We start from the raw sequence: 57671 nt of genomic DNA on the forward strand, positions 1-57671 counted from the left end.
AAAAGCCAAGAAGGATGTTGACTTTAATCGGCCTGCTGAATATATGAAGAGCGAAATTTCTTCTCACGGTCCTTATTACATCGTAGAGCAGAAAGCTAGGTTTGCTACAACTATGGGCGGATTAGTCACTGACGGCAAACTCAATGTTGTGCGCCAAGACGGTAGTACTATTGGTAATCTATACGCCGCTGGTGAGTTGGTTGGGGGCACAATGGGAGATGACTCTCCTGCAGGAGCCAATGTCGGTTGGGCATTAACCAGCGGTAAATTTGCAGCTGACCGTATTGCTGACCAAATTAAATAATAACTATCCAGTTAGCTTAAAGGACCTTGTGAGATCCGCACAAGGTCTTTTAATTTCTCCTCTTGGAAACAAAATAAACAAAAAGAGGTTAGGACTGGGCTGCATTTTTACCGCTAATACGCCCCATGACTAAACAATTTGCCAGCGAACCTCCGCCGATTCTGTCTTTTCCGAAAATACCCCCGACAACTTCTCCGGCTGCAAATAAACCGCGAACCGGCTTGCTCTCCTTGTCCAGCGCTCGGGCCTTTTCATCGGTCGCTAGTCCGTCCAGACTCGTGTGGACATAAATCTTTTCTTTTCCCCAGTAGAAAGGTGGCTTTTCAATCTTTTGTGTAAATACCGTTTTCCCGAACTTATCCCTTCCAACTTCAACGGATTGGTTATATTCCTCTAAAGTTTTAAGAAGCCTTTGTTCTGGAATTCCCATCCCCTCCGCCACCTCTCGGATAGAAGAAGCTTTCTTAACAATTCCGCTCAGTAGTTTGACACCAAGGGTGGCGCCCTTCTTAGACTGAGTATCTGTTATGACTGTAAATTCAGGCTTCGGCCATTCTAAAAGGACTTCTACAATCTTATGCCACGGAAGATTTTCGTCGACAAATCTCTCTCCGTCTGCATTTAAATAAATATCGCCTCCCGCATAGTCGAGCACCCGGCCGCCCCAAAAAGGAACAATCTGATATCCATTCCCGTAAGTAAGTTTTAAACCTATTTTTTCTCCGATATCTAATGCGTCTCCGTCTGCACCATCCCAAGTATTTCCCCATGGATTAGCACTGGTTTTTAGATTGATTCCGAGACGACGATCATAAGCAACCCGGCGAAGAACATTAGCAGTCGAACCACCAGTTGCTAAAACTAAAGACTTTGTCCTAAAAGATCTATCTCCTTCTGGAGTACTTGCCAAAAGAGACCAGCCTTCTGCGTTTGGAATTAACGCTTGAAGTCGATGTTCAAGAAAAATCGGGATATTTTGGCGTATACGGGCATGGTTTAAGATCATGACATAACTTCTGCCGGCTGAATTTCCCGGCATTGCAAAACCCCTAGCGCGTAAGCCAGATTTAGCCTGAAACGGTTCTCCAAAAACTATGCCCTTCGCCTCCAACCAGTTCAATCCCTCTTCCGAATGGAGGGCGATTTGTTCCAAAATTTTGAGATTTCCAATTTCCCCGCCCAATTCATAGGCATCTTTGACGAAAAGATCGATGCTGTCTAGAAGACCCGAACTACGTCGCTGATCTTCTCGGATCATGGCAGAAATGGTCCCGCTGGAAAAAAGAGTGTGCCCTCCTATTAAAGGTCCTTTTTCCAAAATCAATACTTTTTCTGCACCATTTTCTTTTGCAGATAATGCTGCGCAGAGACCGGCCATTCCACTTCCGACAACGATAACATCCCATCCAGGTTCTTTCGAGAAGACTACAGGAAAGTATCCTAGTGAAGTGTAGAGAGGGAAGTAAGTAATTAAACTCCTTCTTGAAATCATGGGGCCTTCTCCTTGAAAACATCCCCTGGCACATTCTGCAGCCATTGATAAGCTTCCAAACGCGATCGCACTCCCAGTTTTCCGTATGCATTTGAACAATGCATTTTTACCGTTTCGTGTCCGATTCCCAGCTGATTACCAATTTCTCGGTTACTAGCCCCTTTGGCTGCAAGCACAATGACATCCTTTTCCCTATTCGTCAAAGAATTGAACATTTCTGCAAGCCTTTCCTCTTCTTTTGTCTTCCTCCAGTATTGTTGCGATCTTTCGCAAGCTTTGGAAACAGATTCTCGAAGTTTAAGAGGATCGCCTCGTTTTTCGAAAAAATCTACGGCTCCATATTTCAGGGTGTAAACGGCTGTTTCGATGTCTCCGTGACCTGTCAAAAAGATAATAGGTAACTTATTGCCTCGTACATAAAGCGCTCGCTGCAATTCAAGCCCCGTCATCCCAGGCATTCTAATGTCGAGCACAAGACAGCCTGGGACACGGGGATCGTCTTCTTTCAAAAAGCGAACCGGGTCAGCCCAATCTCTAACCTCGTACCCGCACATGGATAAAAAGAGCTTTTGGCTCTCTCTGAACGCGTCGTCATCATCAACTAAACGAACAAGCGGAGAAATTTCGGACATAGACTTTCTATCCTTCTATTTGAGCGGCCTGATTTTCCGACAAAATGTCGAATCTTAGTATTGCCTTTAATTTTTTATCGATTAATTGAAAACTTAAAGAAGCGCCGTGACGGTCGCAAATGCCGCGGCAAATGCTCAGCCCAATTCCAAGGCCAGTGGTTTTTGTAGAGACGGAATAACTCTTCTCGTTAATCATTTCCAGTTCAGACTGAGACATTTGAGGGGCAGGATTTTCGATCTCACACAAACATTGTTCTGCTTTTGTGTCTGTTGATATCTTAACGTGAATCGTGCTGAGGGCATCGTCAGATATATTATTCAATGCATCAACAGCGTTCCGAAGTAGGTTTAAGAAAAGAATTTGCAGCTCCAACGCGTTTCCTTTGATTGGGAGATTGCACACCGGCAGATCAAAAACAATTCGGTTTTCCAATTGTCTTCCACGCTCAGCAATCAAAGACCTTACAGACTTTTTAAGCAGTAGGGCTAAATCACAATCTTCTTGGCTCGAATAATTATTTTTGGCGTAACCCCTTACACGATCAATAATTTTTGAAATTGTTAAAATTTGCGCATCAATACCATCGAGAGCCTTTTGTTTCACATCTTGAGAAAAAGGCGTTTGGGATGTATCTTCCATCCTCAGAAGCGTCGCATAGGTTCTAATGCTCCCTAATGGAGAGCTGAGTTCGTGGGCAATCATTCCGCTCATCTGCTGCACAATGGAACGTTTCTCGTAGGCATTCAGGGCTTTTCTGACTTTTATTGCTTTAGCTTCAAAATTGTCTTTTTCCAGAAGTGCATTGGCAAGCATTGCCGTACGTCTTTTGATAAGAACGTTCAAACGAAGTTCATTCAATAGTAGGAATACGAATAACAGAAGTACAAACCAAACTGCTTCTTTATGCCGCTCGTACAATGCAGCCGGGGTAAAGTCCCGAAGATACCGGTATGGTCCTTCTCTCAGTCGCTCAAACAATTCCATAATTCGTCGATCAGTGACATTTGGAACCCAATGGCGACTTAAATTTCCATCGGCTTTATACAAAGCAATCATCAGGTCTTTAACTTCTTCGCGCGGCGTACCTTCCGCCGCCCACAGACTGATATCCGGGAATAAATCTGTGGAATGCCGGCAGTTAAGCGGAGAATCTTCTTTTTGATGAATAATTCGAATCAAGCCTTTCTTGATCAAACCTTGTTCTTCAAGGTTTTCTAAAAGACAAGCAGGAATAATTCCGACATCAGCTTTTTTGTTGAGCAATGCGCTTAGGACGTCAGGATACGCGTTATTACTGAAGGATATTTTCGAAAAAAAGTGCTCGTCGTCGTAATGATTCTTTTTTAACTCATTACGAACACTCAGCCAACTGTCGATTGCATTCGGAAGCCCGCTCTGTGCTGTTTTATTCCGAAGATCAGCAAGAGATACGAGGTCTTTCCTGTCATTCAGCACTGCGAGTGCTGCGCCTACAGATTGTTCAGGATCTCTGCTCTTGAGATTGATTCGAGTGGCAACTTTATAGGTATTTAATGCTGGAGAGCCGTCTATAGTGGCAAAAAAACCCGTCGGAGCCAAAATAAAATCTGGTTTATCTTTTCTCAAAGCGTCCAGACCGTCAGCAGCTGAAAATGTTACGGTTGCTATGCGATATGCAGGAAGACTTTTCCTGAGCTCAGAGAGCATTTCTTGAAGTTCGATAACGTCTTTTGGATTTACTAGAGTATCTGGGATGCCAATCGTAAAAGGAGGCTGTGTTTTTTCTATCGCAGCACCCGCGGCAATCGCTTGAACTCCAAAGAAATGATAGCAGAATAATCCAGCGACAAAAAACAGCTTGCTGACCACTCCCTTCTTTACCAATAAGGAAGCGACGATTCTGAAAAAAAACATTTGACGCAGAGGGAGCTCAATCATTTTTGTTTTTTCCACCCAGTCGGGGGTATCAGGAAAAATATTCTAATTTCAAAATATTGCTATACGAGATCAATCAATCTCAGTTTTAAATTCTATTAGGAGTTCATAAGATGCAAAAAGCCAAACTTTCCCTTATCGCAGCCACTCTTCTTCTTCCCGCATTCGCCCTGTCCGCCTATGCAGCAGATTTTGTACGTCCCATGCCTTCTCAGCCGATTCAAGCCGGTCCTACGTTACTGGGTGGTGAACAGCCCGTTATCTGCTCTCCCCTTGTAGGGAAAAATTTTGAAGACATCAAGACAGAAGCAAAAACGGTAAAAGCTCTGAATCCGGACATGGTTGAAGTTCGTGCCGATTATTGGGACTTCATAGAGGATACTGACAAAGCTATTGAAGCTCTCCAAGCGATTCGCAATATTATCGGTGATACACCAATTCTTCTGACCGTTCGCGTTGCGGAAGAAAGAGGTTTCAAAAAAGTTGATCAAAAATCGAAGTTTGCTTTTTACAAGAAAGCAGCTGCTCTCAAGCTTCCAAATTTAATTGACGTCGAACTGGTGTACGGAGCAGATACTATTAAAAATCTCAAGAAGGATTTAAATGGAGTCCCCGTTGTCGTGGCTTATCATGATTTAAAAGGTACTCCGAGCAGTGAAGAAATTGCTAACATTCTTAAAAAAGAAATTGATGCCGGCGGAGATGTTGCCAAAATCGTCGTGAAACCAAACTCTCAAGCTGATGTTCTTCGCTTCCTCAACGGAACGCTTGAATTTAGAACAAAGAACCCTGCTCATCCCGTTATTGCTTCAGCCAGCGGTCAGGAAGGAAGAATCACACGTTTAGCTGGGGGCCTCTTTGGTATTGATTTGACGTTTGCTTCAGGTGTTAAAGGTTCGAATCCCTGGCAGATGCCAGTTCAGACAGTACAAGAGATTAACAAGGTCATCTATCCTGTCACAAAGAAGTAATTTTTTCCTCCGGAATATCGAGTATCAAGTTAGATTAACACGACGTGGAGACGCTCTGGCTCAACGGTCGGAGCGTTTTCCTGTGCTTGGTCTGGGAAGGTCCTATAGGGTACATGTCCCGAACCCGTCTGCAGTGGGCAACGGTTAGCGATACGCAAGGTGTGCGCTGTGATGTGTAGGCTGCGAAGCGGATAGCAAATCTCTGAGCTACAGGAAGCGTCTCAGGCAGACGGAGAAGGTGAGGCTGGGGGTGCTTAAGCCTAGAGTCTAGTCCATTGAAGGAATATCTGGACGTAAACTCGAAAGCAGTATGGGGTGAAAGAGCCTGCACTTACTCGGGGAGGCCCACTAGGCCGACCGGGTAGTAACAACGAATGACAAGGAGCAGAAATTACATAGTACCCAAGAGCAGGAGAAAGGCCATGGAATATGTGAAGGATGAAGACATGTGCTTTGTTGACCTTTAGTTAAGAAAATTCTTTGAGATGCTCAACTACAGCAAACTCATCTGCTCTTATCTGAAAAGGACGCCATAATGGACCTCCCTGAGTATCTCTCGAGCGATGCTTTAAATCAAATATCTTCGAAACGGACTAACCTTGGTGAAGTGTTTCATTTTCGTAGAGACTGGAAAGAAGTAAGGTTTCAGCTGGAGGCTCACTAGACTGCAGAGTGCGGAAAACTCGCTATTGTTCAAAAAAATACATTAGTTGTTATTCTGCATAACGGCTCAAAAATATAAGTTTCGGAGAGAACGGCTTTGATCAGTTTTGAGTAGGCAACGGCAGAAATCTTAATAAGCAGTTTGTTTATTTCCGACTCCATATTCATGAGGGGCTTGTGCTAAGAAAGGACGAACTTATCCTAGGTTCGGAAGAAGCAGAAAAAAGTGTATTCCTTTTGATAAAAATCAAATTACTCGAGCAGTTCTAAGGCAGAGAATTCATTTGAAACAACAATGAATCCACTCATGACCAAGGAGCAAACAAAATGACTACATCTCGTCGTTCTTTCCTCAAAGCTTCTGCCTTTGCATCATTAGGAGGAGCGCTCGGCGCTACCTCTTCAGTTCATGCAGCCGATGAAGCGACACTCAAACTTCCCTCGAAATGGGATGCTGAAACTGAAGTTCTGGTTGCCGGATCAGGTATCGCAGGTATGTCAGCTGCGATTTCCGCTATGGATAAAAATGCCAAGGTTTTGGTTCTGGAAAAAGGTAAAAATTATGGCGGCTGCGCGATCATTAATGGCGGCATTATCGCTCTGGGCGGCGGCACTCGCACGCAAAAAGAACACGGCGTGGAGGATTCGCCCGAGCTCTTGTACAAGAAGCTGACAAACCCGCTTCACCACGAGTACCGTAAAAACACTCCCGAACTTATTGCGAAATACTCTACATGGTGTCCGGGAACACAGGTTTGGCTTGAGGAGCACGGTGTCCGCTTCCTTTCGACATTCACAAAACCCGGTAAATACGACTCTCAGCACCATGAGTCTTACCATCACATTTGGTGGAGCGACAGCGGCGACGGCGGAAGAAAGCCTCAGCCGAGCGGCGGTTTCATGACTGGCCGCGGCATCATGATGCCGTTCTACCAATATTTCACAGGAAAAGGTGGCCAGATTCTGTTAGAGCACAAACTTCTCGACGTATATGTTTCTCCTGAAGGCGCGGTAATCGGAGCTAAAGTTCAGAAGCCTGACGGCGGAATCATGAATATCAAGGCTTCCAAAGGAGTTGTTCTTGCAGGCGGTTCTTGGAAGGCCAATCCTGAACTTCGTCGTTTGACGGATCCGAGATTCACAGAAAATATGATTTCCACCGGTTATCCGTTTGTTGCGCCGGACGGTAGTGCCATTCTTGCAGGTGTACGCGCCGGCGGTATGCTTGTTGGCGATCGCTGTGAAGACACTCCGCATCTGAGAAGAAAATTTGGTACGGCTCACTATGGCTTCCCGAAAGGCAGCAAATACGGCGCTCCGGGTCTTGGCATCTCGGGTCCGCGCTGGGCAGAAGTTATTTTCACCAACAAGAGCGGCGACCGTTTTGTGAAGGAAGTCGATAAGGCAAATCTCGGCGGCTACTCTTTCTACGATGTCGCTCTGGCTCAGCCTGATCAATTCCTCTGGACAGTCTTTGACGATGCCACTGCCAAGAAATATCACTGGGATACCAAGGCTCCGACATGTGAAGAGAACTATGCGTTTACAGCGAATAGTCTTGCCGAACTTGCGAAGCTGACCAATCAGCCCAACCTTGAAAAGACAGTTGCTCGCTACAACACGTTCGTTGACGCAAAGAAAGATGGCGATTTCGACAAGCCTGCAGAAAGTCTGACGAAAAAGATCGAAACCGGTCCCTTCCATGCGGTACGTCTCGTACTCTGCGTGCATAACCTTACAGGCGGTCTTGCGATCAATGATAATGCCCAGGTTCTTGGTCAGGATATGAAACCGATCAAAGGCCTTTATGCAGCAGGCGAAAGCGCCGGCGGTCTTTATGTGGGCAACGGCATGCCTCGTGCCATCATGCCGGGCCGCTGGGCCGGTGAACACGCAGCCGGAAATTAAACGTCTTTAGAAAGCAAACAGCCCGGCGGCAGCGCTGCCGGGCGCAAATGAAACAGCCATGAAATATTTTGCAGTTATGATTCTTCTTGCCTGCTCAGTTTTTTCAGCTCAAGCGGCAGAAGAGATGATGAAAAAAGAGCAGTGCTTGGCTTGCCATGGTCCGACGTTCGATGACCTGATCAAGAAAAACGTTCAAGCCAACTCTGACAGCGGTCCCGTCAATCCCCATGTGTGGATTCCTCATGCAGGAGGTCCGGACAAGAACGCGACAGAGTGTATTGATTGTCATGCGCAGCACTCAATGCCTCCAAAGCCCGGCTACAAAGATGAATCGGCATCTCTTGAGCCTTGTTACGCATGCCATCATAATTACCAGCTGAAGAAGTGCTCTTCTTGTCACGGCGGTTAAACTAAAGTGAAGATGCTGCGGAAAATTCTTATCCTCCTACTCTTGATTCCCATCGTCGGCTTCTCCGAGTCTTCTGAGAAGCCGATCACTATTGGTCTGATACATTTCTCCGCGCCCCTTAGCAACGATATGGACTTTTCTCCGAGTCTGAAGCATCTTCAAAAAGTCTTCGCGCCGAGGAAAGTTATTGCGAAGGTCTACAGCTCCGCCGATCTGGAGAATGCGGTTAAAGAGGGGAAGATCGATTTCTTCTACGCAAGTTCCGGATTTTTCTATCGAATGCTGAGGTTTGGTGCCCGTGACATTGCGACGGTGGTCACAAACGAGAAGCCGGAGCCTAACTTCGGGACAGCAGGCGCATTCATCACGAGAAGGGACAGAACCGATATTAAGACTCTGGAAGATATGCGCGGCAAAACCTTCGCGGCCAATTATGAATCGGCCTTTCACGGGTATCGGATTGGCATAGCGGAGTTGGTGAAACACGGCTACGACCCGAAGAAATTTTTTCGTCGACGCATTTTGTCGGAGAGTCAGCGCATAAACTGCTGGACGAAGTTATTTCGGGCCGGGCGGAAGTTGCCTTCATCAGGGCCTGCTGGCTTGAAGAACACGAGTACCAAAACATTGCAGTGTTCGACAAAATCAAAGTTGTAGCGCCCAGACCTGGAAAGATTGCTTGTCTGCACTCTACGAGCGCATACCCCAACAACACTTTCGCTGCGACATTCAGCGTTAAGTCTGAATTGGCCCGCCAGGTCGCGGTTGCATTACTTTCCATGAAACCGGGACCGACCGGTCAGCATTGGTCAATAGCGACAGACTTTAAACCGGTGGACGAATTGTACAAATCTCTTCGCGTAGGGCCCTATGAATATCTGAATCAATGGTCGGCAAAGCGCGTTCTGAAAGAGTTTTGGCCGATCTTTGCCATTATTATCCTTGGCGTTTTAGGTTTGATTGTCCACAGCTGGCGCGCTCAAAAGCTTATCGATCGCGCAACGAAGCGGCTTTTAGCGGCGGAAAGGACGAGACGAGAGGTAGAAAAACGCGCACAGGAGCTGACCGCCAAGATGGAAACAGAGCAGAAATTGAATCTGGTTGCTCAGCTTTCGTCGATGTTTGCTCACGAAATGAATCAGCCGCTTGCTGCCTGCAAGTATTTTGTGGACGGATTAAAAACGCTGCTTAGAAACAAAACCGCTATCAGCGATTCGGTGCTTCTTTACAGCGTCAGCAATATGGACAAGGAGTTAGGCAGAGCCTCGTCAATTGTTAATAAGGTTCGCGAGTACTCCAAACAGACGGCATCCCGGGATTCAAAAGTGGATATTTCTTCGATCCTTCATGAAATCTGCCAAACATTGACAGTTAAATTCCCTGAGGCGACTCTCCATACTCCTGACATTGAAGAGAGCGTATTTATCGAGGCTGATGCGGTTGAAATTGAGATCCTAGTTTGGAACTTAGTGAAGAATGCGCTCGAAGAGTGTTCTGCGGTTAAAGGGGCTACGGACATTCGACTGAAAACCGCCGGAGAGACGGCTTGTCTGACAGTCTCAAATGAAGGGCGAAAGATGTCTGAATAAGACGTGAAAAATTTATCTCTTAATGTCTTAAAGAGTGATAAGCGCGAAGGTCTGGGATTGGGACTGAAAGTGGTTCATTCAATTCTTGAAGCAATGAACGGCACGATTGATTTTCGAGCGAATGACAATGGCGGTTTGACTGTCAAAGTTTGCTTTGGCTTATGGAAAGAGGAAAGCGATGGCAACGGAAGACAAGATTAAATCTCGTTTCCTGGTACGAATTGTTGACGATGATCCCGGCGTTCTCACGGGGCTGCAGTTTCTTCTGACTTGTTTAGGATGGAAGTCGGTCGGGTACTCGAGCGCCGCTGAGTTTTTAGAGAAGGACAACCGCGATATTGCCGGTGTCGTTTTATTGGATATTCGTATGCCGGGGATGTCGGGGCTTACTCTTCAGCAGAAGCTGATTGAGGAAGCCTGTAAGCTTCAAATTGTGATTATCACAGGACATGCCGACGTAGATACGGCGGTACGAACATTGAAGCGAGGCGCATTTGATTTTTTAACGAAGCCGGTGACCTCTGAAAAACTTGAAGCTGTTCTAGACGAGTGTGCAAGGAAATATCTGGCAAAGGAGTCCGGACTTTCAGCTCGGGAGCTGATTGAGATATTTAATGAGCTCAGTGTCCGAGAGAAAGACATTTTGAATCTTGTTGTCAAAGGGCTCACTAGTCGTCAGATTGCGGAACGGCTAGGTCTTTCAGAGCGGACCGTGCAGGGACATCGATTAAATCTTTCGAAAAAATTTAATGTTCACAGCAAGAGTGAACTGCTGGCTTGTTTAGGTGTCATTGAAAAGGCGCTATCGCCGGGAAACTGAAAGAGCCTTCATCACAGAAAGCTTGAGGAAGAGCGTCTCCGGAGTCCGGAGACGCTGCAATGATGGTCATATACGATAAATTAGGGACGCAGAAGACCGATCCTTCCCGGATCAACAATGGACGTCTAGAAAGCAGGTCTTCTTTACTTTCCTTATAAACCCTTCCAATAATGGGTCTTCCTCTTCTGCTACTTCCCTTATAAACCCTTCCAATAATGGGAACGCTGGCCTCGGAGATCCTTATAAACCCTTCCAATAATGGGCGCAATGTCGTTATCAACCCTTATAAACCCTTCCAATAATGGGCGTAATAAGAGCAGCGATCCTTATAAACCCTTCCAATAATGGGTTCTCTGTTTGCATATGTTCCTTATAAACCCTTCCAATAATGGGTCGGCACTCCAGATATAACCTTATAAACCCTTCCAATAATGGGGCACGGAATTGGATGGTAACCTTATAAACCCTTCCAATAATGGGAGACTAGCAAATATCTATTTGAAAGTCAATTATAAAAGTATAATAAATTTGTTTAATATGTGATTAAACTTGATAGAAAATATATTAAAAAGTTAAATAAATATGGACCAGGGAAATCAAACAATCGAAAATCAAACAATCAATTGCGATCAGCATCCGGATTTTCTTTGGACATGGAAATCAAACAAGCGAGGAAGCCGAGTTAGCGTTTGGTTGCCGTATTTTTCACAAGCGAAGAAAATCCCAAGAAGTAAAAAATGGTCCGTGGCATATAACGGGGGATCGATCGAGTTTGACTTAAAAGAGACGGATCTCATCATGTTTTACGGCGCAACAGGTGAACTGCCGCTTGAGTTTCTAGATGATGCTTCTAAAAATGGAGTCATGATCCTCATCCATAGACGAAATGTGTTGCAACCTTATGTTTTTTATCCTTCAGTTATAGGTGATGAGGAAGATATCCTCACAAAACAGATTCAATTTAGAACGAATGAAAGAAAAAGACTTTATATCGCAAAGACTCTTATTAAGAAAAGACTTGAGAATATGGGTTCAACGATACCGATCTCTGCGCCACTATTAAGACAGTTATCGGCGGCCAAAAGTATCGATGAGGTTAGAGCAATCGAAGCAAATACAACGGCGAGGTATTGGAATAAGTGGTATGAAAATCTGAATATCGAAACCACCAGACGGAAGGATCATCCAATTAACAGTGCACTAGACGCCGGTTCTAAGTTTATCTACGGAGTGATACTCCGCTGGCTTGTATTTCATCGATTTTCGCCAAATCACGGCTTCATGCATCAGCCAACATCTTATCCTTCTTTAGTTTATGACTTGATGGAACCTTTTCGATACATGATTGAGAACGTTTGTTCAGCGGCATGGAAAAGAGGAGAAAGGGAGAACTCTAAAATAGTTGCACTTTCACTGAGCTTTTTAAAAGAGGAGCTAGACAAACCCTGTTATGTTCCCGCAACAAGACAATATGTCAGAAAGAAAAACCTTCTTCATGGAGCCGTCTTGGCATTAAGGTCATATCTAATTGGCGATATGAGAAAGCTTGTTTTTCCTTCAGAGGGAGTACCCAATGGCGGTCGACCGATAAAGGCGTCCTACAAATTACCTGGCAGTATGTATGATGTAGGAAGGAAGCCTCCGGAAATTAAACAAAAAGACGAAATTTGCTTCGATGAAGTTTCGCAGGAGGAAAGTGAGGAATGAGAATTTGGAAGGCGCCGCCCATTCCTCAATCGGCGTCCCGGCACCAAGGTATGGATAAAGAATCAACTTCATCCTGAGGAAGTCGGGAGTTTCTGAAATTTATTCTAAGAAAAAAGGGGAAAAAATGCAAACAAAGAAAACACACCTTCATCTAATTTCAGCCAAGGCATCAAGAAAATATCGAAGAACGATTGCATGCTTATCTGATACAGCAAAAAAAGATCTGGAACGACGTAAGCAGTCGGGAGCGGCTGATCCCGCTCAGGAACTCAGTTGCTTGAAAACAATTAAATTTAAGTTAGAGGTTCCTGAAGGGTCGATGCTGCCGTCTTTTGACAGAATTTCGCAAATTTACAATGCCCTCGAGACAATAGAGAAGGGCTCCCTGTCATATCTTCTTTTTGCGTTAATTCTCTCTGGATTCAGAATTTTTCCAAACTCGTCTGCAGCAAAGACGTTTGCAAGCTCCTCTTGTTATAAAAACGATCAATTTGCATCCCAGATAAAAGAAATTTTCGGGGAAATGGTGAAAAATTTTATTCCTTCGGAACTTGAGAGTATTCTCAAAAAAGGCCGCAGAAAAAACAATAAAGATTGGACAGAGGAGAATATTAAGAGAGTCCTGAATAGCGAATTTGGTAGGAAAAATTCGGAAGGGTCTTCGGCCTTGTTTGATTCCTTTTTAAGCAAATTTTCACAAGAATTGTTCCGGAAATTTGATTCATGGAACGAGGTCAATAAGAAATATCTGGAGGCTGCGGAATTGCTGGATAGCATGCTCGCCTCATACGGACCATTTGATTCCGTTTGCAAGATGATTGGAGACTCTGATTCTAGAAACTCGTTGCCAGACAAAAGTACGATTGCTTTTACAAACAATGCTGAGATCACAGTAGACATCGAATCATCAGTAATGCCCTATATGGCAATTGCGGCTTTGTTAAGAGAATACCGTCAAAGCAAATCAAAAGCAGCACCGGTTGCGTATGTTCAAAGCCACTTAACAACGACGAATGGCAATGGCTTGTCATGGTTCTTTAAATTCGGCCTCGATCTCATCAGAAAGGCTCCGGTATCTTCAAAACAATCAACTTCAGATGGCTCGAAGTCTCTTCAAGAGCTATTTTCTGTGCCGGACGATAAATTAGATGGGCTAAAGTTTATTAAGGAGGCTTGTGAAGCCCTTCCAGAAGCTTCTTTGCTTTGTGGAGAAAAAGGAGAACTGCTGGGGTATCAAGACTTCAGAACTTCTTTTGCCGGTCATATAGACAGTTGGGTTGCTAACTACGTAAATCGCCTTTTTGAGCTCATAGAATTAGTAAATCAATTACCGGAGTCAATTAAGCTTCCTTCAATACTTACGCAGAAGAATCATAATCTTGTTGCATCCCTGGGACTTCAGGAAGCAGAAGTTAGCCATTCGTTGGAGCTGTTTGAAGGTCTTGTTAAAAATGTTCGTCAAACTTTAAAAAAATTGGCAGGCATAGACATCTCGAGTTCTCCGAATGAACAAGATATAAAAGAGTTCTATGCATTTTCAGATGTGCTTAATCGGCTGGGTTCAATCCGAAATCAAATTGAAAATGCTGTTCAAACAGCCAAGAAGGATAAAATTGACCTTGAGTCGGCAATAGAGTGGAAAGAGTGGAAAAAGTTAAAAAAACTCCCGAAATTAAATGGTCTTGGCGGAGGAGTTCCAAAACAACAGGAATTACTTGATAAAGCGCTGGAGAGCGTAAAACAGATAAGACATTACCAACGGATCGATTTCGAGAGAGTAATCCAGTGGGCGGTAAACGAACATTGCCTGGAAACGGTTCCTAAATTTTTGGTTGATGCCGAAAAAAAGAAGATTAATAAAGAATCTTCTACGGATTTTGCTGCAAAAGAAAATGCGGTTCGCTTCCTACTTGAGGGGATCGGAGCAGCTGCTAGGGGAAAAACTGACTCTGTAAGCAAAGCTGCTTACAATTGGTTTGTTGTAAATAATTTCCTCGCCAAGAAAGACCTGAATCGCTATTTCATTAATTGTCAAGGATGTATTTATAAACCACCTTACTCGAAACGTAGGAGTTTGGCGTTTGCTTTAAGAAGCGACAATAAAGACACGATTGAAGTTGTTTGGGAAAAATTTGAGACTTTCTATAAAGAAATTTCAAAAGAAATAGAGAAATTCAATATTTTTAGCCAGGAATTCCAAACATTTCTTCACTTAGAAAATCTGCGTATGAAACTTCTTTTGAGAAGAATACAAAAGCCGATACCAGCGGAGATAGCGTTTTTTTCTCTTCCACAGGAGTACTATGACTCCCTTCCTCCTAACGTAGCATTTCTTGCTTTGAATCAGGAAATTACACCCTCGGAGTATATAACCCAATTTAATCTATATTCGAGTTTCCTGAACGGTAATCTTATTCTGCTGCGAAGAAGCAGGTCTTATCTGCGAGCTAAATTTAGTTGGGTGGGTAATAGTAAACTTATCTATGCGGCAAAAGAAGCTAGATTATGGAAAATTCCCAATGCATATTGGAAATCGGACGAATGGAAGATGATCCTAGATTCTAATGTGCTGGTGTTTGATAAAGCCGGCAATGTTCTTCCGGCACCGACCCTGAAAAAGGTGTGTGAACGTGAAGGTGATCTGAGGCTTTTCTACCCACTTTTAAGACAACTCCCCCATGATTGGTGCTACAGAAATCCCTTTGTGAAGAGCGTGGGCAGAGAAAAAAACGTCATTGAAGTTAACAAAGAAGGGGAACCTAAAGTTGCTTCGGCTTTACCGGGATCTTTGTTCCGACTGATAGGTCCTGCACCTTTTAAATCTCTGCTGGATGATTGTTTCTTTAATCCTTTAGATAAGGACCTACGGGAATGCATGCTTATTGTCGATCAGGAAATAAGCCAGAAGGTAGAAGCTCAGAAAGTGGAGGCCTCATTGGAATCATGTACTTATTCAATCGCAGTCCCGATTAGATACCACTTAGAGGAACCGAAGGTATCCAATCAATTTGAAAATGTTTTGGCTATTGATCAGGGAGAAGCCGGACTTGCATATGCGGTGTTCTCTCTTAAGAGTATTGGTGAAGCGGAAACCAAGCCAATTGCGGTCGGTACAATCAGAATTCCGTCCATTAGGCGATTGATTCATTCTGTCTCGACTTACAGAAAAAAGAAGCAGCGACTGCAAAACTTTAAGCAAAATTACGATTCAACAGCCTTCATTATGCGTGAGAACGTGACAGGAGATGTATGCGCAAAGATTGTTGGTTTAATGAAGGAATTCAATGCGTTTCCAGTTCTGGAATATGACGTTAAAAATTTAGAGTCCGGAAGCAGACAGCTGTCAGCAGTCTATAAGGCTGTGAACTCCCACTTCTTGTACTTTAAGGAGCCTGGCAGAGATGCATTAAGAAAGCAGCTTTGGTACGGCGGAGATTCTTGGACTATTGACGGAATTGAGATTGTGACAAGGGAGAGGAAAGAGGACGGAAAAGAAGGGGTGGAAAAGATTGTTCCGCTGAAAGTTTTCCCCGGGCGTTCCGTTTCTGCTCGATTCACGAGCAAGACCTGTTCCTGCTGCGGGAGGAATGTTTTTGATTGGCTCTTCACTGAAAAGAAAGCGAAGACAAATAAGAAGTTTAATGTAAACAGTAAAGGAGAACTTACGACTGCTGACGGCGTCATTCAGCTGTTTGAAGCAGATCGATCCAAAGGTCCTAAGTTTTATGCGAGAAGAAAGGAGAGGACGCCCCTAACAAAGCCAATAGCAAAGGGCTCTTACTCTCTGGAAGAGATTGAAAGGCGTGTGCGCACAAATCTAAGAAGAGCCCCTAAATCCAAGCAATCGAGAGATACGAGTCAGAGTCAATATTTTTGCGTTTATAAAGATTGTGCGCTTCATTTTTCCGGCATGCAGGCAGACGAAAACGCTGCAATTAATATTGGGCGCCGGTTCCTTACTGCATTGAGAAAAAATCGCAGGAGTGATTTTCCTTCGAACGTAAAGATATCTGACAGATTGTTAGATAATTAAGGTGAGGGGCTAAATACAATAATATGACTGTATTTAGCCCCTAATTTATTTAGTAACTGTAGGGATTATGAGTTTTAGCCTTATAAACCCTTCCAATAATGGGTTGCGATTTGGCTTTTCTCCTTATAAACCCTTCCAATAATGGGGTTAACGATCATTTGGTCCCTTATAAACCCTTCCAATAATGGGCCGGCACTTCTATCTGGAACCTTATAAACCCTTCCAATAATGGAGAATAGCAAATATCATATTGATTGTCAATAAAAAATTAGAAAGTTTGATGCTAAATTGAAGAATAAATTAATTGGAAAAATGGATTAAAACACTACAAAGCATGAAGTTGAGGATTCGGCTATTTTCAGCCGAGAGCGTAGAGGTAAATTCTATCGCTGAGACGATTGACAATAAGAGTGTAGTTTAAGTTTCTCTCTAAAGGGAAAAGTGACAATTCTTCGGCTGCAAGAGACAAAAAGGATTGTCCTCATTGATTTACTTTAGGTAAAATTACCAGATTAGGGTTCTGTTGGACTCTTCTAACTTTCGGAGAAAAAAATGGCTCTTGTGTCGTTGCGTCAACTTCTTGACCACGCAGCAGAAAATAACTACGGTATTCCCGCCTTTAACGTCAATAACCTCGAGCAGGTTCAGGCCATTATGCAGGCCGCAAACGAGGTCAATGCTCCTGTCATCATGCAGGCTTCAGCAGGCGCTCGTAAGTACGCAGGAGAACGATTCCTTGAACACCTGATCAAGGCCGCTATTGAATCCTATCCGCATATTCCTGTTTGTATGCATCAGGACCATGGTCAGAGCCCGGCTGTGTGCCAGGGCGCAGTCGATCTTGGATTCTCTTCTGTCATGATGGACGGCTCCCTCATGAGCGACGGAAAGACAATTTCGACTTTCGAATACAACGTGAACGTGACAAAGGAAGTTGTCGGCTTTGCGCACAAAGTCGGCGTTTCTGTTGAAGGCGAACTGGGTTGCCTCGGTTCTCTCGAAACCATGAAGGGCGACAAGGAAGACGGACACGGCACTGACGCTGAAATGACTCGTGATCAGCTTTTAACGGATCCGGATCAGGCTGCAGAATTCGTCAAAGAAACACAGGTTGACGCTTTGGCGATTGCGATCGGTACAAGTCACGGCGCATACAAGTTCACACGCAAGCCGACAGGCGATATCCTCTCGATTCAGCGTGTAAAAGAAATTCATGCGCGTATTCCGAACACACATCTCGTGATGCACGGTTCTTCCTCTGTTCCTCAGGAATACCTGGAAGAAATCCGCAAATACGGCGGTCAGTTCCGCACAACATACGGCGTGCCTGTTAAAGAAATCGTCGAAGCGATTAAGTATGGTGTTCGCAAGGTTAATATCGACACCGACATTCGTTTGGCGATGACTGCCGCAATTCGCAAGTACTTCGTAGAAAATCCTGAAGCCTTTGACCCGAGAGCTTATCTCAAGGCCGCTAAACAGGCTTCTGTTGAGATGTGCAAGTCCAGATATCTTGCTTTCGGATGCGAAGGACAGGCTTCCAAGATCAGCCCGCTGCCGCTTCCGGAAATGGCTCGTCTCTATAGCGAAGGCGTTCTGGCACAGAAGGTTAAGTAATCCTGATTCGAACAGACCGCTTCGGCGGTCTTTTTTAACTATTGATCAATGACAAAACCGCAACCGAAAGACGCCTCCGAACTTAAAGGCAAAACCGGACTCAGACGTTTAATTAACGCGACGCGCTATTCTGCTCAGGGCTTTAAAGCAGCTTGGAAAACCGAGGACGCTTTTCGTCAGGAATCCGTCTTAGCTGTCATTCTGATTCCGGTCGCAGTGCTTTTGCCGGTTTCTCTGGTTTACAAGCTTCTGCTGATCGGCTCCGTTATTCTTGTTTTGATTGTGGAAGTACTCAATTCCGCGATTGAGGCGGTGGTGGATCGTTTCGGAGGAGAGATTCATCCGCTCTCCGGCAAAGCCAAAGACTTGGGAAGCGCCGCGGTGCTTCTTGCGCTAACACTTGCCATTATTACTTGGGGCAGCATTCTTGCGGATGCTTTTCTCTAGAAGTCTCTAAATTTAAAGCATTAAAAAATTAAAACCGCCGTGCGTTTGGAACGTCCGGCGGTTTTTTCTGTAAAGACGATTAGATGTCTTTAGCGAGCTGCTCAGCGATACCGATGTAGTCGTGCGGTGTCAGCTTCTGCAGAGATTCTTTCGCATCAGCCGGAATTTCAAGCTGGGCGACAAACGCGTGCAGAGTTTCCGGTGTAATGCCTTTTCCGCGTGTCAGCGCTTTGAGCTGTTCGTAGGGATGCGGAACACCATAGCGGCGCATCACGGTCTGAATCGCTTCAGCCAGAACTTCCCAAGAGTTATCCAGATCCGCGGAGATCGCTTCTTCGTTCAGACGCAGCTTATTGAGGCCGCGCATTAACGAGGTGTAGCCGACGATGCTGTAGCCAAAAGCAACGCCTAAATTGCGAAGGACTGTTGAATCAGTGAGGTCACGCTGCCAGCGGGAGATCGGCAGTTTCTGGGAGAGGAATGTAAAGAAGGCGTCTGCCATTCCGAGGTTGCCTTCGGAGTTTTCGAAATCAATCGGGTTGACTTTGTGCGGCATGGTTGAAGAGCCGACTTCGCCTTCCTTGAGCTGCTGCTTGAAGTAGTTCAGAGAGATGTAGCCCCAAACGTCGCGATCCAAGTCAATGAGAATCGTGTTGGCACGTGTGATCGCATTGAAGAGCTGAGCCATGTAGTCATGCGGTTCAATCTGGATAGTGTAGGGATTGAACGTGAGGTGCAGACGGTTTTCAATGACGTTGCGGGAGAAAGCGGGCCAATCACGATCCGGATAAGCTATTGTGTGGGCGTTGTAGTTGCCGACGGCACCGTTCATCTTCGCGAGAAGCTTGACAGACTCAATAACCTGAACCGCGTTTTCAAGACGAGCGACGAAGTTGGCCATTTCCTTACCGACAGTGGTAGGAGAAGCGTGCTGGCCGTGTGTACGGGAGAGCATGGAGACGCCCGCCCATTCGTGCGCAAATTCTTTGAGCTTATTGATGATGGTCTGCAGGTGGGAGCAGAGCAGCTCGCGTCCTGCGGAGAGCATTAAAGCGTGAGAGGTGTTGTTGATGTCTTCGGAAGTGCAGCCGAAATGAACGAACTCGCTTGCGGCAGCGAGATGTTCGTTGATTTCCATTTTGCTCTTGATCCAGTATTCAACAGCCTTGACATCATGGTTGGTTGTTGCTTCGATGGACTTGATGGCTTTGCAGTCTTCGACGGAGAAACTGGAAACCAGACCGCGCAGATAGAGTTTGTCCTCTTCGGAGAGATCTTTAAGTTCGGGAAGATTGAACTCGGCAAGTGCGATGAGCCATTCGACTTCGACGGTGACTCGAGCACGCATAAATGCGAATTCGGAGAAGATATCGCGCAGGGCTTCAGTTTGGCGTCCGTAGCGGCCGTCAAGTGGGGAAACAGCGGTTAAGGCAGACAATTCCATGATGATTACTTTTAAAGTAAAAAAATTGGGAGCCCATATTTTATCAGTCATCGCTATTGCACTTGCCGACCTCGGTTACAGAACAGCCGTTTTATGAATCAGAAGATTTATTTAGACGCTAAATAAAAAATCCCGCGGTGAAAACCGCGGGAAGAAGGATGATTAAAGGATAACCGGATCGTTGGGTACCGGATTCTCAACGGGCTTATTGGGAAACGCCGGTGCGAGCAGTTTGGTGAGTTCCCTGAACGCGTCGCAAACGCCGCTTTCGAACTGACCCTTGGAGAAGCTTTCTTCGATTCTCTTTACGATTCCGTCCAAATCGCTTTGTTTGACGATGCGGGCAGCCGCTCGGTCCAGATAAATCTCAATCGCGCGATCACTGAGATTGAGATAAATCAGAACGCCGTTGTTTTCTTCTGTGTCCCAGACGCCGTACTGACCGAAAAGCTCCTTTGCACGGTCAGCGTCCGTGATGTTTCTTCTCAGATCCTTAGAAGGAATGCTGCGCTCGATAATCAGGCGGAATTCCGCGCTGGTCTGAGTTTCGCATTCTTCAATGCAGCGGGACACTGCGTCCAAAGAGGACTGAGGAAAGGCCATAGTCACTGGGATCGGTGACATGACCCAATGTTTAAGTATTCTTCCGACTGACATTTTTACCAACTCCCGCTTGCGCCGCCGCCAGCGGAGTCTCCGCCGCCTCCGGAGCCGGCGCCGCCGCCCATACCGCCGATTCCGCCTCCGTCACCAAAGCCTCCGCCGAAGCCGCCGCCACCGCCGAAGCCTCCGAAACCGCCTCCGCTGTTTCGTCCTCGATAGCGGCGATCCTGAGAGTACATCCGGGCAGTGCGTCTGGCGCCCGCCTCAAGGACTGCGGTCGGGATGCTCATGGCGATGATGACCACCGCGATCGCAATGATGATGCCTGCGGTGAGCGACTGCATGATGAAGGCAGAGAGTCCGCCGACTGCCAAACCCGCGATTGGTGCGGATTTACGTCCCATCAGCTCTCTTAACATCATGGTGATCACAAAGCCGATGAAAATCACCGCCACCCACGGCTGATCCCAAAGGGCCTCATCCGGATCGTAGATGTTCCAGTTGCCCTCGTCAGAAGATTTTGCGTCCGGCGCCGGCAGGTTGCCCGCCTCAATGCGCGCAAAGATTCTATTGAGGCCCTGATTGATGCCCTGATAGTAATTATTGGTTTTGAAGGCCGGGAGGACCGCTTCGTTGAGGATGCGGGAAGCGGTGACGTCCGGGATGATGCCTTCTAAGGCGCGCATCACGTCGATGCGGACTCTGTGATCATTAACAGCGACGACAAAGAGCAGTCCGTCGCCGACATTTTTACGCCCGAGCTTCCACTGATCTCCGACTCTGTGCGCGTAGTCTTCAATCGGTTCTCCGTTTGTGGAGGGGACGATGATGACCGCGATCTGAGAGCCGACTTTGGATTCAAAGGAAGCGAGCTTCGCTTCGAGCGAGCGTTTCTGCTCCGGTGTCAGGATATTTGCCGTGTCAGTGACATAGGCGACATCCGGTACCGGAAGCAGATCGGCCGCGTTTGCTTCGCAGAAAAGCGCTGCGATGCTGACGATCAAAGCGGCTAGGAAATTAAGCCATTTACTTGGCCGGAGCAGGAGCAGTTGTTCCACCGAAGTCCACCTTTGGAGGAGTTGTGATAGCGGCTTCATCAGCTACCGTGTACTGAGCCTTAGGTTTGTAGCCGAGGATCCAGACCCAGACCATCTGCGGGAACTGACGGATATAAGTGTTGTGTTCCTGAACTGTCTTAATGTAGCGGTTGCGCGCAATCGCGATGCGGTTCTCGCATCCTTCAAGCTGAACTCTCAGCTCTTGGAAGGCTGCGTTGCTCTTGAGTTCGGGGTAGCGTTCTACCGTGACGAGCAAACGGGAGAGCGCGCTGCTTAATTCGCCCTGAGCCTGCGTGAATTTCTTGAACGCTTCGGGATTTTCCATCAGTTCCGGAGTCGCCTGAATGGATGTGGCCTTTGCTCTGGCGTTGATGACGTCTGTCAGGGTGGATTTCTCGAAATCCGCTTCGCCCTTGACTGAGTTCACAACGTTAGGAATCAGGTCATTGCGGCGCTGGTACTGATTCAGCACTTCGCTCCATGCCGCTTTAGTGGATTCGTCGAGCGTTTGGATTTCGTTGTATCCGCAGCCCGTCAGCATGGTGGCAGTCATAAACATGCCCACGACTAACATGAAAAATCGTTTCATAGAAGGCACCTCGTGTCTAAAGGTCTGATTAAAAGTTTAAGAAAAATAGGTCAGCAGCTGCTCGATCGGTTCCCTAGGCTGGGGACTCGGAGCGTCTTTTTTAGGTGTACCGAGCATGATCCAGCAGGCGATGACTTCGTCTTTTTTGCAGAAGGCTTTAACCGCATCCGGGTATTTGGTGCTGGAGCCGCTCACGATCTTGCCGCCGAATCCTTTGATTTCCAGCGCGGAAAGAAAATTAGAAACCGCGGCGCCAACGCTCATCCACTGTTCGTATTCCGGGACACGGGCGTTGTCGGTGCTGATTTTTGCGATAGCCGCGACGACAGCGGGCGCTTTAGTCGCTTTGCTGCGTGCTTTTGCGGCTTCTTCGGCATCTGCGCCCATGGAAAGCTCACCGCTTTCGAAGAAGTCCGCGAGCTTGGCGCGGTTTTCTATGATGACGAAACGCACCGGATGCAGTCTGCAGTGATCCGGTGCGGCAGAGGCCCACAGGGCGGCCTCTTCATAATCCTTTGCTGTGGGTACGGGTTCTGTTAGAAACTTTGCGCCCACGGAGTGCCGTGAGGCAAGCCTCTGAATGATTGAGCTAGGCATTTTGCATTTTTCCAAATAATCGGGACTAACTTTAAGCTTTGCCGTTAATCATAATGGTTTTCACTTATTAAGGCGGCAGCCGAGCTCAAATCGGATGTTTTATAACGTCCTGCTCTTTGTCTGAACGGTGAGAAATACTTCTTGGGAACAAAGAGCAGAAGTGACAGCCGTAGGTATCCTCCTCCGCAGGTAAGTAATACTTTGAAGAAAATTTCGCTCAGGACATTTTTCCATGAGTCAAAGACAGGAGGAAAAACAAAAGCTCATGCAGAGGGAACCTCTTCTAAACAGGCTTGTCGACGTGCGACAAGCTCAAGACTTAAATGTCTCTGGGCGTTTATCGTGTTTGATGTGATCAGAGGTCAAGCAGAAAAGTAAAGGAGTTAAGAGAATCACGTAGGGAGTAGTTCGAAAGAAGTTGTTTAAGGTTTGCTGTAATTGGCGGTGGTGCGTCAAATTAATATAACCGAATTGAGTATACGAACGATCTATTGTTGGCAAAAGCGAGTTGAGCATCAAGTATCAGGTGTTTATTGGGACTATTCTAAATTTGGCTTTCTGGCTCACTTCTGAAGTATTTTTTCTGCTTTCGGAGATCTTAATTAACGAACAAATGCAACATCTACATTCTTTTTCAAAAAGATAAAAATAAAAATTTGTTCAGATAATTTTAGAATGGTAAATTCGGATAAATACCTATCGTTATAATTTCTTTCCAAGCAAAATTGTTTTTGTAACATATTGATTCAAAGCAATTTTCATAAATTAAAAATATATTTTTTCGTAAAAATCAATTTTAAAAAGTTTGATTAATGTCAAATTTAGAAGAGCCTCAATTCATATAATGAAATCAGACTTCAACCCCAAAGTCCGAACAAAATGACAATTAATCAACTGACATATCAGCTCTGCAAGATATTTCTTGCGGTGTTTAAGCTAAAAAGTGCTAGTCAGGCCGCGACTGAGCTAGGTATTAGCAATTCCGCCATTAGCCGTGCTCTCACTTCCCTTCGTGAAATGTATGATGATCCTTTGTTCATCCGTACACAGAGCGGCTTTTGTCCGACACAAAAAGCGGTTGAAATTTCACAGACTATGGTCGAGATCATTCATCTCTTTCGTAAGCTCGATAAGCAGCACTCTAAATTCGATCCCTTCACGTCCGAAGGTGCTTTTGAGCTTAGAGTTTATGATGAATTCTCTTTCCCGACCCTTAAAGTTATCAATGAAAGGATTCGACCAAGAGCGCCAAAAATGCGTTTTAATATTCGAATCCTATCCCATAACTGCATTCCCGAGCTCATTAACGGCAAGGTTGACTTTGCGGTGGTTTATGAAGGGTTCGGTGATCCGAGACTGAATTATGAATGCTTTGCGGAAACCAGCGATATTTATCTTTTTGCAAGGAAGGGTCACCCGCTTTTTGAACAAAAAAAGTTCTCAATTAACGATATTTCAGAATACCCGCTTCTAGAAATCGATAACTACAGCGACGTGACTTGTCCGCTTCTGGTGGGCGTTTGTGAAGAGAAGGGGCTGAAGATGCAGGTTGCGCACTACACAGAAAGTCTGGCTGCAGCTTTCCGCATGCTAATGGCGACAGATTCTGTTGCCGTAGTTTGTAATCAATTTACACGGCAGTATTCAAAATTGGTGCCCGGTATCTCTTACATGACACTTCCAAGGCAGGTGATCAGACGAATAAAAAAAATTCGCAGTGCAGAGCGTCCTATCGGGAATTACATCGTTTATGGGAATACTAATCAGTTCCCGGCTTTTGATTGGGTAAAACAGGAACTGAAAGCAGGATTAGGCGAAGAGTGGCAGAAAGCCCTCTCTGAATAACAGAACAATCTTTTTTACTTTGACAGATCCGGAGCTATCTCGGGAAAAGATATTTTTCACCCTAGATTTTAAGGAGTCATGTATATGACCAAGCTTACTCGAAGATATTTCCTTCAGGGTTTAGGCGCATCGGCGGCCCTTGGAACTCTGACGGGGCTTGCTCCAAAAAATGTATTTGCTATGAATAGTTATGGCGCAAATACCCCGCTTATGGCAAAAAGAGCAGGCACAATTAAATACAGTAGCTGTCTCAGAAACTGTGCAGACAGATGCTTGATGAAATTCAGTGTTCAAAACGGACGCATGACTTATGTCAGAGGTGCTGACGAACAATATAAAACCGGTTCGTGCCCGTGCGTTAAAGGGCTGACTTACGTTGAATACACGTATGCTCCGGACCGAATTCTTCATCCGATGGTGAGAGTGGGCGAAAAAGGTTCGCATAAGTGGAAGAGAATCACGTGGGATGAAGCTTGGGACATTCTCATCAAGAAAACCCATGAAGTAGTCGAACAGTATGGGGCCGAAGCAATTCTTCCGTATTCTTATTCCGGTAACTACGGCGCAATCGGTATGCGCGGTGCCGATCGCTTCTTTAATCGTATCGGTTCATCGATCCTTGACCGTTTGGTTTGTACAGAAGCCGGCGTTTGGGGATATGGCAGCGTCCAGGGAACTACCGATGGGCCGGATCCGGAAACCATAGCGAATTGTGATTGCTACGTTTCATGGGGCTTCAATGAAACAGTTTCCAATGTTCACGGAATCAAACTGATTAACGAGGCGAGAGATAAGGGAGCAAAGGTTCTTGCGGTTAATCCCAACAGAACGCCTATTTGTTCCCAGGCTGACGTCTATCTGCAGCCCAAGCCCTCAACTGATGCTTGGGTGGCAACCGGAGTCATGAAGTACTTGATCGCAAATGACATGCTCGATCATGACTTCCTTAAAAACTGCTGTATTGGCGCAGATCAGGCAATAGCCAAGGTTAACTCAGTCGATTGGAAAGACATCGAAAGAGTCACAGGTCTGACACAGAAGCAAATCGAGGAGTTTGCAGATGTGTACGGACGTGCTGAGAGAATTATCATTCGAGCCGGATACGGTATGCAGCGCAATTACAACGGTGCCCGTATGACTAGAGCAATCGGCATCCTTCAGGCAATGAGAGGAATGTTTGACAAGCCCTCGTGCGGCATTATCTACGATAACGTCCGCCCGATTACCGGTATGAATCTAAATCTGGGCCGGGGAAATTATTTGCGCAAGGGACAACAGCAGCATGTCAATATGACCGATCTGGATACGGCGCTTAGGGCAGAGAATCCGACAACGGAGAATCGTCCGATTAAACCGATTCACATGCTGGTTATTTACAACGGCAACCCGGTTGCTGTTTCTCCGAATGTTAATGCGGTCATAGAAAACCTTAAGAGAAAGGATCTTTTTGTGGTCGGTTTCGACATGATCATGACAGATTCTCTCGAATACTGTGATCTCATCCTCCCGGCTTCAACACAGTTTGAAACGGATGACATTATCGGCGACTACCACTCTTGGTATGTCCAAATCTGCGAAAAGGTCATTGAACCGCTTGGTGAATCTAAACCGAACTGGGATTTCTTTGCCGAATGGGGCAGAAGAATGGACTTTACAGAGCAGGCCTTTAAAGATACACCCAAAGATATCATTCGACAGTTCCTTCAGACTGATACACCGTGGTATCAGGGAATAACGCTTGAGCGTCTGGAAAAAGAGAAGTTCATTCATTTGGACATGCCGGAAAGTGTTCCGGTTCGCTCCGGTGGTAAAGCCGAAACAGAATCCGGAAAGATTGAGCTTTATTCTGAGCTGATGAAGCGTTCAGGTTTTGATCCGGTGATTGATTTGACGCTTTGCGAAGAAGAAATGCCTGAAGAAGAAAAGAATCTGCCGTTCAGACTTCTTTCTCCGGGAATACCGCAGAGAGTCAATTCGTCTTTCTACAACGTGAAGTACATCCGCGCTTACAACGCCTATGAATGTGAAATCAACCCGGAAGATGCGAAACGCTTAGGCATCCGTATGGGAGATAAAGTTCGTCTGAACAATCAGCGAGGGGAAGCGTTCTTTGTTGCACGCGTTACGACCCGAGTTGCACCCGGGGTGGTGAGAACAGCGAAATGCAACTGGAGAAGTACGAACCCGTACGGTAATCAAACAAATACAAATTCTCTGACAACAGCAAAGTTAACGGATATGGGCGGCTGCTCCGCATACCACTCAACCCGCGTAAATCTCAGCAAGGCATAGGAGGACGAAATGAGTAATAAATTTCAAAAAGGTTTCATCTTCAGGCAGGAAAACTGTGTTGGGTGCGGCGGCTGTTCCGTTGCCTGTCAGATTCACAACGAGCTGCCCGAAGACGTTCGTTTCCGCAAAGTCGATCTTTACGAAGTGACCTCTCCCGACGGCAGAGTAAGGGACGTTTGGTACAGCCACGCATGCATGCACTGCTCCAATCCTACCTGTCTGGCTGTTTGCCCGGCAGCGGCTTTTACGCAGCGTCCTGACGGCATTGTGGTGCTTGACAGAAATAAATGCACATCGTGCGGTTTGTGCAGAACGGCATGCCCCTACGATGCAATTACGATCAGTAAGATCGACGGCAAAGCTGCTAAATGCAACCTCTGCGTGGAATTGCTGGATGCCGGATTAAATCCCGCTTGTGTGGACGGCTGCCCGGTCAAATGCCTGAAAGTAGGAAATGTGACACAGGTTCTGGCTCAGACCCAGTCGGCCTCCAAGAAGGGTATCGGATACGAAGACGGTCCGAATCGTCCGAATATGATCATCATCCGAGAAAGAAAATGAAATTAAACGGGCAAGAGAAGACGTTTGCGGTTTTCAAAGATTTGTTCCTGAATCCGGGGCTCCCTTCGACTTATGAAGAACTGCAGTCTTGGGCCATGGAGTTCGGCTATAAGGAACTTGCCGAGGAAGCAGAAAAGGCCGTTAAGCAGCCGGAAGAGGCTGAAGCTGAATTTAATCGGCTCTGTATCGGGCCTTATCGTCTGATCGTGATCCCTTACGAGTCGGCGTGGGTTACAGCCTCCAGAAAGCTGAACGGACCAATCGCTGAAGATGTGGCAAATTTTTATGCCGCAGCAGGTCTCTCAAGTGCTTCCGAGCTTAATGAATTTCCGGATTTTTTTGGAAATGAACTTGAATTTCTTTATTTCCTCTCTGCCCTTGAACAGGAATTGAGTCTCAAAGGCCGAGAAGAGAAACTGATTAAAGAAGTTCAGGGCTTGTCTGACTCTTTCCGAGCCGAACACTTTGACAAGTGGTACGAATCTTTCCTGAAGGCGATCTCTGAGAACACGAATCAGCAGTTCTGGAAGGAAGCGGTCTTGGCTTTGAATAAGGAGCTTCATCGCACCCAAGTGCGTTAACTCTTGCCTACGTTTGAGGAATTACCATGAATAAATTTTTACTTTCCTTTAGTGCTTGTTTCTCCTCCATGGCTTTTGCTAACGAGAAGGCAGTCCACCAGCCTGAATTTTGGTCTCCGGTTGTAGAGCATCAGATTCAGAGAGACATTCCCCAATACTTGGGCTATACGGATAATGCAGGCCTGCTGATGTCCTCCTATGACCCGAGCTCGGTTTCTTCCGGCTACCTTGGATTCCTGCAGTCGGCGGAGATGATCTCTAACTTAGTATTTGCCTCAGTGGTTGCTGTTGCAGTGCTGTTTGCAGTGTTTGTTTTGATTAACGGACGCGCAAAACTCTCTGACGGCTTCTCCGGCAAACTGATTCCGCGCTGGTCTGTCGGCGATGTCATCCTTCACTGGTGTGTCGCGATTCCCTGCATTGTTTTAATTCTGACTGGTTTTGTCATCGGGGCAGGAAAAGTGTGGCTCGCTCCCATGATGACTCAGGCTCATTTCCACAGCCTTGTCTATGCCAGTGTTGTGTTCCATAACATTTTTGCGATCCCCTTCATTATTGCTGCGGTGATTCTGATGGTGAAATGGAGCAAGCTGCAGATGCCTGAGAGCTGTGACGTTAAATGGTTTATGGCCTTAGGCGGCTACATTAACCTCGGTAAACCCAAACACCCGGATGCCGGCTTTGCAAACGCCGGAGAAAAAGCCTTCTTCTGGTGTTTCACACTGTTTGGTTTAGCGCTAGGTGCTACCGGTCTTCTGCTTTTGTTCCCGGAAATGTTCGGGACGCTGTCTAAAAACGGCGCACTCCTTGCGCTCATCATCCACATCGTTAGTGCCGTCGTGCTTGGCGTCTTCTCTGTCGTCCACATCTATATGGGTGCGGTCATGAGTGAAGGCGGCATGGAAAACATGCTGAGCGGCAAGTGTGACGAGAACTGGGCGAAACAGAACCATAACCTTTGGTACGCAAAGGTTCAGGACCAGACAAAGTAAGAAGTAAGACGTCTGCCGGGTTCTGCTGATGTTAGCGGAGCCCGGTTCGTAAAAATCAAGGATTAAAACGATGTTAGACAGAAGAACATTATTAAAACTCATTGCCTCCGGGACGGCTTTTTCAGCGGTTTCGTCTCAGGCGGTGCTTGCTGCTAAAACACCGGGCAAACGTTATGCCATGGTTTTTGATGTCCGCAAATGTACAGGCTGTCTTTCCTGTACGGTCAATTGCAGCATTGAAAATCAGACTCAGCCGGGACGCGAACGAACGGTTGTCACGCAGCTTTCGCTCACAAGTGATGAAGGCCCCGCCGTTATTGCGCTGCCGAATCAGTGCAATCAGTGTGAAGACCCTTCATGCGTCAAAGCTTGTCCCGTCAAGGCAACCTTTAAGCGTCCTGAGGACGGCATTGTAGTGATCGACTATGACCGCTGCATTCATTGCATGAACTGTGTTAAAGCCTGCCCATACGGTGCCAGAAAGGAGGACCCGGAACGTAAGAATCCTCCGGAAAAGTGCAACTTCTGCATTCACCGCTTAAATGAGGGTCTGCTTCCTGCCTGCGTAGAAAGCTGCATCGGCGGCGCACGATATTTCGGCGATTTAAATGACGAGAACAGCGTGGTCAGCCAATTAATTAAGAACAACAAAACCTATGTGCTTCTGGAGTCTGCGGGTACTCATCCGAATATCTTTTATATCGGTCTGCCGGAGAAATTTGAAGATAAGAAATGGTTATCGGCAGATTCAAAAGAATGGCAGCGTTAAGGGGATCTAAAAATGACAGGTAAAACGAATTATTTCGGCAATCATGCGACGACTGAATTGAAGGTAAATAAATCCGGCGTTGCGCTTCAGCCCGGAGTTCGCGTCGGCTTCACTCGCTGCTTTACATGCAACAACATGTGCGGTCTCCGCTATCGCGTTGACGAAGCTACGGACAAAATCACACGTGTGTCAGGCAATCCTTACTGCGAAGTCGTCACAGCTGGAGCCCCTCTGCCCCTTAAACTTTCTGTGGCCGAAGCTTACCAGGCGCTCGCTTTTGGCAGAGACGGCAAGATTTTTAGAGCGACTTCCTGCGGCAAGGGTGCAAGCGGCATTGACGCAGTCGACGATCCTTATCGCGTACTGAAAGTTCTGAAGAGGGCGGGTAAGCGCGGTGAAGATCGCTGGGTAACTATTCCTTATGAACAGGCCCTGGAAGAAATCATAGAAGGCGGTAATTTATTTGGAGAAGGTCCCGTAGAAGGTCTGCGCGCCATTCGCGACACCAAGACTCCTCTGGTTCCCGGGTTCCCTGAATTCGGCGTTAAAAGCAACCAGCTCTTTGCGACTTTTAATGAAGAAGACACGATGCGCGGAGGCTTCTACAGCCGCTTTATGCGTCAGGCATTCGGCACGGTGAATCTGACCACGAAGCACGGCTACTGTGGCGCTCCCGTCGGTGTCGGTTACGCAATGGGTCTCGCGCCTGAAATCGACGCAGGGATGTGTGATGTTGATTGGGATAATTTCGAATTCGCGATCTTTATCGGAACAGCGCCCGGCTGCTCCGGAGCCAGCATCAACCGTACCGGGAGCGGTTTGAGCAATGCCCGCGTGAACCGCAAAGCCAAGTATGTCTGTGTGGATCCGATCCTGCGCGGCAACGTTGTCAACAACACAAACGCTCAGTGGGTTCCGGTTAAGCCCGGCGAAGATACAGCATTCTTACTGGCAGTGATGCAAGTTATTCTGAATAAAGGAAGGGAAAATAAAAAATTCCTATCCAATCCGAACGAGGCTTCTGCCAAGAAGAATGGGGAAATTAATTGGTCTAATGCTTCTTATCTGGTCAATATAGAGACAAATCAGTTAGCCGATGCCGCTGATTTTGGTATCGGCGATAAAGGTGACGGTGTTGTTTATAGCGGAGGCAAACTTCTCGCTGCTTCCAAGGCAGGATCAGCCGATCTGTATGTTGATCGCCCGTTCAGTAATTCTGCATCCAAGACAATTCGTTATAAGTCGACCCTTCAGCTTTTGAAAGAAAAAGCTAATGAGCATTCCCTGAAGTATCTGTCCAACGTCTGCGGTGTACCGGTTGAAGTGATTGAGTCCGTCGCGAAAGAATTTACTTCGCACGGGACAAAAGTCGTTGCTGTTTCCAATACCGGCAATAATGGCTGGGACTCTGTGATGAGTTCCTGGCTCATTTGTCTGTTGAATACCCTTGCAGGGTCTCATGACAGAAAGGGTGGCGCGATTTACGGAAACGGTGCTTTCATGGGATTTGGCGGAAACTATGATCTTGAAAACGTTGAGGGTGCGGTTGAGCAGGAAGGCGTTGTCAGTGTTTGCCGAAATTATCGTTATGAAGATTCCACGGAATATGCTGAGCATGTGAAGAAAGGAGAAAATCCTTATCCGGCCAAGCACGTCTACCGACCGCTCGCGTCTGATTACACCGGCCTGAACGCTGCAGAAATGATTACGGCGATTGCCAATGAGGAACCGTATAAGGCAAAAGCACTGATCAATTGGCGCAGCAATCCTGTTTATAGTGCCGGTTCTCTGCCCTGTGAGGCGGAAACGGCTCTGAGAGACACGAGAAAACTGCCTTTGTTTATTGCAATTGACGCGTTTGTCACGGAGACGAACCGCAATGCTGACTATATTATTCCTGATCGAGTGATGTTTGAGGAATACGGTTGCGACAGGACTTGGGGAAATTTTGATCAGTGCGTGACAGCAGGAGTTCCGGTAGTTACGCCGCGGACGGCACTGACCTCAGACGGGCGTCATATCTGTATGGAAGAGTTTTTCTTTGACGTTGCTAAAAAGTTAAATCTTCCGGGATTTGGTGAAGGTGCTGTACCGGTCAAAGAAGGAGGGAAAGCCGCTCTGAAAGGATTTGATGACTGGTATGCCTATTACCTAAGCAACGTGGCATCTCAGTGCGGCTCGCTGCCGAAAGTAACCGATTCCGACAGAGAGCTTGCTGCGCTTCCGCGCGCTATGAAACCTCTACAGAATATTCTTTCAGCCAAGCAGTGTGAACAGGTTGAAGCGCTGCTTTCCCGTGGAGGTTATTACGAGAAGTCCGAAAAATATGACGGTGATTTCCTGGCAAACGGGGGCGGAAAATTCCTGCAGATCTTCAATCCGGCCATAGCCGCACAAAAACACTGCTACAGCGGAGAGAATTATCCGGGTATTCCTTGTTATGAACCGCCGAAGTTCTTTGACGGGTCCTTATGGGAAAAGCACTGGGACAAGAAACAGTATCCGCTGGTTTTGGCGACATATAAGCCGATCCTGAGATCTAACTATTCCGGCTTTTTTGATCACTGCAACCAAGTGTCTCCTCAGAATTTCGTTTATATGAATGGGAATACTGCGAAACAATTTGGTCTGAAGGATAAAGAGCGAGTCATTCTGACAAGCCCGGACGGAATTACTGCTGAAGGCGTTTTGGCTTGTGACGACGGAGTCGCAGAGAAGGCGGTTTGTGTTGCGCATGCTTATGGACACTGGGCCGGAGGCGCGGAAGTTAGAGAAGTTGACGGGAAATCACTGCCGGTTTCGAGAAGAAGAGGTGGCGGAATTGCGATCAATCGACTGATACCGATTGATCCCACTCGTCCGGGAGCTGTAAAAATGCTCAATGATTACTACGCTGCAGCCAACTGTCGCTCAGGCATTCCCATCAAAGTGGAACCGTATAGAGAGTTAAATCCGACCGGCTGCCCTGTCATGTAGCCCAGAGAACCTCAGAGGATCGCAGTCTCTTTTTCTTGGGGTGTTGAGTGCGGTAAATCCTCTGAGGTTTCGAAGTTAACTTGGTTCGGTTTTTATAGAAAAAAAGCAGTTGATTTTGGAGCCTTCGGGCTCCTTTGTTTTTGGAACTGAAGAAGAATGAGTGCTTAGGTGTCCTTTCTGCGCGAAAGTTGAATCGAAAAATTCGGAGGACTCATTACCAATTTGAATGGTTTTGAGTGTGTGCAGCTCCGGTGCCGAGCTCCGACGCCCAGGCTACTTAGCTGTAGGTCTTCCTTTGCGATGCATGCAGATACCTTCTTTGAAGGCGCTTCATACGCCATTTAGGATTCAAAAATGTTATCAACTGATCGTTAAATCAATGTTGGATTTAACTCCGGTACGTAAATACCCCACGTTCTTGGGAAAAGTGTTACCGAGTAGGTAATTTCCACCTAACGCGAATAAATAACCTCCCGTATTATTAAAGGTTTTCAAAAGTTCCCGGAAAGAATCAGACGTGAGAGAAACTTTAAACTTCGATAAAAAAGACAGAGAACTGCTCAGACGCATCAACGAGGTGATTGACCACGGCCCCGCGACATCCGAAGAGCAGGAGGCCTTTAATACCAGTCTGCATCCGCACGGTATCCAGAATATGGTCACCACCCATGAAGTTCGCATGGCAATGGCGGTCATTAACCTTCTGCAGAGACTGAACAGCATCGAAGGAATGAATGAGCGCCTGTCTGCGCTAAAAACACTTCATGAAGAAGTGCTTTACAGCGCTCAGACGCCCTTTAAGTTCAATACCGCCCGCGTGCTGATTCAAATCATGAAAGACATTGTCCGCTCTCGCGGTAATGAAGAAGAGCAGCTTCGTCTGATTCACGACTTCCAAAAGGTTGCCGCAGGCAACCCTCGTATCGTCCGTTCCTTTCTCACGAAATACTATCTTCTGGAAATGCCGGAGGAGTGGAATCAGAAGACCATGGATGACCATGTTCATGATTCAAATACCATGGGCCGCAAGAACCCGACTTACCTGGTGATGGATGCTCGTGTAAAGGGCATCCGACGCCTGTCTGTCGTGTACTACAACTATGTAGATCCGCACGCCGTTTACGAGTTGTTTGAGGCGGCGCGCATCATGGAAATTTCCGTCCGCTTAGGCATTAAATACAAAGCCAAGTTTGACGATCGATATGTAGAGATTCTCTGGACGCCCAGAGGGTTTACCGATACGAAGAGCGTGATGGACTTCCTGCAGGAGCCGGATGTTGTTCGTTTAATGGCTCAGGGCCGTAAGGTCGAACTTTGGGCACGTGAGCGAGTCCTTGAGACGCTTGCTGCCTTTAACGAGAAGCACGCCCGGGCAATCGAAAAAGAATACGGCCTGAAACTGCCGAAACTTTCTGAAGAGCAGTTCAGAGCATTCATCGGAACCGGACAAACCTCCTTAGTTCGTCTGGCAGAATTTACGCATAAGTCCATTCTTCCGGCCCTTGAAGCGAGAGCGGAAGAAATCCGAGAGGCACTAGGTGCCGCAGCCGAAAACGAAAAAGCCGATTTGAACGCTTCCTTGGCAAAGCTTGATGAGCTCACGTCCGCGCATCTGTATCAGAACTATCTGAGACCAAGCCGCAACCCTGAGATTAAGTCGCTCAGCCTTCCTCAGGATGACGACCGTCCGGAGCTTCTGAATATTGACATCGCTTCTTTGCTTTCCATGCTCAAGTCTGTGCGTGCGAATTCCCGCGCCACTTTGCTGACAAGCCGGCTGAGCGCCGTTGATGTGCTGGAACTTCTGTGGGATACCGAAGGCGCGATTTCGCACTTGGAAGTCTTCAACATGAAGGAGTGGAAGCTAGGGTCACAGGAGAACATTCAGGAGATCAACGATCTGCAGCACGCGATCAATGAAAGAAACGTCATCAAGCTTAAACGTCTGATTTCTTCGATGCTCGCGCTTCCTGAGGTGCAGGAGCATCCGCAGAAGAAGGCGGTCTTTACCGAGATTCTGGAAAACATTCCTCTGCTCCTGAGTTTCTATCGCCGACAGCCCCTTGGAAGTCGGTTCGGTACGGACTCTACGACGCTTTTGGGTTCGCATTTCGGCATGGGGCTTGCCGTGCCGGAAACGCTTCCTGCGAGCGCGCAGAAAATGATCGGGAAAAAATCCCGATTCAGCCCGTTCAGCCTGCCGCTTAAAGTGCCGGTTAAATGCGTGGACGTGTACTCGGAAAACGAACATTCGCCCGGCTGGATTAAATGGCTCAAGGAAAAGACCGGATGCTCCAAACTCGGCAGAAAACACGAACGAGTCTGGGAAGCCGGCTACGCGCATGCCGCTCTCACTGATAAAGGAAACATCATTACGTTGGGCGGTGAGACGCCTGCGGATTCCAACGGTTTTGTTCATAAGCAGAGCGAAGAAAAAAACGGTAAGAAACAGGGCTTTGCGTACACCAATACCACGCTTTTAAACATCCTGAAGGTTTCCATCGGTTTTGTTCCGGCATTCTTTACGTTCATGATGACGCAGAACTGGTGGGTGCTTGCTTGGTTCGGCGCGCTGATTTGGTTCAGTATCACCGGTGTCCGCAACATTATTCAGGCGCTGATCGCGGCAGGCGGATTCCGTCAGGGCATGCGCATTAACTGGACTCAGGTTGTGAACTGGTCCCGCGTGAGTGATTCGCTCATGTACACGGGCATGTCGGTCGTGCTGCTGGAAGGTTTTACGCGCAACATCCTGCTCGGTCATTGGCTCGGCATCACTGTAGATAAAGCGCCGCTTCTGGTGTTCTCGATCATCGCGCTTGCGAACGGCTTGTATATCTCTTCGCACAATATCTTCCGAGGCTTCCCGAAGACCGCGGTCGTTGGAAATCTCTTCCGAAGTGTGCTCGCGATTCCGGTGGCGATGGTCTACAACTTTGTACTGGCAATGATCATTCCGATTCTGACAGGCGGTCCCGCGGCTGCGGTTCTGGTGCCTGCTGCCGCGATTGTTTCCAAGTTCGCTTCGGATACCGTTGCGGGCGTGATTGAAAGTATCGCGGATCGTCAGAACAACTATCGTCTGCGTACCTCGGACTTTAAGATGGGCGTCAAAGGCCTGTTTGACTGCTTCACTAAGCTTGAACTTGAGTTTCCGAAGAACGACATCCTCTCGCTTCTTTCTAATCCGTCCGAATTCATCAACATGATTTCGATGAAGTCGAAGGCGATGGAGATTCAGTGCATTGTGATTTCGCTTGATCTGATGTACATCTGGTACTACCAGCCCTGCGCAAGATATGCCTTCATGTCCGAGCTTCGCAAGATGAGTGCGGAAGAAAGACTGGTGTTTGTACGCTTCCAGCAGACGCTGTCTCAGTACCAGGAGGTATCACGTCTCTTCCTTGACGGAATGCTCGGACAGAGATTCTCCAAGGCGCTTTCTTTCTACTTGGAAAACTACAAGGATTACCTGCAGGCCATTGAGGAGATCCGAGTTAAGGCCGATGGCGGCGATATTGTTCAGGTTTCTCAAAAACAGGAGAAATTAGCCGAACAAGGCTTAAAGCAGCAGGAGCTTGCTTAATAAACTGTTCTTTATCAGGAGGCCGTCAATTTGACGGCCTTCTGTCTATTTGGAGGGAATCAGAGCCGAGTGTGTCAGCTAATCAAAGTGGACTTCAGAGCACAAGATTTGTTCGGTTTGCGGTTGGATTTCAGAAAAATTTAATTGCCATGCAACTTAAAAACGATATTTATTAGCGAAAGGAAATAAGATTTATAAAATATATCGATATATTCTTATTAATTTAAATATATTTAAAAATAAATAAAACAAATAGTTAATAAAGATTAGCTCATCGTATATGCTTGGTTTTGATACAGGGAATTCATAGATTTATCGATATAAAAATATTTCTAAACTTACAAATAGGTTATGTAGTTGTTAGCAGTCAAATCTTCTTGTAGGAGAAATATTTATGTCAAGCAAAATGTGGGGCGGTCGTTTTTCTGAAGTACCGTCTAAATTTGTTGAAGAATTCGGTGCAGTCATCAAAGTAGAAACTCGTCTCTGCCCGTACGATATCCAAGGCAGCATGGCGCATGTAACGATGCTTGGCGAAACCGGTATTCTGAAGGCAGAAGATGTCGAGCTGATTAAAAAAGGTCTCGCAGAAGTCGGCAAAGAAATTGAAGCAGGCAAGTTTGTCTTTAACGCCGAAGACGAAGACATTCACATGGCAATTGAAAAGCGCCTCACCGAAATTATCGGACCCGCAGGCGGTCGTCTTCATACCGGAAGAAGCCGTAACGATCAGTGCTGCGTGGACAGCTATCTCTACTTCCGCGACGCTGCGAAAGAATGCCAGAAGCTGATCGTCGAAATCCAGAAATCCCTTTTTGAACAGGCAGAGAAGAATTTCGGCACCATCATGCCGGGCTTCACACACCTTCAGGTTGCTCAGCCCGTACTTGCCGCACATTGGATGATGGCTTATTTCTGGATGCTCAAACGCGACTACGACAGACTGCAGAGCTTCCTCGACCGTCTTGTTGAGTGCCCATTGGGTGCCGCTGCTTTAGCGGGAACGGACTTCCCGATCGATCGTTGGTCGACTGCCAAACAGCTCGGATTCAAGAAGCCGACAGAAAACAGTATCGATACTGTTGCTGACCGCGACTACTGCATTGAGTTCGCCTCTATCGCCGCAATGAGCTACATGCACTTATCCCGCCTTTGCGAAGAAATCATTATCTTCGCGAGCCAGGAATATAAGTTTGTCGAACTCTCCGATGACTTCACAACCGGCTCCTCCATCATGCCGCAGAAGAAGAACTGTGACTTTGCGGAACTGATTAAAGGCCGTACCGGCCGTATGTATGGCTACCTCCAGGCCATGTTGACCATGATGAAAGGTATCCCGCTTGCATACGACAAGGATATGCAGGAAGACAAGTTCCTTTCTTACGAGACGATTGACCTTTGGCAGAACACTATGAAAGTTATGGCTCCGATGGTCCGCAAGATGCGAATCAACGCTAAACGTACATATCAGGCTGCTGCGCACGGCTTCTCAACCGCGACTGACATGGCCGACTACCTTGTTAAGAAAGGCATGCCGTTCAGAGATGCGCATCGCGTAGTGGGCCAGACCGTTCGCTACTGCGTTGAAAAAGATAAGACTCTGGAAGAACTCACGCTTGAAGAATTCAAAGCTCAGTCCGATCTGTTTGAAGAAGACATCTTTGAAGATATCTCTCTTGAACACTCCGTAGGTGCCAGAAAGTCCTACGGGGCACCTCTCCTGAGGCTGTAAAAGTTCAGATGCAGAACGCTGAGAAATTCCTCGACGACGCACATCAGAAGCTTCTCTAAACCTCGCAAATCAGGGCGCGGGTTTGTCTCGCGCCATCGGATTACCGGCAAAAAACTCTTCACAAAACTATGAGAGACATTATTGAAAAACAAGGCATGCGCAGCTGCTTAGGCATGGGAATATTGTTCTCCATACTAAGTGCGGTGACATACGGCCTCAATCCGATTTTTGCGAAACTCGGTTATGCGGCGCAGCTTTCCGGAATAGAGATTCTGCAGTCGAGATTTTTGTTTGCTGTCATGACTCTCGCTATTGCCGGACCGTTTTTGGAAGACGGTTTTTATCGCTTCTCCAAATCGCTGCTGATTAAATCGCTCTTTATCGGCTTAATCGTCCTTTTGCCGCTGAATCTTCTCTATGTGTATGCGCTGAAAGATATTCCGGCGTCAATGATGAGTCTGATCACTTACGTTTATCCGGTGATCATTCTTCTTGTTAACGGAACCGTCTTTCACAAGAAAATACAGTCGAGCCAGATTGTTTCAGTCGCACTGATCGTCTTGGCGTGCGTGTGTATCTTTTCTGACGCGCTGCGTTCCAGAATCACTCTTACGGCTTTAGCTATCGGATTTTTATCCACGTTCATGTATGCCGCATACCTTCTTTCGCTTCAGCAGCTCGCGGAGAACGTGTCGGCTTACAAGATTACTTTCTTAACCCTTCTTTTTGCCAGTCTCGGACTTTGTTTCTTCCACAATCCTGTTTCTGTTCTCAGTCTTAATGCAGAACAGCTTGGCGTTACCTTCGGCTACGGCGTGGTTTCGACAGTACTGTCCACCATATTCGTATCCAAAGCGATCCAAATGCTCGGCGCGACGCAGGCAGGAATCTTCTGCTCATTTGAACCGGTATTCACCATCTGCTTTGCCAGTCTTCTCCTCGGTGAACATATTCCGGCATTCCGCTGGGCAGGCATGGTTCTTTTGGTCGTTGCGATCATTGCGCCCAACAGAGACAAGATTACTGAAGTTCTGAGACCTAAAACCCTTCAATAAGGAGAATCATGATGGACATGATGTTTTGGATGGAACTGATCGTCGTCATTGTCGCTATCTTTATAGGCGCCAAATGGGGCGGTGCAGGGCTAGGCGCAGCAGGCGGTATCGGCCTAGCTGTCCTGGTCTTTGTATTTGATATGAAACCCGGAGCGCCGCCTGTGAGCGTGCTGCTCATCATCACTGCCGTGATCACCTGCGCGTCTATTCTGCAGGGCTCCGGCGGTTTGGATTTCCTGGTTAGTATCGCGGAAAAGCTGCTGCGGAGAAATCCAAAGAACATTACTTTCATGGGCCCGCTGGTTTGCTACCTCTTCACGCTCTTCTGCGGTACCGCTTATGTTGCTTTCTCGGTGTATCCCGTCATTGCCGAAGTTGCGATCGGTGCAAGAGTCCGCCCAGAGCGTCCGCTGACGATGTCCGTGATAGGAGCTCAGTCGGGTATTACCGGTTCTCCGATGTCTGCTGCGACCGGCGCTATGATTGCTCTTCTCGCGGTTAAAGGAGTGACACCGCTGCAGATTTTCGCGGTATCGATCCCTGCCTGTCTGATCGGTGTTCTGATCGGCTGCGCTTTCATGTTCAAGAAGGGCTATGAGCTTGCCGACGATCCCGAATTCCAGAGACGCGTGATGAGCGGCGAGTTCCAGGACAAGCCGGTCAGCACTGACATGCGCAGCTATTCTTCCAAGGCCAAGAGAGGTGTTGCGGTTTTTGCGCTTGGCATTTTGGCAGTTGTCTTCTTCGGCTCTTTCCCAAGTCTTCTTCCTTCATGGGAAACCGCAGGCAAGGTGACACGTCTTTCTATTCCGAATATGGTTCAGATCGTGATGCTCTGCTGCGCCGGCCTCATCATGGTGATTGCCAATGTTGAACCGAAGAAGCTTGCTGACGGCTCTGTCTTCCGTTCCGGTTTAATCGGCATGGTCGCGGTTTACGGTGTGTCCTGGCTGACAGCGACTTTCTTTAATTTCTATAAACCGATGTTTGTTTCCGAGTTCGGAAACATGATTGCGGGTGCTCCGATTCTCTTTGCAGTTGCGCTGTTCATTCTCTCCGGCGTGCTCTTTTCTCAGGGTGCGACGGTTACCGCTCTGGTTCCGATGGGTATCGGTTTAGGCATTGCTCCGTCTGACTTAGTTTGGATGTTCCCTGCGGTCAGCGGCTACTTTGTTATTCCTGCGGGCGGCGCGATCATCGGCTGCGTTGCCTTTGACAGAACCGGAACGACAAGAATCGGCAAATTCGTCTTTAATCATAGCTACATGCTGCCCGGTATTGTGACGACGCTCAGTCAGCTAGTCATTGGTTATGTGATTGCTCAGTTTGTTTTCTAAGACGGTCACTTAATCTTTCGAAGCCGAGGCAGGATCCTCGGCTTTGCAATTAGAATGGTCTGATAACAGGAGTAAATGATGCCGCTGTCTCCAAAATCAGAAGAATTTCTCAAGGTCGAGCGTTATATTTTTAGAACACATCCTCAGCCCGGCGACAAAGTCGCCGGAGAAGATGAACTGATCGCTAATCTTCATTTGACGCGCTATAAAGTGCGTCAGGCCTTGGATCTTCTGGTACAGATGGGTGTGGTTGAGCGTCAGAAGAAGCGTGGAACCATCATTAAAAGGCTCGCGACAAATGACATGACGTATAACATTCTGGAGCAATTGAAGCTTGCAGGATTTGATGAAGAAGAATTTAACGAGGCGCGGCTGATGATTGAGCTTGCAGTCATTCCTTTTGTGATTCAGCGGCTTACTCCTGCGATTCAGGCCCAGATGAGACAGCTTGCTCAGAACATACGGCTTTACTCGGAAGATCCGCTAAAGGCCGATGCGTTTCTCATGGAATTTCATCTGCTCATGCTGCACAGCTGCGGCAATCGAGTGATGGAAGTGTTTGCCGGTGTTGTGCGGACCTATTTCAAATCAACCAAGCATCTGATCAAAGAGAAGCCGAAGGAATTTTTTGAAAAACGGGCGGATCTCTGCGAGAAGCTTCTCGCAAGTTTAAAAAATAAGGAGTTAAATTCTGCCGCTTTGATCCTGACGGAGATGATTGAAGTAAAAGACGGGCAGTGAGTAATAGCAGCTGAACCGCAGTGCTTTAGCTTTGTTTCTCTCGTCAAGGAAATGCCGTCAGTGTGCAAGAGGAAGGCCGCCAAATAGCGGCTTTCCCCGATGAGCTGCTAAAAATCAGCTTTATTTATTCTGGCTGGCAGAGATACCTGCGATGTTGCCAAATGTCAGAGCGTCAGCGATAGCATTTCCGCCGATGCGGTTCTTGCCGTGCAGACCTCCGGTGACTTCACCTGCGGCGTAAAGGCCTGGAATCGGTTTCCCGTTTGCATCCAGAACTTGAGCGTTCGTGTTAATCGCGACGCCTCCCATGGTGTGGTGTACGGACGGTTTGCGGGGTTCCGCATAGTACGGACCTTCATACATCGGAATCGTCGGAGAGCACGACGGACGATTGAATTCCGTATCTTTTCTTTCGCCGCGGCAGAAGCTGTTGAATTCATCAAAGGTCTTTTTCAGGACCTTAGGATCGATGTTTGTCTTCTTCGCGAGCTCTTCGACAGTTTCACCTCTGACCAGTTTGCCGGCTTTGATGAGGCTGTCTACGGACAGTCCGTGAACAGTAAGGCCGTCTTTCACCCGAGCGTTTTTAACCGTGCACATTCTCCAGAATGTCCCGCCGGGCTGCTGAATCGCAGCTTTCGAAAGGACGTCTCGACGTTCCATTTCGTTGACAAATCGTTTGCCTTCGTTGTTAACGTAAAGTGCTGTACCTTCACAGGTTGCGATCGTCTGACCGGTGGTTGGATCAGTAACCGGAAGCAGCTGGATATAACCCATGCCGACTAACTTGGCACCGGCTTTCTCTGCCATCGGAATGCCGTCACCGGTAATCGCGCGGCTGTTAGTTGTACCGATGCGCTTGTCAAGCTTGCCGTCCCAAAGCTGGTCGTATTTCATGCGCATTTCGATATTCGCTCCGAAACCGCCTGTTGCTAAAACAACACCTTTCTTAGCAAGGACCTCGACGTTTTTGCCTTGACCATCTTTAGCCTTAACACCGACGACTCGACCGTTATCTTTGATCAGCTCGTTAGCACGAGTCATGTAGTAGACCTTAACGGGGAGTTTTTCTTTATCTATCGTATCTCGGTAGGTATTGAGATAGCCTAAGCCGCTGTGATAGTTCGCAGCGTCATGGCTTCTAGGCCAGAGAGCGCCGACGTACTGGCTGGTATACGGGTGCCACTCAAGGCCCATTTTCGAAAGACGAACAACCGTTTCGGGGGCGTGTTTCGTCATTTCATAGATCAGATCAAGATCGGCTTCATAATCACCGTCTTTCCAAGTCTGAAGAGCATGGAATTCGGGACTGTCAAAAAGAACCCCCGGGTGAGCTTTAATCCAAGCGTTGTAGTCAGCGGATATTTTGGTCTGAAGTTGTTTGTGAAGTTCGCTTCTAGGCTTATCTTTTAGGACATCCTCTACGAGTTTCATCTGTCCTTCAGACATCTTCTGCTTGCTTTCAAGCGCTTCATCGGCAGCGTTCAGAGCACCTCCGGCGAGAATGGTATTACCACCGAGGAACGGCATTTTCTCAAGAACAATGACATTGGCTCCTTTGCGCGCTGCGGCAACAGCTGCAGACATACCGGCCCCGCCGCCGCCAACGATGACAACGTCAGCTTCAGATTTAGCAGGAACTGATACGGCGTATTTAACTGCCTCGCCTTTGCGGAATTGTGCAGGATCAAGACCGGCTTTCTTAAGTGCGTCGGAAACAGCACTTAGAATACCCATAGATGTGAAAGTTGCGCCGGATACGCGGTCAACTTTCAGTGTCTGATGATCAACGATGGCTTTAGGAATAAAAGCTTTAGGAAGATCGGAAACGCCGGGAGATTCAAAGTTTTTAAGGATTTTGACGTCCTTGATATGACCCTTTTCAACAGTGACAGCGACGTGAATTGCATCGTTGTGGCCCTGAGCCTCTCCTTCAAATGTTCCGTCTGCAGCTGAAGCAGTAAATCCGAATATGAACAGTAATGCCGCGGCTGTGGGAGTAAGCAGTCTTTTCATTTTTTCTCCAAGAATTGAGTGTTGACAGAACGATTATTCTCAAAACTCAGGACGTAAACTATATACAAAAGTTTATGGTGAGGATGCGGTTTTCCCTGATTTTCGGCCGAAGACGAGTGCATCCGTCAATCCGTTTCCGCTGAGTCTGGATTGGCCGTGAACGCCTCCGGTGATTTCTCCGGCTGCATAAAGTCCGTGGATAGGCTCGCCTTGCTTGTCGAGCACCTGTGCACGGTTATTGATGCGAAGACCGCCTACCGTATAGCAAACGTTCATGACTGCGAATGCGGCCCAGTAAGGAGCCGTGCGAAGTTCGTGCAGGAGTTGTCCTTTTGCTTTGCCAAGAGGATCAAACTTTTGTCTGACGAAGCCGTTGTATTCATCAATCGTCTTTTTTAATTCGTGGGCAGAGATATTAAGCTGTTTGGCTAGGTTTTCAAGGGTCAGCGAGCAGACGATATCACCGGTCTCGACGGCCCGAATACTGTCTCTCTGAATAGTAGGGCTGTAGCTCCTAAAGTTGTCATCATCTGTAATTAGAAACGCTTCTTTTTCAGGAAGGGAGAGGATCTTGTCTTGTATTTCAGTCATTCCGGCATCTTCTCTGATGAAGCGTTTGCCTCGGTGATCGACAAGAATGTAGCGGGCATTGTCACCGTGCAGGCGTCCTCTGAATTGACCGCCTCGCCGGGTCCCGACCATGCAGAAAACTTTGTCCATGAGCGTCACGGCGGCGCCGATGTCCTGTGCCGCTTCAATCATCTTTCCGTCTGCGCTTTTGAGGCTTATGGACGGCAGATCAGCAAATTCAGAAGCGTACTGACGGATCATTTTCTCATTGGAGGCAAAACCGCCTGAAGCAAGGATGACTGATTTTGATGCCGAAATTTCAGTGAGTTTTCTTTCAATGAGTGCCTGAACACCGCAGATTGAGCCTTTGCGAGTAATGAGCTTGATAACATCCGCGGCAGTGATGATTTCGACACCGAGCTGCCGAGCGTACAAGCTCAGTGTTCGAATGTATCCGTCGCCCTCATATCCTGACGGTCGTGCCGAGCGAGGCCTGCTGTTTCCGAAACTGGCAACAGAACTTTTGACGAAGTTCATCCCAAGGCTCTTCAGCCAAAGCATGACTTCGTACGATTCAAAAGCGAGAACTTTAGCAAGTGCCGGATCAGCAGAAGACCCGCCTTCCTCGATAATATCAAGATAGAAATTCTGTGGGCTGTCTGTTTTGTCTTCCGGACTGACGAAGTTGAAGTAGCCGCCTCCGATCCATGTGTTGCCTCCGATCTCTTTGTTCTTCTCTAATACAAGAACTTTTGCTCCGTTTTCAGCAGCGGTACAGGCTGCGGCAAGGCCGGCTGCACCGGCTCCAATGACGATAACGTCAGGAGCGCGAAATGACGCTTTAGCCCAAGTGCCTAAGCAGGACTGAGTAAAAAGAAGGGCAGGAAAAAAGAGAGTTTGCCGGCGACGCATGTTTATTTCAAAATGAGTGTCTTAGTGAAGAATTTCGGGTCGTACTTATCATTATCAAGGACGCCCGCAGCGTCAAATAGAGCCTTCAGCTCAAGCGCGTTTTTTACGTTCAGTTTGTGGCATAAATTACTTCGATAAATTTTGACGGACTGCTCGGCAAGATCAAGCTCCGCGGCAATTTCTTTATTGCTGAGTCCGGAAATAACAAGATGCGCGACAGACATTTCCCGAGCCGTCAATCCTTCAATCAAGTTACTGCAGTGCTGCTTAGATGCTTTCTCCTCCCAATCTCTGACGCAGTAGTCTGAAAGTTTTTTTACGGTCTCAAGCAGTATTTCAGGTTTAATCGGTTTCTTCAGAAAGTCAAAGGCTCCTTCTTTGAATGCGAGTACCGCGGAATCGACATCGGCGTGTCCTGTTACGAAGACAATCGGAAGGGCTGCGCCTTTGCGCTTAAGTTCCAACATCACTTCAAGGCCGGTTAGTTTCGGCATGCGCAAATCCAGTATGACGCACCCCGGACGTTCAAAATCGTCATGCTCTAAAAATTCCAGACCATCCTCATAGCAAACGGTATTCCAGCCGTTCAGTCTGAGAAGAAAACTTCGAGAATCCCGTACTTCTTTTTCATCGTCCACAATGCGTATGATCGGGTCAAGCATTTATATTTCCTTTAACCGTTGGTAGGAAGACTTTGACAATTAGTCCGTTTTCCGCAGTCTTTTCAAATTCCAAATGACCGCCGTGAGATTCTGCGATTTGGCGGCAAATGGACAGCCCAAGACCGGTGCCTTGAGGCTTTCTTGTAAAGAGAGGCAAAGTTAATTTTGGCAGGTCGCTTTCCTGCAGGCCGCGTCCCCGATCGGAAATTCGGATTTCCGCCTTTCCATCGGGAGTCTGCCGGAGCATGACTGAGATGACCTTTTCTTCCTCTGACTCCATAGCTTCCTTCGCATTTCTGAAAAGGTTTGAAAAGAGCAGTTTAAGTTCAAGCGGCTCAGCCTCGACAAGGATTTCCTTATTGCCCAGATCCGGCTCAAACTTGATGTCCGTACCGTAATCCGCGTGCTGAAACTCATTAATTGTAGTTTTTAGCGTCTGAGTGAGGGACAGGACAATTTTTTCGCTTTCTTTCTTTTTTGCGTAGCTTCTGACTTTATCAATGATCGCAGCGACGCGGGCCGCAGAGTCAGCCACTCGGTTTGAAATTTCCGAAGCTGTTTTATCCTCCCGGTAATTGTTTTCAACGTACTTGCTGAGGCAGGCAGAGTAATTGATGATTGCTTCCAAGGGCTGATTCACTTCATGCGCAACGATAGAGGAGAGCTGAGAGATGATGCCTGAGCGCTCGGCTCGGTTAAGCTTGTCCCGGACTGCAGAAGCTTCTTTCTGGAGCTGAACTTTCTTTTGGATCTCAGTTCGAAGCTGTTCTGTTCGAATGCGAACAAGCTGTTCTGTTCTGAGGTAGTGAATAATGAACAGAATGATCAAAACGATTGCAGCATACACAAAGTTCTTGTATTCGTCCCACACCGATTCAAGCGTCGGGTTGTAAAACGGTTTTATTTTTAGCTTGCGAAATAGGCTTTCAATGTCTTGATAATTATTAGCAATGCTCCAGCTGTAGGCGTCGCGGCTAGGCGGCATGCTCAGAAGTGAAGAGGCTAGAAGCTTTGCTTTATTAGGATCGGTGTGAGCAAACGCGCCGACAACAATGCCCGGATAGAGATCAGTGCTGTGCAGACACTTTAAAGATGCCGATTTTCTTGGCCCAATGACTTTGAAATCTTTAGAAGAAAAACTTTCATTTTTAAGAAGGTCTTCCACCTCGCAGGCACTAAGGATCCCGATATCAACGTCTCCATTTGCGACTCGTGCAATTACATCAGGGAACTCGTGATTGGTGAAGACAGTGTGTTTTTCAATTTCTTTTATGTCTGAGTAGAGTCTTACGAGTTCATTGAGCGCTAGATACCAGTCAAAACCTTCATCCGAGTAAGCCGCTATTTTTTTGCCTTTCAAATCAGCTAAAGTGCGGATGTCATTCCTATCAGAACGACTGATGAAAGCGGCTCCTACGGATTCTCTGGGAATCGTAGCCCTGGGGTGTGTTCGGGTCGCTATCGCGCGCGCCTTTTCGATTCTCTCCAAGTATGCAGCCATTCCGGCAGATGTCATGAAAAAATCAAGTTCGTTGTTTTCAGCTGCCAGAACCATTGAGTCATAATCTTTGAATTCTCGGGTCTTAAATATCAGATCTGGATGCTTAGAGCGAAGATTTAACAGCGTCGGGCCAAAAGTATGAATGTAGAACGACGTATCGAGAGTTCGAACGGTTCCAATCGTAATAGTGTTGTTGTTAGACGCATGAGCCAGCCCTGCAAATAGAGGGACCGATATCATGAGAATAAGGCGCACATAAATCTTCATAGGTGCATATTAGCGAGAATACGCTAAAGAGCAATTCGGTAATACGAGCAACTTCAATTTGCGGTTGTGCAACCGGAATGCGAAGCAAGCCGCAGAGGTTTCCGCTGGAACTATTCGCTCGAGTCAGCTAAAAAAACAGACAACTTCCCTGTAGATGTCAATGAACGGAACGCCGGTTCGGTTCAGTCTCTAATGCTTTCAAGCTGTACTGGACGATTCCACAAGAGCTCAACAACACTGCGGTGGTTTTCGGCCTCTCCGCTGATAAGAAAGCGCTCCGAGCCTTCATGATCTGTTTCGTTCAGCCCGTCAATTAGCGACAGCTGATGCCGAAGCTCTTTGGCCACCGCAAGACTCGGATCAATAATCGTAATGCCGGCAGGCGCAAGCGCTTGGATCTGCTTAGTGAGGAACGGATAATGCGTGCATCCGAGCACAATCTGATCGGCATTTGCTCTGCGAATCGGCTCCAGATACTTATGAATCAGCGAAAGCGTATGCAGGCTCTCCCAAGCTCCGGCTTCAACGCACTCCATAAGACCGGGACACGGCACGGAAACAACTTTAATCGAGTCCTGAGCGTAACGCTTCACTAAATCTCGATAACGTTCGCTCGTCAGCGTTCGTGTGGTGGCAAGGACGCCGATCGCTCGGGTTTTGGAGGCGGCGGCCGCGGGCTTAACCGCTGGTTCAATACCGATAATCGGAAGCGAGAACTTTGATCTCAGGTCATTGACCGAAGTTGCGGTCGCAGTGTTGCACGCAACGACAAGCGCTTTCACGCCGCGCAGCAGAAGCTCCCGTGTAATGCTTTCCGAGCGCTCGATAATGTACTGCGAGGATCGATCCCCATAGGGCGCATAGGCGCAGTCTGCGAAATAGAGCAGGTCTTCATTGGGCATCAGCGAGCGAATCGCTTTCATCACAGAAAGACCGCCAAGTCCCGAATCAAAAACTCCGACAGGCGCTTTGTTCATGAGGCCTCGCTCGGATTAAGACGCTTGCGGCTTTTAAGATAGCCCGGAAGCCATGAACTGACCAAAATGCTGAGTACGACCAGTGTGCCGCCTGCAAGCGTGTTCCAGCCCATGTGTTCTCCGACGAGCCAGCCGATTAGGCCTGCAAAAACCGGTTCCAGCGTGTAAATCAGTACAGCCCTTGTTGCCGACACGCTCTTTTGCGCCCAGCTCATCGCGAACTGGTTAAACGCGATCATGCCGATCAGAATCGCCAGACAGATAAACGTGGCGCCGGTCGGCGCAAAACGAATATCCTCAAACGTAAGGCAGTAAAGCGTGCTCCACATCGCAACCGTGGAAAGCTGCGTAAAGCAGAACAGCATCGGATCGCACTTGTTGGCAAAATGACTCAGCACCAATATCTCAAGCGCGCAGAAGCAGGCGCTTGCGATTGTGATCCATTCTCCAAAGTTCCCGCTAAAGGAAATTCGGCTCGGATCCATGATGAGAATCATGCCGAGGAACGCGCTCAGAATGCCGCAGGAAACAATAAGTCCCGGGCGCTTGCGGAAAAGTATCAGCTGAAAGAGCGGAACAAAAGGCACATATAGCGCGGTCAAAAAGGCGGAAATTGAACTCGAGATGGTCTGCAGCCCTACGGTTTGCAGAAAATAGCCTAAAAAGATGCAGGATCCCGCGCTGAAACCCGCGATCCAATCTTCCTTGCGAAGGTTAAAAAGCCTTGAGCGCAGAATAAGCGCCATCACAAGCGCGCCGCCGATAAAGCGAAGCGCTACGAGAAGCGCCGGAGAAAGTCCTTTAAGACTGATGGAAAGAAGGATAAAGGATGCGCCCCAGAGCGCTGTCACCATGACAAGCGCCCATTCGGGCCTGACGTGCCTAGTGAAAAAATTCATCGGGTTCTATCGCTTCGGTTGGGTTTGCGGTGATAACTGTTGTTTTTATTTCTTGGGTGCGCGCTTCCTGTCGGACGACGGCGCAGCCCGGGTTTTGCTTCAAAACTTTCAAAGTCCGAAAGATAACGCCACTTCCCGACAGGCAGTTTGCCAAGCGTGACGCCGCCCACGCGGACGCGTTTCAGCGCGAGCACCTTAAGACCGACTAAATCGCACATGCGTCTGATCTGACGGTTTCTGCCTTCACGCAGCACGAATTTCAGCTGATCGTCGTTCAGCCACGAGACGTCCGCTTTCTGAAGGGGCTTGCCGTCTAATTCAAGACCGAAGTTTAAAAGTGCAAGCTTTTCCTGCGGAAACTCAGAGTTAGGGGCTCCGTTCGTCTGCGCGACACGCACAATGTATTCTTTTTCGATGGTGCTGTTTTCACCGATGAGCTGCTTGGCGACTCGACCGTCCTGCGTCAGCACCAGCAGACCTGTGGAATTAATATCCAGTCTTCCCGCGGGGACAAGACTCTTTAACTGTCCAGGGTTGAAGCGCTGCTTGGTTTTGTCATCCGCCCAGCGGTTTCTCGGCTGAATTAGCACTTTGGCCGGTTCATGCCCGTCTTCGGCCTGCCCGGAAACATAGCCGAGCGGTTTATTCAAAATAATCGTCACGCGCTCGCTTTGCTGCTCCTTCGCTCTTCTATCGATTTCGATTTTCTGATCAGAGCGCACCTTTGAGCCGAGTTCGTTGACGACTTGGCCGTCAACTTTGACCCAGCCCTTGGCGATCCATTCATCTGCCTCTCTGCGGGAAGAGAGACCTAATTCGCTCATTCGTTTGGAAAGTCTGACAAGGTCAGAAGCGGTTTGTTCAGTCATGATTTTCGCTCAGTGTTTTTTATCAGCGGCCGCTCTGCTCAGACGATCGAGAACACCGGCCGATGTCTCGCTGTACTCGGGTTCCACCACAAAAATCATATCCGCGCCGCACTTGTCCAGTTCGTGCATCCAGCTGTAGAGATGGACCTGAAGGTCTTTCGTATCTGTGTAGCCTTTGACGCGCACGCAGACTTTGGCAAAGCGATCGGCAATCGCTTTCGGCGCGATCAGCGCAAAGGTCTCGAAGTGACGCGCGGCAAACTGCGTTTCGCCCGCTAAATCTTCAGCGCCGACAATCTTCAGCGCGTGTTCCGGCGCATAGTGGCTCTTCAGAGAACCGGAGACGCGCGGAGAAGCGCCGATTGCGCCGTGCATAACCGGTTTGTCCAGGACCTTGGAAACCATCTCGGCGGTGATTTCGCCCTCGCGCAGGATGCGGGGCTCTGTGCCGCTCATATCCAGAATGGTGGATTCAATACCAACGGTGCATTCGCCGCCGTCCAGTATGTAGTCGGTTTTGCCCTCGGGCTTGACGCCGAGATCGTCACGAACGTGCTGAGCGGTGGTCGGACTGATCTTTCCAAACGTGTTGGCGCTCGGAGCGGCCACGCCTTTTCCTTTGCCTTCATCAAAAAGGCAAAGCAGCTCGTGCGTGAGCGGATGCGACGGACAGCGCAGCGCGACGGTGTCCTGGCCGCCCGTGACGAAGTCCTTGGCTCTCTCGCTTTTCTTGAGCACAATCGTGAGCGGACCGGGCCAAAAGGCGTCCGTAAGCTTTTTAACGTCGCTCGGAACATCCTTTGTCCAGTAGGGGATCGCGTCCGCGCCGCAGACATGAACGATCAGCGGGTGCGTCGCAGGACGATTTTTAGCGGCGTATATGCTTTTAACCGCCGCTTCGTTCTCCGCATCCGCCGCTAAACCGTAGACGGTCTCCGTCGGGATTGCGACGAGACCGCCTGCCTTTAACACTTCAACTGCTTTTTCAAGCTCTTTTTTCATGCTTATCGATTATTCCGGAAGCTCCAATCCGAGAAGGCGAGCCGCCATTTGGGCTTTAAACATGGCTTCCTCTTCGCTTGAAGCGATACAGGTAATGTGGCCCATTTTACGACCGTGTCTCGGCTGCTTCTTGCCGTATAAATGCAGTTTGAGCCCCGGAATGTCTAATACGCTTTCCCAGTGCGGTTCACGAATCTCCTCGTTCTCATCAAACCACAAATCTCCTAAAAGATTCAGCATGACGGATTTGCTGACCTGCTCGGAAGATCCGAGCGGCAGATCGGCCATCGCGCGCACCTGCTGTTCATACTGGCTGCAGACGCAGGCGTCAATGGTGGCGTGACCGGAATTGTGCGGACGCGGCGCAAGCTCATTGGCGACAAGCTGACCGTTGGCAAGCACAAAGAGTTCGGTGCAGAGAACGCCGACGTAATCGAGCTTATTGATGATTCTTTCCGCAATCGCTCTGGCGTTCTTCGCGATTTCTTTATCCACGCGCGCGGGCATGATCGATACCGCAAGAATACCGTTGCGGTGGTAATTCTCGCAGACGGGATAAACGCTCACCTCACCTTTGCGGTTGCGCGCGGCGATAACGGACACTTCTTTAAAAAGCGGCAGTCGCTTTTCTAAAACACAGCGGACGCGCCCGAGTTTTTCAAACGCGCTGAGAAGTTCACGCTTATCGTTTACTGTGATCTGACCTTTGCCGTCATAGCCGAGACGGGCGGTTTTTAAAATCGCAGGGAAGTAATCCGGCGTGACTTCTTCGCAGTCATGATCGGAGAGAATCAGAAGATGCGGCGCTACCGGGCAGAGCGCGGAGCGGATAAAGTTCTTCTCATCAAAACGATCCTGCGTGACGCGTACAGCGTTTGCGCAGGGACTAGTTCTTACGCCTTTGGACGCCAGAAATTCAAGCGCCTGAGCAGGCACGTTTTCAAATTCCGTTGTCACAGCCGGGCAGAGCGAAGCGAGTTCTTCGAGCGCTTTCTCGTCGGTGTAGGGTGCGCAGATGTGCTTTTCTGCGACCACGGCCGCGGGCGCGTTCGGATCCGGCTCAAGCACGCATACGCGGTAGCCCATCGTCGCCGCTGCCTGAGCAAACATGCGGCCGAGCTGACCGCCGCCGAGAAGACCGAGCCAGCTGCCCGGAAGAATAGGTTTGTCTGTCATATTCGGGTCAATTAAAGAGGAAGAACCATGTCGCGGGCTTTTTGATTCTGCGCGCGGCGGAAGTCCGCTAATTTGTCCGCAAGCGCTTCGTCCGTGACGGAGAGAATCTGAACGGCGTAAAGCGCGGCGTTTGCGGCACCGGCTTCACCGATGGCAAAGGTCGCGACCGGCACGCCCTTGGGCATCTGGACGATTGAATAAAGCGAATCCTGACCTTTGAGGTAGCGGCTCGGAACCGGCACACCGCATACCGGCAGCGTGGTTTTAGCGGCAAGCATGCCCGGAAGGTGGGCTGCGCCGCCCGCGCCCGCAATAATCACTTTAAAGCCGTTCTTGCGGGCGTTTTCTGCAAATTCAAACATCTCATCCGGCATACGGTGCGCGGAAACCACTTTCGCGGTAAACGGAACGCCGAACTGCGTCAGCATGTCGGCGGCGTTTTTCATGACATCCCAATCGGAGTTGGAGCCCATGAGGATAGCGACTGCGGGTTTTGTTTCTGTCATCGTTAATTCCTAATTAGTCAGTAATCGAAACGCGCCTTGCGGCGCGTTTCATGAGTAGGGCAGAAGACTTAGTCTTCAACACCGTGGCCGGCGAGGCGAATCAGCGCCTCTTCGTATTTTTCGCTGGTCTTCTTCAGAACATCGGCGGGAATTTCAGGCGCGGGCGCTTTCTTATTCCAGGGCTGTGTTTCCAGCCAGTCGCGGATGAACTGCTTGTCAAAGCTCGGTTCGGACTGACCGACCTTGTATTCGTCGGCAGGCCAGAAGCGGGAAGAGTCCGGTGTGAGGATTTCGTCCATCAGCACAACCGTGCCGTCTTCGTCCAGACCGAATTCAAACTTGGTGTCGGCGATGATGATGCCTTTTGTGGCCGCATAGTCAGCCGCTTTCTTGTAGAGCGCGAGTGTGTAGTCGCGAATCTGAGAAGCGATCTTTTCGCCGTAGAGCTCAACGACTTTTTCGTAAGAGATGTTCTCGTCGTGCTGACCGGCTTCGGCCTTACCGGCCGGAGTGAAGATCGGTTCGGGAAGTTTTTCGCTCTGCTTCAGGCCGGCGGGAAGTTTTACGCCGCAGACGGAACCTGTCTGCTGATATTCTTTCCAGCCGCTTCCGGAAAGATAGCCGCGGGCAACGCATTCAACCAAAATCGGTTTCAGACGTTTGGCGACAACGGCGCGTCCTTTAACCTGATCGACTTCGTCGGCTTCGACGACGTCTTCAGGCTTGATGCCGGTGAGATGATTCGGAACGATACCGTCAAGCTGCTTGAACCAGAAGTCAGTCAGCGCAGTAAGAATTTTGCCTTTTTTCGGGATCGGATCGCCGAGAATAACGTCAAAGGCGGAAATACGATCGGAAGCAATAATCAGAAGCTTATCGTCGCCGACAGCATAGCTGTCGCGAACTTTGCCGCGGTAGACGAGAGGAAGTGACTTAATGGAAGTCTTGACAATTTCAGCCATTTTTTCTCCTGTGACCCGCCGTTTCCAGCTGAAGAGCGGGCGTTTGTATGGATTTGAAGCAAAGAAATTAACCAGCACCATTTTAATTCGAGCGGCCGCGTGTTTTAGTCCTCGGGCATAGAAAATGACCGTCCGAACAAGAAAAAAAGGTGCCGACTTCAAAGGAGAAAGAAGTCGGCCGCTGACAAAGGAGGGTTCAATACGGCTTAGAGCCGTCCGTATTGAGTGGTCGAGGTGAATCACCCGGTTGTCAAAAATCGGAACAGTAAGCGAATAAACCTTGCTATTCCCTTCAAACTGAGTTCAGTTTATTTAAGTGAAACAAAACTTTTGGTTAGATTAAATATGAAAATTTGTTTGTTATAGGCCCTGATGCTCAACATTAATATTGAGCGTAACGCCCGGAAGCACTTCATTAATTTTTGGCGCGAGTACCGCTGCGACTTGGTTCTTGATGAGTTTGGCAAGGCGAGAGGCTTCCGCATCAAACTCCTTGCTGATCCACATCAGATATACCGCTCTGAAAAAAATTGGTTCCGGAGACGCAATGATATCCAGGCTGTCACTGAAATTCTGATTTTCCATAATGACGGTCGGACGCGCCATGCCCCAGCCGAGACCGTCGGCAACCATTGTTGTGAGCAGCATATTGCAGTCGACCGCGATATCCGGAATGAGAGAAATACCTCTGCTTCGCAAAAACATTTCATTGACCTGACCCGCGCCGCACTCGTTCCAATAGCCGATATAAGGCAGCGGCAGATGCTTCAGATCTTTCCAATCCTGAATCTGGACTCTGTGTTTGGAGAGATAGCCTTTCGGAAAAATCAGAAGCGTCGGTTCTTCAAAAATTCTTTTGCGGCTGATCGCTTTGGTGTTGGTGTAGAGGTTATTGGTCAGAATCAAATCCGCGGTGCGGTTCTGAAGCCTCGGAATCAGAACGTTCGCGCTGCCGGAAGTGATCGCGATATCGCCGTGGTCCTTTCTTAATTCCCTTGCGAGACTGACGCCGAGCGTAACCGAAAGACTCTCAAGCATGCCGAGCCGAAGCGAGGGCAGGTTTTCTCTGCGGATTCTGAGCTCCTCAAAGAATTCATTTAAATCACTCGTAATGTCTCTCAGCTTGTTATAAAGAAGCGCGGCTTCCGGCGTCGGCTGAAGCGGCTTCGTTCGGGTAAAGAGCTTGACGCCGACCTGTTCCTCAAAAGCTTTAATCGACTTGGAGACTGCCGGCTGAGAGATGTGCAGAACTTCTGCCACGCGGGAGAAATTTTTAAGGTCATAACAGAGCATGAACACCGAAGCTCGCTGATTGAGCGGAGGACGTGAGACGTTAAGCGAATTGAGACCGGCCATGTCGCAGCTCCTGACAAAAGTAATATCGAAATTTTACCTTGCAAAATGAAACAGCCCGAACGAGTCGGGCTGTTTCATTTTGCAGGAAAATTTTGTTTAATTGGCGGGTTTAACAAATACGTTTTTCGTAACGGCGTTAAAGAAGTCGCTTTGAGCTGCAAGCGCTTCGTTGAGCTGCTGCGTGCTCTGTCCGTCCGATCTCAGAACTTCTCCGCAGAGCAGCATCGCTTTTCCGTCCACCGGAATCGCGTAGTAATACACGGCGTTGTCTTTGTCATTTACCGCCGGATAGGTGACGCGCACAATCTGAGTGTCGGGAAGTTTTTCTGTCACGGCGTCAGCTCTGTTCTTCTGAAGTCCCGCGACCAGGCTGTCGACCGTCGATCCGGTCGGTGTCGTGATGAGCGCGACGACATACTTGCCGCTGCCCGATTCGCTTCTGAAGCTCATGAATTCATTCTGTCCGAGAGAAAGATCCTGAGACAGGTTCCAAGAAAGCGGAAGCGTCAGTTCCACAGGCTGCTCAAAGCCCTGGACCTGAACCGGGAAGAGACGTTTGTAGCCCTGATTCCATTCGTCCATCGGGTTCGGATAACGGATGGTCAGGATATAAGGCACGAGCGGATCAACCACTTTGTCTTCGACGCCGTTCTTGAAGTCGGCAAGCCAGCTTTCCGCTTTGTCCATGCGTTCTTTGGAGAACGTATCGTTCATCCATTTCTGGATAGCTTCTTTGCCTTCGCTGCCTTTCTGCATGCTTTCCTGCCAGCCCTGACTGAACTTCTCTTTAATAGAGGGCCACTGATCTTTCAGCTGTGTGGTGTAGTTCTGAGCTTCATCAGCGTATTCCGAGCTCTTTTCTCCGATTTTTTTGACGGAGTCGGAGAGTTTGTCAAACCAGCCGGAGACAGTTTGGCCGGCGCTGTGTGCGGCTTCGCTTGCCTGAGACGCAGCCGGAGCAGATGTTTCAGGGGTTTGCGCGTGTGCGGCAGAAAGAAGGGATGCGGCAGCGATGAGGGCTGCGACAGCGGCGATATTTTTCTTCATAATGGTATTTCCTTTCATACACCGATAGTGAGGCCATCATAGTCGACCGTATCATCGGACAGGTATGATCATTGCCCTAATAAGGCACTTGGAAAAGTTTTGAAATATTTTCTGCGTGCCTGAAAAACTTTCAGACACGAACGGAACAAACATGAAAATTCGCTGGCAGCTTTGGTTTTTAGTATCTTTTCTGGTTTGCGGCACCTGGTGCATCTGGGACACGATGACCGCGTACTCAAAGGGAGAGGCGCTTGCGGAAGCCAACTGGAAATACATTCAGACGACTGAGACCAAGACGCTGAAAGACTATTGCGCGAAATACCAAATTACGGGTGACGCAAAAACACCACAGGCGATTCGCGCCGAGGTGTTCGATCCGCAGAAGAATCCTCTGATCTGTTCGCCGACTTTAGAAGAAGCTCGTTCGGCCTACGGTCTCTTTGTTCAGACCGCCGCCAGAAAAAGCAGCATGCGCATGACGTTTATGTTCATGGGCGCTTGGCTGGTCATTCTTCTGGCAGCCTTTGGTCTGCAGACGTGGCTGAACCGCAGAGCCGCCAAAGGAAGCCGTTAACTTCTTTTGGCTAAGTCCGCTTCCTGCAGAATTGCGGCGGCGGCCGCTTCCGGGTCATCTGCGCCGCAGATCGCGGAAACGACGGCAACGCCGTCAGCGCCCGCTTCAACGCATTTAAACGCGTTTGAGCGATTGATGCCGCCGATCGCAACGCACGGCTTTTCTGTCATGGCGCAAAGTTCTTTCAGCCCCTCAATCCCGACTGCTGCGCCTGCGTCTTTCTTGGTTTGAGTCGCGTATACCGGGCCGATGCCGAAGTAATCGGCCTCAGGGTCGGCTTCCCGCATTTCTTCTCCGCTTCCGATCGAAAGGCCGATGACGGCTTTATTGCCAAGGAGTGCTCTCGCATCTGTCGGACTGATATCGTCCTGTCCGACATGCAGTCCGTCAGCTTTGGAAAGCAGCGCGACGTCGATATGATCGTTAATGATGAGCGGAATGCCTTCGGGCTCCAGAAGCGCTTTTAATTTACGGGCGGCTTCCAGTACTTTTTTCTTTTTCCACTCGGGCGCTCTCAGCTGCACGATGGTGCAGCCGCCGTCAATCGCTTTGCGTGTCGTTTCCACCATGCCGTCGGGTGTCATGCAGAAATTGGCGTCGAGTACCAGATAGAGTGACAGATCAAATTTTTTCTTCATTTAAAAGTTCCCCGGCTGCAGAAGCCAAAGCGCGTCCAGATATTCGCAGTGGAATGAACCGGGTCCCTTGGCTCGGGCGGCGGCTAATTCGCCCGCTCGGTTGACGTAATCGCAGCAGGCGATGCAGGTCTCGACACTTGCGCCGTTAGCGCCGATAAATCCGGCGAGCAGGGAGGAGAGCGAGCAGCCGGTTCCCACAACCAGTGTGATCATCGGATTTCCGCCTCGGGCTGCCAATACGCGTTCGCCGTCGGTGGCGTAATCGGTTTCTCCGGTGACGACAACCAGAGTTTTATATTTTTTAGCAAGGGTTTTAGCCGCCTCAACAGCCTGCTCGGAAGAGTCCAGCGAATCGACGCCTTTTCCTCCGGTGCCGACGCCCGCAAGAAAACGGATTTCGGAGGCGTTGCCGCGCACTGCGGCGGGTCCGAGTTCCAGAAGTTCAAAGATGATTTTGTCCCGCCACGGCATG

The 57671-nt window shown here is 48.2% G+C and carries 46 protein-coding genes, 1 pseudogene and 1 CRISPR repeat array (1 of these 48 running past the window's edge); of the genes and pseudogenes, 24 read left to right on the forward strand and 23 right to left on the reverse strand.

Annotated features, from left to right (window positions below):
* Positions 1-304 (forward strand): FAD-binding protein (locus NFR90_RS06770; RefSeq protein ID WP_251451659.1); only part of this gene is annotated, 304 nt, incomplete at its 5' end.
* 88 nt (positions 305-392) lie between these two features.
* Here the strand turns inward: NFR90_RS06770 and NFR90_RS06775 are convergent.
* From NFR90_RS06775 to NFR90_RS06785, 3 genes are read right to left on the reverse strand one after another with little or no spacing between them, the layout of a single operon-like run.
* On the reverse strand, positions 393-1796 hold the full coding sequence (locus NFR90_RS06775) for an FAD-dependent oxidoreductase (RefSeq protein WP_251451661.1): 1404 nt from the start codon (positions 1794-1796) through the stop codon (positions 393-395).
* Positions 1793-2428: a response regulator transcription factor gene (locus tag NFR90_RS06780; RefSeq protein WP_251451663.1), complete on the reverse strand. Its 636-nt coding sequence runs from the start codon at positions 2426-2428 to the stop codon at positions 1793-1795. The genes NFR90_RS06775 and NFR90_RS06780 overlap by 4 nt, the downstream gene beginning before the upstream one ends.
* 7 nt (positions 2429-2435) lie before the next feature.
* Entirely contained in the window at positions 2436-4346 is a 1911-nt protein-coding gene (locus NFR90_RS06785) for a sensor histidine kinase (RefSeq protein WP_251451665.1), read from the reverse strand.
* Between the two features lie 110 nt (positions 4347-4456).
* On the opposite strand from NFR90_RS06785, the gene aroD reads away from it, so the two are divergent.
* The 10 genes and pseudogenes from aroD (at position 4457) to NFR90_RS06835 (ending at position 18507) form a co-directional block, all read left to right on the forward strand.
* A complete protein-coding gene (aroD, locus tag NFR90_RS06790; RefSeq protein ID WP_251451666.1) occupies positions 4457-5314 on the forward strand; it encodes a type I 3-dehydroquinate dehydratase in 858 nt (285 codons plus the stop codon).
* A 990-nt stretch (positions 5315-6304) separates the two neighbouring features.
* Positions 6305-7885, forward strand: a complete 1581-nt coding sequence (locus NFR90_RS06795) for an FAD-dependent oxidoreductase (protein WP_251451667.1) — start codon at positions 6305-6307, stop codon at positions 7883-7885.
* Between the two features lie 58 nt (positions 7886-7943).
* A complete protein-coding gene (locus NFR90_RS06800; protein ID WP_251451668.1) occupies positions 7944-8294 on the forward strand; it encodes a cytochrome c3 family protein in 351 nt (116 codons plus the stop codon).
* A gap of 129 nt (positions 8295-8423) precedes the next feature.
* Positions 8424-9883, forward strand: a pseudogene (locus NFR90_RS06805) (PhnD/SsuA/transferrin family substrate-binding protein).
* Positions 9884-9886: 3 nt separating this feature from the next.
* A complete protein-coding gene (locus NFR90_RS06810) occupies positions 9887-10084 on the forward strand; it encodes an ATP-binding protein (RefSeq protein ID WP_251451669.1) in 198 nt (65 codons plus the stop codon).
* Positions 10062-10703, forward strand: coding sequence for a response regulator transcription factor (locus NFR90_RS06815; protein ID WP_251451670.1), 642 nt, complete (start codon positions 10062-10064; stop codon positions 10701-10703). The genes NFR90_RS06810 and NFR90_RS06815 overlap by 23 nt, the downstream gene beginning before the upstream one ends.
* Before the next feature lie 149 nt (positions 10704-10852).
* A CRISPR array of direct repeats spans positions 10853-11183; the repeat unit is 26 nt; unit sequence CCCTTATAAACCCTTCCAATAATGGG.
* 102 nt (positions 11184-11285) lie between these two features.
* Positions 11286-12410, forward strand: coding sequence for a CRISPR-associated endonuclease Cas1 (gene cas1, locus NFR90_RS06820; RefSeq protein ID WP_251451671.1), 1125 nt, complete (start codon positions 11286-11288; stop codon positions 12408-12410).
* A gap of 124 nt (positions 12411-12534) precedes the next feature.
* Positions 12535-16443, forward strand: coding sequence for a type V CRISPR-associated protein Cas12c (cas12c, locus tag NFR90_RS06825; protein WP_251451673.1), 3909 nt, complete (start codon positions 12535-12537; stop codon positions 16441-16443).
* Positions 16444-16995: 552 nt separating this feature from the next.
* Positions 16996-18060, forward strand: a complete 1065-nt coding sequence (gene fba / locus NFR90_RS06830) for a class II fructose-bisphosphate aldolase (RefSeq protein ID WP_251451675.1) — start codon at positions 16996-16998, stop codon at positions 18058-18060.
* Between the two features lie 48 nt (positions 18061-18108).
* Entirely contained in the window at positions 18109-18507 is a 399-nt protein-coding gene (locus NFR90_RS06835) for a diacylglycerol kinase (RefSeq protein ID WP_251451677.1), read from the forward strand.
* 79 nt (positions 18508-18586) lie between these two features.
* On the opposite strand, the gene purB is transcribed toward NFR90_RS06835, so the two are convergent.
* From purB to NFR90_RS06860, 5 genes are all read right to left on the reverse strand, one after another.
* Complete coding sequence (gene purB, locus NFR90_RS06840) at positions 18587-19951, reverse strand: adenylosuccinate lyase (protein ID WP_251451678.1); 1365 nt, start codon at positions 19949-19951, stop codon at positions 18587-18589.
* 162 nt (positions 19952-20113) lie between these two features.
* Complete coding sequence (locus tag NFR90_RS06845) at positions 20114-20608, reverse strand: TPM domain-containing protein (RefSeq protein ID WP_251451680.1); 495 nt, start codon at positions 20606-20608, stop codon at positions 20114-20116.
* 2 nt (positions 20609-20610) lie between these two features.
* On the reverse strand, positions 20611-21612 hold the full coding sequence (locus tag NFR90_RS06850; protein ID WP_251451682.1) for a TPM domain-containing protein: 1002 nt from the start codon (positions 21610-21612) through the stop codon (positions 20611-20613).
* Positions 21581-22201, reverse strand: a complete 621-nt coding sequence (locus NFR90_RS06855) for a LemA family protein (protein WP_251451684.1) — start codon at positions 22199-22201, stop codon at positions 21581-21583. Before NFR90_RS06855 ends, NFR90_RS06850 begins: the two co-directional genes overlap by 32 nt.
* 36 nt (positions 22202-22237) lie before the next feature.
* Complete coding sequence (locus NFR90_RS06860; RefSeq protein ID WP_251451686.1) at positions 22238-22798, reverse strand: nitroreductase family protein; 561 nt, start codon at positions 22796-22798, stop codon at positions 22238-22240.
* Between the two features lie 879 nt (positions 22799-23677).
* Between NFR90_RS06860 and NFR90_RS06865 the strand changes: the two genes are divergently transcribed.
* From NFR90_RS06865 to NFR90_RS06920, 12 genes are all read left to right on the forward strand, one after another.
* Positions 23678-24643: a LysR family transcriptional regulator gene (locus tag NFR90_RS06865; protein ID WP_251451689.1), complete on the forward strand. Its 966-nt coding sequence runs from the start codon at positions 23678-23680 to the stop codon at positions 24641-24643.
* Positions 24644-24727: 84 nt separating this feature from the next.
* Entirely contained in the window at positions 24728-26935 is a 2208-nt protein-coding gene (locus NFR90_RS06870) for a molybdopterin-containing oxidoreductase family protein (RefSeq protein ID WP_251451692.1), read from the forward strand.
* A 9-nt stretch (positions 26936-26944) separates the two neighbouring features.
* A complete protein-coding gene (locus NFR90_RS06875) occupies positions 26945-27496 on the forward strand; it encodes a 4Fe-4S dicluster domain-containing protein (protein WP_251451695.1) in 552 nt (183 codons plus the stop codon).
* Positions 27493-28077 (forward strand): TorD/DmsD family molecular chaperone, encoded by a 585-nt coding sequence (locus NFR90_RS06880; protein ID WP_251451698.1) that lies wholly within the window; start codon positions 27493-27495, stop codon positions 28075-28077. Before NFR90_RS06875 ends, NFR90_RS06880 begins: the two co-directional genes overlap by 4 nt.
* 26 nt (positions 28078-28103) lie before the next feature.
* Entirely contained in the window at positions 28104-29069 is a 966-nt protein-coding gene (locus tag NFR90_RS06885; RefSeq protein ID WP_251451712.1) for a formate dehydrogenase subunit gamma, read from the forward strand.
* A gap of 70 nt (positions 29070-29139) precedes the next feature.
* The gene (locus tag NFR90_RS06890) at positions 29140-29838 is read left to right on the forward strand and encodes a 4Fe-4S dicluster domain-containing protein (protein ID WP_251451714.1); all 699 of its coding nucleotides are present in this window, start codon (positions 29140-29142) and stop codon (positions 29836-29838) included.
* A 12-nt stretch (positions 29839-29850) separates the two neighbouring features.
* Positions 29851-32814, forward strand: coding sequence for a molybdopterin-dependent oxidoreductase (locus NFR90_RS06895; protein WP_251451716.1), 2964 nt, complete (start codon positions 29851-29853; stop codon positions 32812-32814).
* 517 nt (positions 32815-33331) lie between these two features.
* Complete coding sequence (locus tag NFR90_RS06900; protein WP_251451718.1) at positions 33332-36400, forward strand: hypothetical protein; 3069 nt, start codon at positions 33332-33334, stop codon at positions 36398-36400.
* A gap of 394 nt (positions 36401-36794) precedes the next feature.
* On the forward strand, positions 36795-38132 hold the full coding sequence (argH, locus tag NFR90_RS06905) for an argininosuccinate lyase (RefSeq protein WP_251451720.1): 1338 nt from the start codon (positions 36795-36797) through the stop codon (positions 38130-38132).
* A gap of 128 nt (positions 38133-38260) precedes the next feature.
* Positions 38261-39187, forward strand: coding sequence for a DMT family transporter (locus tag NFR90_RS06910; protein ID WP_251451722.1), 927 nt, complete (start codon positions 38261-38263; stop codon positions 39185-39187).
* An 11-nt stretch (positions 39188-39198) separates the two neighbouring features.
* Positions 39199-40524: an anaerobic C4-dicarboxylate transporter family protein gene (locus tag NFR90_RS06915; protein ID WP_251451725.1), complete on the forward strand. Its 1326-nt coding sequence runs from the start codon at positions 39199-39201 to the stop codon at positions 40522-40524.
* Positions 40525-40602: 78 nt separating this feature from the next.
* Positions 40603-41265, forward strand: coding sequence for a FadR/GntR family transcriptional regulator (locus NFR90_RS06920; RefSeq protein ID WP_251451728.1), 663 nt, complete (start codon positions 40603-40605; stop codon positions 41263-41265).
* Positions 41266-41385: 120 nt separating this feature from the next.
* Here NFR90_RS06920 and NFR90_RS06925 read toward each other — a convergent pair whose 3' ends face one another.
* The 13 genes from NFR90_RS06925 to NFR90_RS06990 form a co-directional block, all read right to left on the reverse strand.
* Positions 41386-43281: a flavocytochrome c gene (locus tag NFR90_RS06925; RefSeq protein ID WP_277612802.1), complete on the reverse strand. Its 1896-nt coding sequence runs from the start codon at positions 43279-43281 to the stop codon at positions 41386-41388.
* Positions 43282-43353: 72 nt separating this feature from the next.
* Entirely contained in the window at positions 43354-44763 is a 1410-nt protein-coding gene (locus tag NFR90_RS06935) for an FAD-dependent oxidoreductase (RefSeq protein ID WP_251451731.1), read from the reverse strand.
* Between the two features lie 2 nt (positions 44764-44765).
* The gene (locus NFR90_RS06940) at positions 44766-45425 is read right to left on the reverse strand and encodes a response regulator transcription factor (RefSeq protein WP_251451746.1); all 660 of its coding nucleotides are present in this window, start codon (positions 45423-45425) and stop codon (positions 44766-44768) included.
* The gene (locus tag NFR90_RS06945; RefSeq protein WP_251451749.1) at positions 45418-47193 is read right to left on the reverse strand and encodes a sensor histidine kinase; all 1776 of its coding nucleotides are present in this window, start codon (positions 47191-47193) and stop codon (positions 45418-45420) included. The genes NFR90_RS06940 and NFR90_RS06945 overlap by 8 nt, the downstream gene beginning before the upstream one ends.
* 182 nt (positions 47194-47375) lie before the next feature.
* On the reverse strand, positions 47376-48170 hold the full coding sequence (gene murI / locus NFR90_RS06950) for a glutamate racemase (protein ID WP_251451752.1): 795 nt from the start codon (positions 48168-48170) through the stop codon (positions 47376-47378).
* On the reverse strand, positions 48167-49069 hold the full coding sequence (locus NFR90_RS06955) for a DMT family transporter (protein WP_251451755.1): 903 nt from the start codon (positions 49067-49069) through the stop codon (positions 48167-48169). Before NFR90_RS06955 ends, murI begins: the two co-directional genes overlap by 4 nt.
* The gene (locus NFR90_RS06960) at positions 49066-49938 is read right to left on the reverse strand and encodes a pseudouridine synthase (protein WP_251451758.1); all 873 of its coding nucleotides are present in this window, start codon (positions 49936-49938) and stop codon (positions 49066-49068) included. Before NFR90_RS06960 ends, NFR90_RS06955 begins: the two co-directional genes overlap by 4 nt.
* 9 nt (positions 49939-49947) lie before the next feature.
* Positions 49948-50940: an L-threonylcarbamoyladenylate synthase gene (locus NFR90_RS06965; protein ID WP_251451760.1), complete on the reverse strand. Its 993-nt coding sequence runs from the start codon at positions 50938-50940 to the stop codon at positions 49948-49950.
* A 9-nt stretch (positions 50941-50949) separates the two neighbouring features.
* Positions 50950-52116: a 5-(carboxyamino)imidazole ribonucleotide synthase gene (locus tag NFR90_RS06970; RefSeq protein ID WP_251451763.1), complete on the reverse strand. Its 1167-nt coding sequence runs from the start codon at positions 52114-52116 to the stop codon at positions 50950-50952.
* A gap of 11 nt (positions 52117-52127) precedes the next feature.
* Complete coding sequence (gene purE, locus NFR90_RS06975; protein WP_160335088.1) at positions 52128-52622, reverse strand: 5-(carboxyamino)imidazole ribonucleotide mutase; 495 nt, start codon at positions 52620-52622, stop codon at positions 52128-52130.
* A gap of 68 nt (positions 52623-52690) precedes the next feature.
* Positions 52691-53584, reverse strand: coding sequence for a phosphoribosylaminoimidazolesuccinocarboxamide synthase (locus NFR90_RS06980; RefSeq protein WP_160335089.1), 894 nt, complete (start codon positions 53582-53584; stop codon positions 52691-52693).
* Between the two features lie 360 nt (positions 53585-53944).
* Entirely contained in the window at positions 53945-54940 is a 996-nt protein-coding gene (locus NFR90_RS06985; RefSeq protein ID WP_251451767.1) for a LysR family transcriptional regulator, read from the reverse strand.
* A gap of 96 nt (positions 54941-55036) precedes the next feature.
* A complete protein-coding gene (locus NFR90_RS06990) occupies positions 55037-55987 on the reverse strand; it encodes a hypothetical protein (protein ID WP_251451770.1) in 951 nt (316 codons plus the stop codon).
* 151 nt (positions 55988-56138) lie between these two features.
* On the opposite strand from NFR90_RS06990, the gene NFR90_RS06995 reads away from it, so the two are divergent.
* Positions 56139-56561, forward strand: coding sequence for a hypothetical protein (locus NFR90_RS06995; protein ID WP_160335092.1), 423 nt, complete (start codon positions 56139-56141; stop codon positions 56559-56561).
* Here NFR90_RS06995 and thiE read toward each other — a convergent pair.
* The gene (gene thiE / locus NFR90_RS07000) at positions 56558-57199 is read right to left on the reverse strand and encodes a thiamine phosphate synthase (RefSeq protein ID WP_251451773.1); all 642 of its coding nucleotides are present in this window, start codon (positions 57197-57199) and stop codon (positions 56558-56560) included. The two genes, NFR90_RS06995 and thiE, sit on opposite strands and share 4 nt — an antisense overlap.
* Positions 57200-57671: the 3' portion of a hydroxyethylthiazole kinase gene (gene thiM, locus NFR90_RS07005; protein ID WP_251451776.1), read on the reverse strand. It continues 323 nt past the right edge of the window; the window shows 472 of its 795 coding nt (coding positions 324-795); its start codon lies off the right edge, out of view; it ends in the stop codon at positions 57200-57202.

This window comes from Parasutterella muris (assembly GCF_943193095.1).
Lineage (GTDB): Bacteria > Pseudomonadota > Gammaproteobacteria > Burkholderiales > Burkholderiaceae_F > Parasutterella > Parasutterella muris.

What these genes read in the sequence shown, in the direction of transcription:
- NFR90_RS06775 (WP_251451661.1), bottom strand. Translation starts at nt 1,796, where the DNA reads ATGATTTCAAGAAGGAGTTTAATTACTTACTTCCCTCTCTACACTTCA.
- NFR90_RS06780 (WP_251451663.1), bottom strand. Translation starts at nt 2,428, where the DNA reads ATGTCCGAAATTTCTCCGCTTGTTCGTTTAGTTGATGATGACGACGCG.
- NFR90_RS06785 (WP_251451665.1), bottom strand. Translation starts at nt 4,346, where the DNA reads ATGATTGAGCTCCCTCTGCGTCAAATGTTTTTTTTCAGAATCGTCGCT.
- aroD (WP_251451666.1), top strand. Translation starts at nt 4,457, where the DNA reads ATGCAAAAAGCCAAACTTTCCCTTATCGCAGCCACTCTTCTTCTTCCC.
- NFR90_RS06795 (WP_251451667.1), top strand. Translation starts at nt 6,305, where the DNA reads ATGACTACATCTCGTCGTTCTTTCCTCAAAGCTTCTGCCTTTGCATCA.
- NFR90_RS06800 (WP_251451668.1), top strand. Translation starts at nt 7,944, where the DNA reads ATGAAATATTTTGCAGTTATGATTCTTCTTGCCTGCTCAGTTTTTTCA.
- NFR90_RS06815 (WP_251451670.1), top strand. Translation starts at nt 10,062, where the DNA reads ATGGCAACGGAAGACAAGATTAAATCTCGTTTCCTGGTACGAATTGTT.
- cas1 (WP_251451671.1), top strand. Translation starts at nt 11,286, where the DNA reads ATGGACCAGGGAAATCAAACAATCGAAAATCAAACAATCAATTGCGAT.
- cas12c (WP_251451673.1), top strand. Translation starts at nt 12,535, where the DNA reads ATGCAAACAAAGAAAACACACCTTCATCTAATTTCAGCCAAGGCATCA.
- fba (WP_251451675.1), top strand. Translation starts at nt 16,996, where the DNA reads ATGGCTCTTGTGTCGTTGCGTCAACTTCTTGACCACGCAGCAGAAAAT.
- NFR90_RS06835 (WP_251451677.1), top strand. Translation starts at nt 18,109, where the DNA reads ATGACAAAACCGCAACCGAAAGACGCCTCCGAACTTAAAGGCAAAACC.
- purB (WP_251451678.1), bottom strand. Translation starts at nt 19,951, where the DNA reads ATGGAATTGTCTGCCTTAACCGCTGTTTCCCCACTTGACGGCCGCTAC.
- NFR90_RS06845 (WP_251451680.1), bottom strand. Translation starts at nt 20,608, where the DNA reads ATGTCAGTCGGAAGAATACTTAAACATTGGGTCATGTCACCGATCCCA.
- NFR90_RS06855 (WP_251451684.1), bottom strand. Translation starts at nt 22,201, where the DNA reads ATGAAACGATTTTTCATGTTAGTCGTGGGCATGTTTATGACTGCCACC.
- NFR90_RS06860 (WP_251451686.1), bottom strand. Translation starts at nt 22,798, where the DNA reads ATGCCTAGCTCAATCATTCAGAGGCTTGCCTCACGGCACTCCGTGGGC.
- NFR90_RS06865 (WP_251451689.1), top strand. Translation starts at nt 23,678, where the DNA reads ATGACAATTAATCAACTGACATATCAGCTCTGCAAGATATTTCTTGCG.
- NFR90_RS06870 (WP_251451692.1), top strand. Translation starts at nt 24,728, where the DNA reads ATGACCAAGCTTACTCGAAGATATTTCCTTCAGGGTTTAGGCGCATCG.
- NFR90_RS06875 (WP_251451695.1), top strand. Translation starts at nt 26,945, where the DNA reads ATGAGTAATAAATTTCAAAAAGGTTTCATCTTCAGGCAGGAAAACTGT.
- NFR90_RS06880 (WP_251451698.1), top strand. Translation starts at nt 27,493, where the DNA reads ATGAAATTAAACGGGCAAGAGAAGACGTTTGCGGTTTTCAAAGATTTG.
- NFR90_RS06885 (WP_251451712.1), top strand. Translation starts at nt 28,104, where the DNA reads ATGAATAAATTTTTACTTTCCTTTAGTGCTTGTTTCTCCTCCATGGCT.
- NFR90_RS06890 (WP_251451714.1), top strand. Translation starts at nt 29,140, where the DNA reads ATGTTAGACAGAAGAACATTATTAAAACTCATTGCCTCCGGGACGGCT.
- NFR90_RS06895 (WP_251451716.1), top strand. Translation starts at nt 29,851, where the DNA reads ATGACAGGTAAAACGAATTATTTCGGCAATCATGCGACGACTGAATTG.
- argH (WP_251451720.1), top strand. Translation starts at nt 36,795, where the DNA reads ATGTCAAGCAAAATGTGGGGCGGTCGTTTTTCTGAAGTACCGTCTAAA.
- NFR90_RS06910 (WP_251451722.1), top strand. Translation starts at nt 38,261, where the DNA reads ATGAGAGACATTATTGAAAAACAAGGCATGCGCAGCTGCTTAGGCATG.
- NFR90_RS06915 (WP_251451725.1), top strand. Translation starts at nt 39,199, where the DNA reads ATGGACATGATGTTTTGGATGGAACTGATCGTCGTCATTGTCGCTATC.
- NFR90_RS06920 (WP_251451728.1), top strand. Translation starts at nt 40,603, where the DNA reads ATGCCGCTGTCTCCAAAATCAGAAGAATTTCTCAAGGTCGAGCGTTAT.
- NFR90_RS06925 (WP_277612802.1), bottom strand. Translation starts at nt 43,281, where the DNA reads ATGAAAAGACTGCTTACTCCCACAGCCGCGGCATTACTGTTCATATTC.
- NFR90_RS06935 (WP_251451731.1), bottom strand. Translation starts at nt 44,763, where the DNA reads ATGCGTCGCCGGCAAACTCTCTTTTTTCCTGCCCTTCTTTTTACTCAG.
- NFR90_RS06940 (WP_251451746.1), bottom strand. Translation starts at nt 45,425, where the DNA reads ATGCTTGACCCGATCATACGCATTGTGGACGATGAAAAAGAAGTACGG.
- NFR90_RS06945 (WP_251451749.1), bottom strand. Translation starts at nt 47,193, where the DNA reads ATGAAGATTTATGTGCGCCTTATTCTCATGATATCGGTCCCTCTATTT.
- murI (WP_251451752.1), bottom strand. Translation starts at nt 48,170, where the DNA reads ATGAACAAAGCGCCTGTCGGAGTTTTTGATTCGGGACTTGGCGGTCTT.
- NFR90_RS06955 (WP_251451755.1), bottom strand. Translation starts at nt 49,069, where the DNA reads ATGAATTTTTTCACTAGGCACGTCAGGCCCGAATGGGCGCTTGTCATG.
- NFR90_RS06960 (WP_251451758.1), bottom strand. Translation starts at nt 49,938, where the DNA reads ATGACTGAACAAACCGCTTCTGACCTTGTCAGACTTTCCAAACGAATG.
- NFR90_RS06965 (WP_251451760.1), bottom strand. Translation starts at nt 50,940, where the DNA reads ATGAAAAAAGAGCTTGAAAAAGCAGTTGAAGTGTTAAAGGCAGGCGGT.
- NFR90_RS06970 (WP_251451763.1), bottom strand. Translation starts at nt 52,116, where the DNA reads ATGACAGACAAACCTATTCTTCCGGGCAGCTGGCTCGGTCTTCTCGGC.
- purE (WP_160335088.1), bottom strand. Translation starts at nt 52,622, where the DNA reads ATGACAGAAACAAAACCCGCAGTCGCTATCCTCATGGGCTCCAACTCC.
- NFR90_RS06980 (WP_160335089.1), bottom strand. Translation starts at nt 53,584, where the DNA reads ATGGCTGAAATTGTCAAGACTTCCATTAAGTCACTTCCTCTCGTCTAC.
- NFR90_RS06985 (WP_251451767.1), bottom strand. Translation starts at nt 54,940, where the DNA reads ATGGCCGGTCTCAATTCGCTTAACGTCTCACGTCCTCCGCTCAATCAG.
- NFR90_RS06990 (WP_251451770.1), bottom strand. Translation starts at nt 55,987, where the DNA reads ATGAAGAAAAATATCGCCGCTGTCGCAGCCCTCATCGCTGCCGCATCC.
- NFR90_RS06995 (WP_160335092.1), top strand. Translation starts at nt 56,139, where the DNA reads ATGAAAATTCGCTGGCAGCTTTGGTTTTTAGTATCTTTTCTGGTTTGC.
- thiE (WP_251451773.1), bottom strand. Translation starts at nt 57,199, where the DNA reads ATGAAGAAAAAATTTGATCTGTCACTCTATCTGGTACTCGACGCCAAT.